General features: G+C 53.3%; 57 protein-coding genes (2 of these 57 running past the window's edge). 40 read left to right on the top strand and 17 right to left on the bottom strand.

Annotated elements, in window-relative coordinates:
- Both cpxA and trmL read left to right on the top strand, forming a co-directional pair.
- Window positions 1-433, top strand: partial view of an envelope stress sensor histidine kinase CpxA gene (gene cpxA, locus AFK66_RS18715; protein WP_007779448.1) — the final stretch only. The gene continues 941 nt to the left of window position 1, outside the view; the window shows 433 of its 1,374 coding nt (coding positions 942-1,374); its start codon lies beyond the left edge, outside the window; it ends in the stop codon at window positions 431-433.
- Between the two features lie 102 nt (window positions 434-535).
- Window positions 536-1,009, top strand: a complete 474-nt coding sequence (trmL, locus tag AFK66_RS18720) for a tRNA (uridine(34)/cytosine(34)/5-carboxymethylaminomethyluridine(34)-2'-O)-methyltransferase TrmL (protein WP_007779450.1) — start codon at window positions 536-538, stop codon at window positions 1,007-1,009.
- A 63-nt stretch (window positions 1,010-1,072) separates the two neighbouring features.
- On the opposite strand, the gene cysE is transcribed toward trmL, so the two are convergent.
- From cysE to AFK66_RS18745, 5 genes are all read right to left on the bottom strand, one after another.
- Complete coding sequence (cysE, locus tag AFK66_RS18725; protein ID WP_004388495.1) at window positions 1,073-1,894, bottom strand: serine O-acetyltransferase; 822 nt, start codon at window positions 1,892-1,894, stop codon at window positions 1,073-1,075.
- A 76-nt stretch (window positions 1,895-1,970) separates the two neighbouring features.
- Complete coding sequence (gene gpsA, locus AFK66_RS18730) at window positions 1,971-2,990, bottom strand: NAD(P)H-dependent glycerol-3-phosphate dehydrogenase (RefSeq protein WP_007779452.1); 1,020 nt, start codon at window positions 2,988-2,990, stop codon at window positions 1,971-1,973.
- Window positions 2,990-3,457 (bottom strand): protein-export chaperone SecB, encoded by a 468-nt coding sequence (gene secB / locus AFK66_RS18735; protein WP_007779455.1) that lies wholly within the window; start codon window positions 3,455-3,457, stop codon window positions 2,990-2,992. Before secB ends, gpsA begins: the two co-directional genes overlap by 1 nt.
- 55 nt (window positions 3,458-3,512) lie before the next feature.
- Window positions 3,513-3,764 carry a glutaredoxin 3 gene (grxC, locus tag AFK66_RS18740; RefSeq protein ID WP_004388492.1) on the bottom strand — a complete coding sequence of 84 codons (252 nt, stop codon included), beginning with the start codon at window positions 3,762-3,764 and terminating at the stop codon, window positions 3,513-3,515.
- 22 nt (window positions 3,765-3,786) lie between these two features.
- Entirely contained in the window at window positions 3,787-4,218 is a 432-nt protein-coding gene (locus AFK66_RS18745; protein WP_007779457.1) for a rhodanese-like domain-containing protein, read from the bottom strand.
- Between the two features lie 243 nt (window positions 4,219-4,461).
- Here AFK66_RS18745 and gpmM point away from each other — a divergent pair, with 243 nt between their 5' ends.
- From gpmM to AFK66_RS18760, 3 genes are read left to right on the top strand one after another with little or no spacing between them, the layout of a single operon-like run.
- The gene (gpmM, locus tag AFK66_RS18750) at window positions 4,462-6,009 is read left to right on the top strand and encodes a 2,3-bisphosphoglycerate-independent phosphoglycerate mutase (RefSeq protein ID WP_023899676.1); all 1,548 of its coding nucleotides are present in this window, start codon (window positions 4,462-4,464) and stop codon (window positions 6,007-6,009) included.
- Window positions 6,010-6,018: 9 nt separating this feature from the next.
- Entirely contained in the window at window positions 6,019-7,302 is a 1,284-nt protein-coding gene (gene envC / locus AFK66_RS18755; RefSeq protein ID WP_007779462.1) for a murein hydrolase activator EnvC, read from the top strand.
- Window positions 7,303-7,305: 3 nt separating this feature from the next.
- On the top strand, window positions 7,306-8,247 hold the full coding sequence (locus tag AFK66_RS18760; RefSeq protein ID WP_007779463.1) for a divergent polysaccharide deacetylase family protein: 942 nt from the start codon (window positions 7,306-7,308) through the stop codon (window positions 8,245-8,247).
- Window positions 8,248-8,277: 30 nt separating this feature from the next.
- Here the strand turns inward: AFK66_RS18760 and AFK66_RS18765 are convergent, their stop codons facing one another.
- The 4 genes from AFK66_RS18765 to kbl form a co-directional block, all read right to left on the bottom strand.
- Window positions 8,278-9,078 carry a glycosyltransferase family 2 protein gene (locus AFK66_RS18765; RefSeq protein ID WP_007779465.1) on the bottom strand — a complete coding sequence of 267 codons (801 nt, stop codon included), beginning with the start codon at window positions 9,076-9,078 and terminating at the stop codon, window positions 8,278-8,280.
- Window positions 9,079-9,472: 394 nt separating this feature from the next.
- Complete coding sequence (locus AFK66_RS18770; RefSeq protein WP_007779468.1) at window positions 9,473-11,053, bottom strand: phosphoethanolamine transferase; 1,581 nt, start codon at window positions 11,051-11,053, stop codon at window positions 9,473-9,475.
- A 219-nt stretch (window positions 11,054-11,272) separates the two neighbouring features.
- Complete coding sequence (tdh, locus tag AFK66_RS18775) at window positions 11,273-12,298, bottom strand: L-threonine 3-dehydrogenase (RefSeq protein WP_004388486.1); 1,026 nt, start codon at window positions 12,296-12,298, stop codon at window positions 11,273-11,275.
- A gap of 9 nt (window positions 12,299-12,307) precedes the next feature.
- Entirely contained in the window at window positions 12,308-13,504 is a 1,197-nt protein-coding gene (gene kbl, locus AFK66_RS18780) for a glycine C-acetyltransferase (protein ID WP_007895441.1), read from the bottom strand.
- Between the two features lie 228 nt (window positions 13,505-13,732).
- Here kbl and rfaD point away from each other — a divergent pair, with 228 nt between their 5' ends.
- The 6 genes from rfaD to AFK66_RS18810 are packed head-to-tail and all read left to right on the top strand — an operon-like array spanning window position 13,733 to window position 20,273.
- Window positions 13,733-14,665, top strand: a complete 933-nt coding sequence (rfaD, locus tag AFK66_RS18785; protein ID WP_004388484.1) for an ADP-glyceromanno-heptose 6-epimerase — start codon at window positions 13,733-13,735, stop codon at window positions 14,663-14,665.
- A gap of 12 nt (window positions 14,666-14,677) precedes the next feature.
- Window positions 14,678-15,724 carry an ADP-heptose--LPS heptosyltransferase RfaF gene (rfaF, locus tag AFK66_RS18790; RefSeq protein WP_007779476.1) on the top strand — a complete coding sequence of 349 codons (1,047 nt, stop codon included), beginning with the start codon at window positions 14,678-14,680 and terminating at the stop codon, window positions 15,722-15,724.
- Window positions 15,725-15,727: 3 nt separating this feature from the next.
- Entirely contained in the window at window positions 15,728-16,696 is a 969-nt protein-coding gene (rfaC, locus tag AFK66_RS18795) for a lipopolysaccharide heptosyltransferase RfaC (RefSeq protein ID WP_007779478.1), read from the top strand.
- Window positions 16,689-17,858 carry a glycosyltransferase gene (locus AFK66_RS18800; RefSeq protein WP_007779482.1) on the top strand — a complete coding sequence of 390 codons (1,170 nt, stop codon included), beginning with the start codon at window positions 16,689-16,691 and terminating at the stop codon, window positions 17,856-17,858. The genes rfaC and AFK66_RS18800 overlap by 8 nt, the downstream gene beginning before the upstream one ends.
- Window positions 17,851-19,104, top strand: coding sequence for an O-antigen ligase family protein (locus AFK66_RS18805; protein ID WP_007779484.1), 1,254 nt, complete (start codon window positions 17,851-17,853; stop codon window positions 19,102-19,104). The genes AFK66_RS18800 and AFK66_RS18805 overlap by 8 nt, the downstream gene beginning before the upstream one ends.
- Window positions 19,105-19,154: 50 nt before the next feature.
- Entirely contained in the window at window positions 19,155-20,273 is a 1,119-nt protein-coding gene (locus tag AFK66_RS18810; RefSeq protein WP_007779485.1) for a glycosyltransferase, read from the top strand.
- Here the strand turns inward: AFK66_RS18810 and AFK66_RS18815 are convergent.
- A complete protein-coding gene (locus tag AFK66_RS18815) occupies window positions 20,249-21,214 on the bottom strand; it encodes a polysaccharide deacetylase family protein (protein WP_007779488.1) in 966 nt (321 codons plus the stop codon). The genes AFK66_RS18810 and AFK66_RS18815 overlap by 25 nt on opposite strands.
- A 109-nt stretch (window positions 21,215-21,323) precedes the next feature.
- On the opposite strand from AFK66_RS18815, the gene rfaQ reads away from it, so the two are divergent.
- The 8 genes from rfaQ to coaD all read left to right on the top strand — a co-directional run bounded on the left by rfaQ (window position 21,324) and on the right by coaD (window position 29,417).
- Window positions 21,324-22,403, top strand: coding sequence for a putative lipopolysaccharide heptosyltransferase III (rfaQ, locus tag AFK66_RS18820; RefSeq protein WP_007779492.1), 1,080 nt, complete (start codon window positions 21,324-21,326; stop codon window positions 22,401-22,403).
- A complete protein-coding gene (locus AFK66_RS18825) occupies window positions 22,400-23,527 on the top strand; it encodes a glycosyltransferase family 4 protein (protein WP_007779495.1) in 1,128 nt (375 codons plus the stop codon). The genes rfaQ and AFK66_RS18825 overlap by 4 nt, the downstream gene beginning before the upstream one ends.
- Window positions 23,528-23,529: 2 nt before the next feature.
- Window positions 23,530-24,633 (top strand): glycosyltransferase, encoded by a 1,104-nt coding sequence (locus tag AFK66_RS18830; RefSeq protein ID WP_007779498.1) that lies wholly within the window; start codon window positions 23,530-23,532, stop codon window positions 24,631-24,633.
- Between the two features lie 23 nt (window positions 24,634-24,656).
- Window positions 24,657-25,646: a glycosyltransferase gene (locus AFK66_RS18835; RefSeq protein ID WP_007779501.1), complete on the top strand. Its 990-nt coding sequence runs from the start codon at window positions 24,657-24,659 to the stop codon at window positions 25,644-25,646.
- Window positions 25,647-25,691: 45 nt separating this feature from the next.
- A complete protein-coding gene (locus AFK66_RS18840) occupies window positions 25,692-26,792 on the top strand; it encodes a glycosyltransferase family 9 protein (protein WP_007779503.1) in 1,101 nt (366 codons plus the stop codon).
- Between the two features lie 99 nt (window positions 26,793-26,891).
- Window positions 26,892-28,166 (top strand): lipid IV(A) 3-deoxy-D-manno-octulosonic acid transferase, encoded by a 1,275-nt coding sequence (waaA, locus tag AFK66_RS18845; RefSeq protein ID WP_007779506.1) that lies wholly within the window; start codon window positions 26,892-26,894, stop codon window positions 28,164-28,166.
- Window positions 28,166-28,933, top strand: coding sequence for a glycosyltransferase family 2 protein (locus AFK66_RS18850; RefSeq protein WP_007779509.1), 768 nt, complete (start codon window positions 28,166-28,168; stop codon window positions 28,931-28,933). Before waaA ends, AFK66_RS18850 begins: the two co-directional genes overlap by 1 nt.
- Before the next feature lie 4 nt (window positions 28,934-28,937).
- A complete protein-coding gene (gene coaD / locus AFK66_RS18855) occupies window positions 28,938-29,417 on the top strand; it encodes a pantetheine-phosphate adenylyltransferase (RefSeq protein ID WP_023899682.1) in 480 nt (159 codons plus the stop codon).
- On the opposite strand, the gene mutM is transcribed toward coaD, so the two are convergent.
- From mutM to radC, 4 genes are all read right to left on the bottom strand, one after another.
- On the bottom strand, window positions 29,418-30,227 hold the full coding sequence (gene mutM / locus AFK66_RS18860; protein WP_007779512.1) for a bifunctional DNA-formamidopyrimidine glycosylase/DNA-(apurinic or apyrimidinic site) lyase: 810 nt from the start codon (window positions 30,225-30,227) through the stop codon (window positions 29,418-29,420).
- A gap of 114 nt (window positions 30,228-30,341) precedes the next feature.
- A complete protein-coding gene (gene rpmG, locus AFK66_RS18865; RefSeq protein ID WP_003024094.1) occupies window positions 30,342-30,509 on the bottom strand; it encodes a 50S ribosomal protein L33 in 168 nt (55 codons plus the stop codon).
- 20 nt (window positions 30,510-30,529) lie between these two features.
- Window positions 30,530-30,766, bottom strand: coding sequence for a 50S ribosomal protein L28 (gene rpmB / locus AFK66_RS18870; protein WP_004388471.1), 237 nt, complete (start codon window positions 30,764-30,766; stop codon window positions 30,530-30,532).
- A gap of 214 nt (window positions 30,767-30,980) precedes the next feature.
- Window positions 30,981-31,643, bottom strand: a complete 663-nt coding sequence (gene radC / locus AFK66_RS18875) for a RadC family protein (protein ID WP_007797561.1) — start codon at window positions 31,641-31,643, stop codon at window positions 30,981-30,983.
- Between the two features lie 173 nt (window positions 31,644-31,816).
- On the opposite strand from radC, the gene coaBC reads away from it, so the two are divergent.
- The 3 genes from coaBC (at window position 31,817) to slmA (ending at window position 34,186) form a co-directional block, all read left to right on the top strand.
- Complete coding sequence (gene coaBC / locus AFK66_RS18880; RefSeq protein ID WP_007779516.1) at window positions 31,817-33,028, top strand: bifunctional phosphopantothenoylcysteine decarboxylase/phosphopantothenate--cysteine ligase CoaBC; 1,212 nt, start codon at window positions 31,817-31,819, stop codon at window positions 33,026-33,028.
- Window positions 33,006-33,464, top strand: coding sequence for a dUTP diphosphatase (gene dut, locus AFK66_RS18885; RefSeq protein ID WP_014727790.1), 459 nt, complete (start codon window positions 33,006-33,008; stop codon window positions 33,462-33,464). Before coaBC ends, dut begins: the two co-directional genes overlap by 23 nt.
- Before the next feature lie 125 nt (window positions 33,465-33,589).
- On the top strand, window positions 33,590-34,186 hold the full coding sequence (gene slmA / locus AFK66_RS18890) for a nucleoid occlusion factor SlmA (RefSeq protein WP_007703339.1): 597 nt from the start codon (window positions 33,590-33,592) through the stop codon (window positions 34,184-34,186).
- A 52-nt stretch (window positions 34,187-34,238) separates the two neighbouring features.
- On the opposite strand, the gene pyrE is transcribed toward slmA, so the two are convergent.
- Both pyrE and rph read right to left on the bottom strand, forming a co-directional pair.
- Window positions 34,239-34,880, bottom strand: a complete 642-nt coding sequence (pyrE, locus tag AFK66_RS18895; protein ID WP_007779521.1) for an orotate phosphoribosyltransferase — start codon at window positions 34,878-34,880, stop codon at window positions 34,239-34,241.
- Between the two features lie 64 nt (window positions 34,881-34,944).
- Window positions 34,945-35,661, bottom strand: coding sequence for a ribonuclease PH (rph, locus tag AFK66_RS18900; protein ID WP_007779523.1), 717 nt, complete (start codon window positions 35,659-35,661; stop codon window positions 34,945-34,947).
- A 125-nt stretch (window positions 35,662-35,786) separates the two neighbouring features.
- On the opposite strand from rph, the gene AFK66_RS18905 reads away from it, so the two are divergent.
- Window positions 35,787-36,650, top strand: coding sequence for a YicC/YloC family endoribonuclease (locus tag AFK66_RS18905; protein WP_007779525.1), 864 nt, complete (start codon window positions 35,787-35,789; stop codon window positions 36,648-36,650).
- A 174-nt stretch (window positions 36,651-36,824) separates the two neighbouring features.
- Window positions 36,825-37,442, top strand: coding sequence for a trimeric intracellular cation channel family protein (locus AFK66_RS18910; protein WP_007765562.1), 618 nt, complete (start codon window positions 36,825-36,827; stop codon window positions 37,440-37,442).
- Between the two features lie 29 nt (window positions 37,443-37,471).
- Here AFK66_RS18910 and ligB read toward each other — a convergent pair whose 3' ends face one another.
- Complete coding sequence (ligB, locus tag AFK66_RS18915) at window positions 37,472-39,157, bottom strand: NAD-dependent DNA ligase LigB (protein WP_007779528.1); 1,686 nt, start codon at window positions 39,155-39,157, stop codon at window positions 37,472-37,474.
- A 257-nt stretch (window positions 39,158-39,414) separates the two neighbouring features.
- Between ligB and gmk the strand changes: the two genes are divergently transcribed.
- The 16 genes from gmk to AFK66_RS18995 all read left to right on the top strand — a co-directional run.
- Window positions 39,415-40,038, top strand: a complete 624-nt coding sequence (gene gmk, locus AFK66_RS18920; RefSeq protein ID WP_007779534.1) for a guanylate kinase — start codon at window positions 39,415-39,417, stop codon at window positions 40,036-40,038.
- A gap of 54 nt (window positions 40,039-40,092) precedes the next feature.
- Window positions 40,093-40,368 carry a DNA-directed RNA polymerase subunit omega gene (gene rpoZ / locus AFK66_RS18925; RefSeq protein ID WP_000135058.1) on the top strand — a complete coding sequence of 92 codons (276 nt, stop codon included), beginning with the start codon at window positions 40,093-40,095 and terminating at the stop codon, window positions 40,366-40,368.
- Window positions 40,369-40,387: 19 nt separating this feature from the next.
- Window positions 40,388-42,508 (top strand): bifunctional GTP diphosphokinase/guanosine-3',5'-bis pyrophosphate 3'-pyrophosphohydrolase, encoded by a 2,121-nt coding sequence (gene spoT / locus AFK66_RS18930; protein ID WP_007894835.1) that lies wholly within the window; start codon window positions 40,388-40,390, stop codon window positions 42,506-42,508.
- A gap of 4 nt (window positions 42,509-42,512) precedes the next feature.
- Window positions 42,513-43,202: a tRNA (guanosine(18)-2'-O)-methyltransferase TrmH gene (gene trmH / locus AFK66_RS18935; protein WP_007779541.1), complete on the top strand. Its 690-nt coding sequence runs from the start codon at window positions 42,513-42,515 to the stop codon at window positions 43,200-43,202.
- Window positions 43,203-43,205: 3 nt separating this feature from the next.
- A complete protein-coding gene (gene recG, locus AFK66_RS18940; protein ID WP_023899684.1) occupies window positions 43,206-45,287 on the top strand; it encodes an ATP-dependent DNA helicase RecG in 2,082 nt (693 codons plus the stop codon).
- A gap of 944 nt (window positions 45,288-46,231) precedes the next feature.
- Window positions 46,232-46,804 (top strand): fimbrial biogenesis chaperone, encoded by a 573-nt coding sequence (locus AFK66_RS18945; RefSeq protein WP_007779547.1) that lies wholly within the window; start codon window positions 46,232-46,234, stop codon window positions 46,802-46,804.
- Window positions 46,805-46,817: 13 nt separating this feature from the next.
- Complete coding sequence (locus AFK66_RS18950; protein ID WP_007779549.1) at window positions 46,818-49,280, top strand: fimbria/pilus outer membrane usher protein; 2,463 nt, start codon at window positions 46,818-46,820, stop codon at window positions 49,278-49,280.
- 5 nt (window positions 49,281-49,285) lie between these two features.
- Window positions 49,286-50,260 carry a fimbrial protein gene (locus AFK66_RS18955; RefSeq protein ID WP_007779550.1) on the top strand — a complete coding sequence of 325 codons (975 nt, stop codon included), beginning with the start codon at window positions 49,286-49,288 and terminating at the stop codon, window positions 50,258-50,260.
- A gap of 112 nt (window positions 50,261-50,372) precedes the next feature.
- A complete protein-coding gene (locus AFK66_RS18960) occupies window positions 50,373-50,918 on the top strand; it encodes a fimbrial protein (RefSeq protein ID WP_007779552.1) in 546 nt (181 codons plus the stop codon).
- A gap of 238 nt (window positions 50,919-51,156) precedes the next feature.
- Window positions 51,157-51,711, top strand: a complete 555-nt coding sequence (locus AFK66_RS18965; RefSeq protein WP_023899687.1) for a fimbrial protein — start codon at window positions 51,157-51,159, stop codon at window positions 51,709-51,711.
- 318 nt (window positions 51,712-52,029) lie between these two features.
- The gene (locus tag AFK66_RS23080) at window positions 52,030-52,581 is read left to right on the top strand and encodes a fimbrial protein (protein ID WP_230582185.1); all 552 of its coding nucleotides are present in this window, start codon (window positions 52,030-52,032) and stop codon (window positions 52,579-52,581) included.
- A 149-nt stretch (window positions 52,582-52,730) separates the two neighbouring features.
- The gene (locus AFK66_RS18975) at window positions 52,731-53,279 is read left to right on the top strand and encodes a fimbrial protein (RefSeq protein ID WP_007779559.1); all 549 of its coding nucleotides are present in this window, start codon (window positions 52,731-52,733) and stop codon (window positions 53,277-53,279) included.
- Window positions 53,280-53,458: 179 nt separating this feature from the next.
- Window positions 53,459-54,040, top strand: a complete 582-nt coding sequence (locus AFK66_RS18980; protein WP_007779560.1) for a fimbrial protein — start codon at window positions 53,459-53,461, stop codon at window positions 54,038-54,040.
- Between the two features lie 168 nt (window positions 54,041-54,208).
- On the top strand, window positions 54,209-54,763 hold the full coding sequence (locus tag AFK66_RS18985; RefSeq protein ID WP_050500506.1) for a fimbrial protein: 555 nt from the start codon (window positions 54,209-54,211) through the stop codon (window positions 54,761-54,763).
- A 237-nt stretch (window positions 54,764-55,000) separates the two neighbouring features.
- Complete coding sequence (locus AFK66_RS18990) at window positions 55,001-56,401, top strand: nucleobase:cation symporter-2 family protein (protein ID WP_032971989.1); 1,401 nt, start codon at window positions 55,001-55,003, stop codon at window positions 56,399-56,401.
- Window positions 56,402-56,522: 121 nt separating this feature from the next.
- Window positions 56,523-57,671, top strand: partial view of an AsmA family protein gene (locus tag AFK66_RS18995; protein ID WP_007779566.1) — the 5' portion only. The gene runs 534 nt beyond the window's last position; only the first 1,149 of its 1,683 coding nucleotides appear in the window; the start codon lies at window positions 56,523-56,525; its stop codon lies beyond the right edge, outside the window.

Here is a 57,671-nt window from a genome sequence, read left to right on the forward strand (position 1 = left end):
GGGCGAAGTCCTTGATAACGCCGCGTTTGAAGCCGAGCAGATGGGTAAATCATTTGAAGTGACGTATCCACCTGGCCCGTGGCTGCTTTATGGCAACCCGAACGCGCTGGAAAGCGCGCTGGAGAATATCGTGCGTAACGCGCTGCGCTACTCTCACAGCAAGATTTCCGTGAGCTTCGCCGTGGATAAAGAAGGGATTACGATTAATGTCGATGATGACGGGCCGGGCGTCAGCCAGGCCGACCGGGAACAGATTTTCCGCCCCTTCTATCGCACTGACGAGGCGCGCGACCGCGAATCCGGCGGTACAGGTCTCGGCCTCGCTATCGTGGAAACCGCCGTTCAGCAGCATCGCGGCTGGGTGAAGGCGGATGACAGTCCGCTGGGCGGCCTGCGCCTGACGCTCTGGCTGCCGCTCTATCACCGCTCCTGATGTCGCCCTCCCCCTGCGGGAGGGCGTTGCTTAACCTGCGTCCGCAGTGTTTACCCACCGGCAATTCTGTTATTCTGCGCGCCTCTGCACAAGGGGAGCCGTATGCTGAATATCGTCCTGTTTGAACCTGAAATCCCGCCCAACACCGGTAATATCATCCGTCTATGCGCCAATACGGGCTTTCGCCTGCATATTATTGAGCCGATGGGTTTTACCTGGGATGATAAGCGTCTGCGCCGCGCCGGGCTGGATTACCACGAATTTACCGCCGTGATGCGCCATGCCGACTATGCCGCGTTTCTGGAGGCGGAAAAGCCGCAGCGCCTGTTTGCGCTCACCACTAAAGGCACGCCCGCGCACAGCGCGGTCAGCTATCAGGACGGCGACTATCTGATGTTTGGCCCGGAAACCCGCGGTCTGCCCGCCTCGATTCTGGACGCCCTGCCGCAAGAGCAGAAGATCCGCATTCCGATGATGCCTGACAGCCGCAGCATGAACCTCTCCAACGCCGTATCCGTTGTGGTATACGAGGCCTGGCGGCAGCTTGGTTATCCAGGCGCGGTATTGCGTAGCTAAACGCAGCCGCCAGAAACAACAAAGCCGCGCACTGCGCGGCTTTTTAATGCAAACCTTGCGGGCTCAGATACCGTCGCCGTACTCAAACCCGTGGTTGATGCCGTTGAAATGCTGATCCATATCCATCGACGGTTTATCGCTTTCCGGCTTGCCGACAATGCGCGCCGGGACGCCCGCCGCCGTGGTGTGCGGCGGCACCGGCTGAAGCACCACCGAGCCCGCGCCGATCTTCGCGCCGCGCCCGACTTCGATATTGCCAAGGATTTTCGCGCCCGCGCCAATCATCACGCCTTCGCGGATTTTCGGGTGGCGATCGCCGCTGGTTTTGCCGGTACCGCCCAGCGTGACCGACTGCAAAATGGAAACGTCATCTTCCACCACGGCGGTTTCGCCGATCACAATGCCGGTCGCATGATCAAGCATGATCCCGCGGCCAATGGTCGCCGCCGGATGAATATCAACCTGAAAAGAGACCGACACCTGGTTTTGCAGGAAAATCGCCAGCGCCTGACGCCCCTGCTTCCAGAGCCAGTGGCCGATGCGGTAGGCCTGCAGGGCATGAAAACCTTTGAGATAGAGCAGCGGCGTGGAGTATTTATCCACCGCCGGATCGCGGGTACGGACGGCCTGAATATCGCACGCGGCGGAGGCGATCATTTCCGGGTCTGCCCTGTACGCCTCTTCCACCACTTCACGAATGGCGATTGCAGGCATAATCGGCGACGCCAGCTTGTTCGCCAGCATGTAGCTTAACGCGCTGCCCAGATTTTCGTGCTTAAGTAATGTCGCATGGTAAAAACTGGCCAGCATCGGCTCACAATCGGCCAACTGACGGGCTTCGGCTTTAATATTCTTCCACACCAGATCCAGTTCTTCACACGGCATTGCTTTCTCCAGACAAACAAACAGCGGCCGACAAAATAGTTTGTCGGCACGCATCAATCATTACGGGCGCTCGTCCTTACTGGCTGCTTCGCTCATCCTTGCGGGTACGGCCCAGCAGCGTTAATGCTGCCTCGCGCGCATTTTTTCCGCAATAGAGTACCTGATAAATTTCCTCGGTTATTGGCATTTCCACGCCAACACGCGCCGCCAGTTCGCGCACCTCTTTGGTGTTGCGATAGCCTTCCACCACCTGACCGATCTTCTCCTGTGCGCTCTGCACATCGGCTCCCTGTCCGAGCATCATGCCGAAACGGCGGTTGCGCGACTGGTTGTCAGTACAGGTCAGCACCAGATCGCCAAGGCCCGCCATGCCCATGAAGGTGGTCGGATCCGCGCCAAGCGCTGCGCCCAGGCGAGACATCTCTGCAAGCCCGCGTGTAATCAGTGCGGTACGTGCGTTCGCGCCGAAGCCGATACCGTCAGACATCCCGGCACCGATAGCGATAACGTTTTTCACCGCGCCGCCGAGCTGCACGCCGATAAAATCCGGGTTGCTGTAAACGCGAAAACTTTTGCCGCAGTGCAGAAGCTGCTGGAGATCGTCTGCGAATGTCTCGTCTGTCGCCGCCAGCGAAATCGCCGTCGGCAGCCCCGCCGCCAGCTCTTTGGCGAACGTCGGCCCGGAGATAACCGCAAGCGGAATCTCATCACCTAGCGCCTCACGCGCGACATCCTGCAACAGCCTGCCCGTTTCCGCTTCAAGGCCTTTGGTTGCCCATACCACGCGGGCATCAGGGCGCATCAGCGGCTTAATCTGGCGCAGCACCTGGCCAAACACATGGCTTGGCACCACCACCAGAATGTTACGGCTGGCGGCGAGCGCTGTGGCTAAATCGCTCTCAAGATGAAGCGTATCGGGGAAAGGCACATCGGGAAGGAAAGCCACATTGCAGCGGTCAGCCTGTAGCGTCGCGATATGCGCAGGGTCATGACCCCACAGCACGACGTGATGGCCGTTTCTTGCCAGGGTGATGGCAAGAGCGGTGCCGTAGGAGCCGGCACCGATGACTGTCATTGACGCATTAATGGTGTTCATCAGGCATCCTGATGGTTTGGCGCACCTTCAGCAGCCTGCTGCTGCAGATAGTTCATGAACAGCGCGTCGAAGTTAACCGGCGCAAGGTTCAGCTGCGGGAAAGTGCCGCGGGAAACCAGGTTGGTAATGCATTCGCGAGCGTACGGGAACAGGCTGTTCGGGCAGTAAGCGCCGAGGCAGTGTGCCATCTGGGTGCCTTCGATGCCGGAAATATTGAAAATACCTGCCTGCTGCACTTCGCAAAGGAAAGCGGTCTCTTCGCCCAGCGACGCGGTGACCGTCACGCGCAGTACCACTTCGTAGACATCGTCAGCGAGCTGGCTGGACGCAGTATCCAGATCCAGTTTCACGTCCGGCTGCCAGTCTTTCTGAAACACGTGCGGCGCATTCGGTGCTTCGAAAGAGATGTCTTTGGTGTAGATGCGCAGAAGCTGAAAATTCATTTCAGTGTTGTTTTGTTCTGACATGAGCGAAAACCCTTGTATGTAATGTCCTTAAATGTGCCGTCACGGCTAAAGCGCACTAGCGCAGCAGAGGATCGAGTCCGCCGCGCGCATCCAGTGCATGCAGGTCGTCGCAGCCGCCGATGTGCTGACCGTCAATAAAGATCTGCGGTACAGTGGTACGGCCACTACGCTGAATCATCTCTTCCCGTTTGGCGGTGTCGCCATCAATGGGCAGCTCGAGGAAAGCGGCACCTTTGCTGTTCAGCAGGGCCTTCGCACGATGGCAATACGGGCAGGTTGCTTTGGTATACATTTCGATATTAGCCATGTCGTTACCTCTTTTATGTAAATTATTTACCACGCACCAGCGGCAGGTTTTCACCACTCCAGCCAGCGACGCCTTCTTTCAGCACATACACCTGCTCAAAACCGGCGTTCGTCAGCGCGGTTGCTGATTCCTGTGCCGTCAGGCCGTTGCCGTCAACCACGATAACCGGCTTCGCTTTATGCTTATCCAGTTCGCCGACGTTATTGGCTTTGATATCCGCTGGCAGCAGGTTCATTGCGCTGGCGATATGCCCTTTGCGGAAATCATCACGCTGACGAATATCCACTACCACGGCATCTTCTTTATTGATAAGACGCGTCGCTTCACCACGCGTAATCACCTTCACTTTAGAGGTCAGGCTCTTGAAAGTGGTGTAAATCACCGCCGCGAGTAACGCAATCCACGCGATACTAAGTATGGGGTGGCGGCCAACGAATTGCATAATTTCTTGCATGGGGGGGTCAAACTCCCGACTCAGTAAAAAAACCAGGTGTGGAGTATACCTGCGCGCTGTGTCAATTACAGCCAGTACAAGGAAGGTTGTGCGTTTTCTGCGGCGCGTTACGAAAAAAAAGATGAAATGCGCCGCCGCGCTTGCACGCCCCGGCCTGTTCTTTGATCTTCCGCGGCTATTTGCCCTCAGGCGGTGTAGTAAAGTTACGCCAATTTTTTCGTCTTTGACGCATGAGGTTCTGCAATGTCGCTTACTAAAAAACCTGTCGTATTAGTAATTCTGGATGGCTATGGCTACCGTGAAGATAGCCAGGATAACGCTATTTCCGCCGCCAAAACGCCTGTGATGGATAGCCTGTGGGTCAACCGTCCGCATACGTTAATCGATGCTTCTGGCCTTGAAGTGGGTCTGCCGGACCGTCAGATGGGCAACTCTGAAGTCGGTCACGTTAACCTGGGCGCCGGGCGCATCGTCTACCAGGATCTCACGCGTCTCGATGTAGAAATCAAAGAGCGCACTTTCTTTGAAAACCCGGTGCTGACTGCCGCCGTGGATAAAGCCGTCGCCGCAGGCAAAGCCGTACATATCATGGGTCTGGCGTCGCCGGGCGGTGTGCACAGCCATGAAGATCATATCCTCGCGATGATTGAGCTGGCCGCCGCTCGCGGCGCAGAGAAAATCTACCTGCACGCATTCCTGGACGGCCGTGATACGCCGCCGCGCAGCGCGAAAGCATCGCTTGAGAAATTCGCGGCGAAATTTGCCGAAGTCGGCAAAGGCCGCATCGCCTCTATTATTGGCCGTTATTTCGCGATGGATCGCGACAACCGCTGGGATCGCGTGGAGCAGGCGTACGACTTGCTGACGCTGGCGAAAGGCGAGTATGAAGCGCCAAACGCCGTGGCAGGCCTTGAAGCCGCCTACGCGCGTGATGAAAACGATGAATTCGTTAAAGCGACCGTGATTCGTGGCGAAGGCGAAGCCTCTACCGCAATGGAAGATGGTGACGCGCTGATTTTCATGAACTTCCGCGCCGACCGCGCGCGCCAGATAACCCGCGCATTTGTAAACAGCGATTTCGAAGGCTTTAGCCGTAAGAAAGTCGTGAAGTTCGCGGATTTTGTCATGCTGACGGAGTATGCGGCGGATATCCGCACCGCCTGCGCTTACCCGCCAGCCTCGCTGCTGAATACTTTCGGCGAGTGGATGGCGAAACATAACAAAACCCAGCTGCGCATCTCTGAAACCGAGAAGTACGCGCATGTGACCTTCTTCTTTAACGGCGGCGTGGAAGAGCCGTTTCCGGGCGAAGACCGCATTCTGATTAATTCGCCGAAGGTCGCGACCTACGATCTGCAGCCAGAAATGAGCTCCGCCGAGCTGACGGAAAAACTGGTCGGCGCGATTAACAGCGGCAAATATGACGCCATTATCTGCAACTACCCGAACGGCGATATGGTCGGCCATACCGGCGTATTTGACGCGGCTGTCGCAGCGGTGGAAGCGCTCGATAACTGCATCGCGCAGGTGACCCGCGCCGTTGAGGCCGCAGGCGGCCAGATGCTTATCACCGCCGACCACGGCAACGCAGAACAGATGCGCGATCCGGCAACGGGCCAGGCGCACACCGCGCATACTAACCTGCCGGTGCCGCTGATTTACGTGGGCGATAAAACGGTGAAAGCGGTAGACGGCGGCAAGCTCTCTGATATCGCGCCGACCCTGCTGACGCTGATGGGGATGGAAATCCCGCAAGAGATGACTGGCAAGCCGCTGTTCATCGTGGAATAATCCCTCCCCATGAGGGGAAAGGCGATTTTTTCAATAACATGGGGCAACAGGCCGTTTCGGTTCTCACTTAAGCCCCTGCTTTACGCCAGCGCGCTCAGCGCTGGCGTATTGTTATGCCCGCTTTCCGCCCACGCGGATGACCGCGATCAGCTTAAATCCATTCAGGATGATATCGCCGCCAAAGAGCGCGCCGTGCGCCAGCAGCAGCAGCAGCGCGCGAAACTGCTCGCCCAGCTGAAAAGCCAGGAACAGGCGATCGCCACCGCCAGCCGAAAGCTGCGCGAAACCCAGAATACGCTGGCGGAACTCAACCGTCAGATAGCCCAGATGAACGACTCCATCGCAAAGCTTGAGAAGCAGAAAGCGGCCCAGGAACGCAACCTGGCGGCCCAGCTTGATGCGGCGTTCCGTCAGGGGCAACACAGCGGCCTTCAGCTGATCCTGAGCGGTGAAGAGAGCCAGCGCGGCCAGCGCTTACAGGCCTATTTCGGCTATCTCAACGAAGCGCGTCAGGAAACCATTGCCCAGCTCAAGCAAACCCGCGAAGAAGTCGCCACGCAAAAAGCGGAGCTTGAAGAGAAGCAGACGCAGCAGCAGACGCTGCTTTACGAGCAGCAGGCGCAGCAGGCAAAGCTGGAGCAGGCCCGCAACGAACGTAAGAAAACCCTTGGCGCGCTGGATTCTTCCATTCAGGAAGGGCAGCAGCAGCTAAGCGAGCTGCGCGCCAACGAATCGCGCCTGCGCGATCGCATCGCCCGTGCGGAAGCGGCGGCCAAAGCGCGCGCCGAGCGCGAGGCGCGTGAAGCCGAACAGGTTCGCTCCCGTCAGAAAGAGGCCTCGCGCAAAGGCACCACCTATAAACCTTCCGACAGCGAACGCTCACTGATGGCGCGCACCGGCGGACTCGGCTCGCCGAACGGCCAGGCATTCTGGCCGGTACGCGGTCCGTTACTGCACCGTTATGGCGAACAGCTGCAAGGTGAACTACGTTGGAAAGGCATCGTTATCGGTGCCAGCGAAGGCACCGAGGTGAAAGCCATCGCCGACGGGCGCGTGATCCTGGCCGACTGGCTGCAGGGTTATGGCCTGGTCGTGGTGGTTGAACACGGAAAAGGCGACATGAGCCTTTACGGTTACAACCAGAGCGCGCTGGTCAACGTGGGCGCGCAGGTCCGCGCCGGTCAGCCCATCGCGCTGGTGGGCAACAGCGGTGGTCAGGGTCGTCCTTCACTCTATTTTGAAATTCGCCGTCAGGGTCAGGCGGTTAATCCACAACCGTGGTTGGGAAGATAAGTTTTGCTTCAGTTGCGTCGTCTTGTTTTTGCTCTCGCCGGTTCGCTGGCGCTCGCCGCTCCCGCCCTCGCCGGCAAACTCGCTATCGTGATTGATGATTTCGGCTATCGCCCCAGTACCGAGAATCAGGTGCTGGCGATGCCCGCAGAAGTCTCCGTCGCCGTACTCCCCAATGCGCCACACGCCCGCGAAATGGCGACCAAAGCCCATAATCAGGGGCATGACGTGCTCATTCACCTGCCAATGGCGCCGCTCAGCAGACAGCCGCTGGAAAAAGACACGCTGCGCCCGGACATGAGCGCTGATGAGATCTCGCGCATCATTCGCGAAGCGGTAAACAGCGTGCCTTACGCCATCGGCATGAATAACCATATGGGCAGCGCGATGACATCCAGCCTTCCCGGCATGCAGAAAGTGATGGCGTCGCTCGCGCACTACAATCTTTTTTTCCTCGATAGCATGACCATCGGTAACAGCCAGGCCATGCGCGCCGCCGCAGGCACCGGCGTGAAGGTCATCAAGCGCAAAGTCTTTCTCGACGACACCCAGAACGAGGCGGATATCCGCTACCAGTTTAACCGCGCGGTCGCGCTGGCACGCCGCAATGGCTCGGCGATTGCTATTGGCCACCCGCACCCGTCAACGGTGCGCGTGCTTCAGCAGATGCTCTATAGCCTACCGCCCGATATTACCCTGGTGCGTGCGAGCAGCCTGCTGAATGAGCCGCAGGTGGATACGTCGAGACCAGACGCGACACCGCCTTCACAGACCGCGCCTGCCGCGCCGCGTAACCCGTTCCGGGGCGTGAAGCTCTGCAAGCCGAAACGCCAGCCTGAGCCGGTCTACGCCACCCGTTTCTTTACGGTGATTAGCGAAAGCGTCAGCGAAAGCCCGCTGGTCAGTTATCTGCGTAATCAGTGGCAAGGATGGGGCAAACAGTCATAATAAAAAACCCGCCTGAAGGCGGGTTTTTTATTAGCGTGGAAACGTTTGATCAGACGTCTTTTTTAGCGTCACTACTTTTTTATCGCCGTGCGCATACCAGGCTTTGAAATATTTCAGGAAGCTGTAAAACGTCGCATATAACCCCGTTACCAGCCCTACCCTGCCCTGTCGCCAGGCACCGCTAAACAGATACCATTTAAAAAACGCGCCGATGGCGCTAATGACACCGCGCAGCAGCGACGGACGGACGGTTTTATATTTCACCAGACGCGTCGTATAACTGTTTAATTTACTGAAAACTTCATGCAGCGAGTAAAACGTATCGTGGCGGACATATCCTGGAATCTTAACCGTCTTTAGTTGCCCTTCGACCTGATCATCCACAGGACGATCGTTAAAACGCGCCGTGCGACGGTTAAAAAGCCGGATCGGGAAATCGGGCGACGAGATGGGATAGATAGTGCGTACAGGCTCCCCAAGCACGTGCCAGTAGCGGGAGATCCGCCAGGCTTGCTCAGGCCGCGGCTCGTCACCGGCTTTAAGCGCCAGAATAAAATTAACGGTTTCATCATCGAGGATTTCGTCGCTGTCCATGCAGAGCACCCAGTCATGGGTAGCCAGGCTAATGGCATGATTCATCTGCTGGCCGTGCATAGCATAAGGGTGAAAATGCGGCTTAATACCATACTCCTGGCAAATCGCTACAGTGTCGTCATGGCTGCCGGAATCCAGCACAACCATTTCATCAGCAATAATTAATAATGGCGGTAACACTTCACGCAGCAAGCGCGCAGAGTTGCAGGTCAGAACGCAAACGGAGAGTTTAAACATAGTGATTCACAACATTTAACCAAGCCTGAACAAACAATATAGGCAAGTCAGAAAAAAACGATGAAGAAAAAGTGCGCAAATGTGGCGAAAGTCCATAAACAGCCACGATATATTGTTACAGACGAACAACCTGTGGTGTCGTTAAGGGGGGGATAACATGGGCAACGACAGTTAATCGCTATCTTTTTGGACAGTCATTAAAAAGTGTAGCGTTGCATGCGAAAAGACAAATATTGACCGAAATATAAAAAGAGGGGGCTAATGAAAATCTGTGGCGAACAATATTCACAAATAAGCTAAGATGCGATTGTATTTAAAGTAATAACAACCGCATCTTTTTATTATTTTTATGTTGATATCGCTCCGGGCAGGAATATCCTTCCCCCTTGCTTAACTACTGAACCGTGTTCCACTCATAGACTTTACCCGTCGTGTCCATGATCGCAACATCCTTCTGATACTGCGCAAGCCAGGACGATAAGGTGTTTGTGAGCTCATCTTCACGATGAATACCTAACCATAATGCGGTAAGGGTATTCACATCATCCGTTGACCACATCCGGTTGTAATCCCCGGACAGCTTATCTTTTGCGGCAACCATCTGAGCGTACCAGATGAACATCGGAACCTGTAGCGCCTCGCGAGGTGGATTCGCACCACCATGCGAATAGACTACGGCGCGGGAAGGATCGCGTATTAATGCATGGTCAGAAAAGTAGAGAACGGAAGAGCGGCTGTTGCCCAGCGAATGGAAAATCTTTCCCATAATACTATCGGTGAAACGCACAGAATTATCGTAACAGTCGTCTGCTTTATTACCGCTGTTAAACACCGTCTGATCCACAGGAAAGCGGTCACAGGCAGGTTCATGGCTGCCGTTAAGATGTAAAATAATCAGTTTTTTGCCTGGCTTTTTTAACGCGTCGTTAAGTAACGGCAGCAGCGCATCGTCATATCCTTCCTGCACCCAGGCGCTTTGATGAGCCTTCAATGCGATGGCGGTAATAATATTATTATGCGCGCCGCCTTTCCCCTGATGGCTAAACCAGTAAGTATCGAAGCCCGCTTTATTGGCGATATTAATAACGTTATCACCATACTTATGCGGATCGCGCGCCCTTATGGTATCCGCCGTCAGCGCCATTGGCACCGCCATAATAGTGACCGGAGCCGGGGCAATGGCGTTGCGAAACAGCAGAAGATGATCTTTTTGGGCATCCAGCTCGGGCGTAGTGTCACGCCCATAACCGTAAATACCCATATTTTTTGTGCGTTCAGATTCGCCGACAATGAGAACATAATTTTCGATGCCGGTATCCGCAACGGCAATTTTATAATCAGGAATATTGTTGCCAACCAGTGTGACCATCGCGTTATCATCCGCTGCCTGCATAAAGACTTTAGCGGTACTGACAGGCGTTGACTGCACAAAACGCTGCGTCAGACTTTCAACATTACTTTTACGAATCTGATGTAACCAGGCCTGACTAAAAAAGCCCACCAGCGTGAGGCCAAGAATAATCGCAGGCCAGCGTCTGAATCGCGCAGGTATCGGCCATGCTCCGCTATTTGCCGTAAAAATAAACAGCGCAGAGAGCGCAATAAATAAAACGCCATCACGCCAGTATACGCCCAGCATGGATCGTGCTTCATTCGGCGTGGTATTAATAAAACTTAACGCAAATCCGTAGCTAAATCCTGAATTAAAGTTTGTCCATGCATAAAGCTGAAGCGTCACATCCGCAGCAACTGGTACCAGTAATAGCACGGCCAGTAGATTTCTGAGCCCGTTGTTATGAATTGCCTTAATGGCAAGCAACAGCAAAGAGAACACCAGTACACGATTGATAACCGTATTATATTTTGCATTTAAAATATTAACGTAGATAACGATTAGCAGCGAAATTATCAACAGCAAGACGCTCGAAATACGCAATCCATATTTCGCGGACTTGTCTTCTAACAGAATAGACATGAATACCCGGATAGTATTTTAATTGTTTTCTGACGACACTTTTATCAGCGTGCAAAAGAAGCCCAACTCACTTTTAAAAGAGAGTCAGGTATCGGCATGAAACTACGCGTTAAAAAGAGGCGTTATAATAATCCGGGCAGACGGTAGCAATTCGCATTAATAAAGTCAAACCGCTGAAAATAGTAGCGGCGCCGTAAAGAGAGACGCCGCCATTAACGGTTAATCCCAGCTCAGGATAACCTTCCCGGACTGGCCGGAACGCATGGCGTCGAAGCCTTTCTGGAAGTCATCAATGGTGAAGCGATGCGTGATAATCGGCGACAGATCCAGACCAGACTGAATCAGCGCGGCCATTTTGTACCAGGTTTCAAACATCTCGCGGCCATAAATGCCTTTGATGAACAGCCCTTTGAAAATGACTTTGTTCCAGTCGATCGACATATCAGAGGGCGGAATGCCAAGCATCGCAATACGCCCGCCGTGGTTCATGGTATCCAGCATGGTGCGGAACGCCGGCGGCGCGCCGGACATCTCCAGACCCACATCAAAGCCTTCCGTCATGCCCAGTTCGTTCATCACGTCCTGCAGGCTTTCGTTCGCGACGTTCACCGCGCGGGTCACGCCCATTTTGCGCGCCAGTGATAAGCGGTACTCATTCACATCGGTAATGACGACGTTACGCGCACCGACATGTTTCGCCACCGCTGCCGCCATGATGCCGATCGGGCCTGCGCCTGACACCAGCACATCTTCACCGACCAGATCAAACGAGAGCGCCGTGTGGACGGCGTTGCCGAACGGGTCAAAGATGGAAGCCAGATCGTCAGAGATATTGTCCGGAATTTTGAACGCGTTAAAGGCCGGGATCACCAGATATTCCGCGAAACAGCCAGGACGGTTGACACCCACGCCAACGGTGTTGCGGCACAGATGCGTGCGCCCGCCGCGACAGTTACGGCAGTGGCCGCAGGTAATGTGGCCTTCGCCGCTGACGCGATCGCCGATTTTAAAGCCTTTCACTTCCTGGCCAATGCCGACCACTTCGCCGACATATTCATGCCCGACGACCATCGGTACCGGAATGGTCTTCTGCGACCACTCATCCCAGTTGTAAATATGCACATCGGTGCCGCAAATCGCGGTTTTGCGAATTTTGATCAGCAGATCGTTATGGCCCACTTCCGGTTGCGGCACATCGGTCATCCAGATGCCTTCTGCCGGTTTCAGTTTTGATAATGCTTTCATGTCACGCCCTCAGGCAATCACGCCTAACTGTTTACCGATGCGTGTAAACGCATCGACCGCACGTTCAATTTGTTCAGGAGTATGCGCCGCCGACATCTGGGTGCGAATACGCGCCTGGCCTTTCGGCACCACCGGATAGAAGAAGCCGGTCACGTAAATGCCCTCTTTTTGCAGCTCGCGGGCGAATTCCTGCGCGATAACCGCATCGCCCAGCATTACCGGGATAATGGCGTGATCGGCACCTGCCAGCGTAAAGCCCGCCGCCGTCATCTTCTCGCGGAACAGACGCGCGTTGGACCACAGACGCGCACGCAGGTCAGCCCCGGACTCCACCATCTCCAGCACTTTAATGGAGGCCGCGACAATCGCCGGTGCCAGCGAGTTTGAAAAGAGATACGGACGTGAACGCTGACGCAGCCATTCGACGACCTCTTTGCGGGCCGCGGTATAGCCGCCGGACGCGCCGCCAAGTGCTTTGCCCAGCGTGCCGGTGATAATGTCCACGCGGCCCATCACGTCACAATATTCATGTGAACCACGCCCGTTTTCACCGACAAAACCAACCGCGTGAGAGTCATCCACCATGACCAGCGCATCATATTTATCCGCCAGATCGCACACGCCTTTCAGGTTGGCGATCACGCCGTCCATCGAGAACACGCCGTCTGTCGCGATAAGAATATGGCGCGCGCCCGCTTCACGGGCTTCTTTCAGACGCGCTTCCAGCTCCTGCATATCGTTATTGGCGTAACGGAAACGCTTTGCTTTACACAGGCGCACGCCGTCGATGATGGAGGCGTGGTTCAGCGCATCGGAGATAATCGCGTCTTCCGGGCCGAGCAGCGTTTCAAACAGCCCGCCGTTCGCGTCAAAGCAGGAAGAGTAAAGAATGGCGTCTTCCATGCCGAGAAACGCGGCCAGCTTATTTTCGAGCAGCTTGTGGCTGTCCTGGGTGCCGCAGATAAAGCGCACCGACGCCATGCCGAAGCCGTGAGTGTCCATGCCCTGCTTCGCCGCAGCGATAAGCTCAGGGTGGTTCGCCAGACCAAGATAGTTGTTGGCGCAGAAGTTGATGACGTGGCTGCCGTCTGCCACCTGGATATCCGCCTGCTGGGCGGAGGTGATGATTCGTTCTTCCTTAAACAAGCCTTCGGCGCGCGCCGTTTCTAAATCGGCGGAAAGCTGTTGGTAAAAATCCCCTCGCATTGCATTTCTCCAGACATGAGCCAGTTCGGCACATATTATTACCCAAAGCTATGGACAGAGACGAGATGACGAAGCACCGATTCTTTGTTTTGCAGCATAAATCACGCGAGACGGGCAAAGTTACTGCGGCTAAAACGGCCAATGGCTGTAGGGCAACCAATGTGATGGTATGATTGATACTATTCATGCCGGAGATTTTTCCCGGCTCACATTCTGAAGGACAGGCTTATGATTATCGTTACCGGCGGCGCGGGTTTTATCGGCAGCAACATTGTTAAGGCTCTGAACGACATCGGCTATACCGATATCCTGGTAGTGGACAACCTGAAAGACGGCACCAAGTTCGTCAACCTGGTGGATCTGAATATCGCCGATTACATGGATAAAGAAGATTTCCAGGTGCAGATCATGTCCGGTGAGGAGTTTGGCGAGGTTGAAGCCGTGTTCCACGAAGGCGCCTGCTCATCCACTACCGAGTGGGACGGCAAGTATATGATGGACAACAACTATCAGTACTCCAAAGAGCTGCTGCACTACTGCCTGGAGCGCGAAATCCCGTTCCTGTACGCCTCCTCCGCCGCTACCTACGGCGGGCGCACTTCTGACTTCATCGAATCACGCGAATATGAGAAGCCGCTGAACGTATACGGCTACTCGAAATTCCTGTTCGATGAATACGTTCGCCAGATCCTGCCGGAAGCGAACTCGCAAATCACCGGCTTCCGTTACTTCAACGTCTACGGCCCGCGCGAAGGCCACAAAGGCAGCATGGCGAGCGTGGCGTTTCACCTCAATACCCAGCTGAATAACGGCGAAAGCCCGAAACTGTTTGAAGGCAGCGAAAACTTCAAGCGCGACTTCATCTACGTGGGCGATGTGGCCGCGGTGAACCTGTGGTTCTGGCAGAACGGCGTATCCGGCATTTTCAACTGCGGCACCGGTCGTGCGGAGTCGTTCCAGGCTGTGGCGGATGCTGCGCTGGCCTTCCATAAAAAAGGCAGCATTGAGTACATCCCGTTCCCGGAAAAACTCAAAGGCCGCTATCAGGCGTTTACCCAGGCCGATCTCACTAACCTGCGCGCCGCAGGCTATGACAAGCCGTTTAAAACCGTTGCCGAAGGGGTCGCGGAGTATATGGCCTGGCTGAACCGCGACGCATAAGCAGGCTGATGCATGAAAATACTGGTGATCGGCCCGTCATGGGTGGGCGACATGATGATGTCGCAAAGTCTCTATCGCACGCTCCGGGCACGCTATCCGCAGGCGGTGATTGATGTGATGGCGCCCGCGTGGTGCCGTCCGTTGCTGTCGCGTATGCCGGAGGTAAATGAGGCGATCCCCATGCCGCTCGGCCACGGCGCGCTCGGCCTTGGCGAACGCCGCCGCCTGGGTCACAGCCTGCGTGAACGCCGCTACGATCGCGCGTATGTGCTGCCAAACTCGTTTAAATCGGCGCTGGTGCCGTTTTTTGCGGGCATCCCGCACCGCACCGGCTGGCGCGGCGAGATGCGCTACGGCCTGCTAAACGATGTTCGCACGCTGGATAAACAGGCGTGGCCGCTGATGGTCGAGCGTTATGTCGCGCTGGCCTACGACAAAGGCGTGATGCAGTCGGCCAAAGATTTGCCGCAGCCCTTACTCTGGCCGCAACTGCTGGTCACGGACGCGGAAAAAAGCCAGACCTGCGCGCAGTTCGCGCTTTCCGCCGAGCGCCCGATAATCGGCTTCTGTCCTGGCGCGGAGTTCGGCCCGGCGAAACGCTGGCCGCATTATCACTACGCAGAGCTGGCAAAACAGCTGATTGACGAAGGTTATCAGGTGGCGCTGTTTGGCTCCGCGAAAGATCACGAAGCGGGGAATGAAATTCTCGCGGCGCTGAGCGTTGAACAGCAGGCGTGGTGCCGTAACCTCGCGGGCGAAACCCAGCTTGAGCAGGCCGTGGTGCTGATTGCTGCCTGTAAGGCCGTAGTGACGAATGATTCCGGCCTGATGCACGTGGCCGCCGCGCTCGATCGGCCGCTGGTCGCGCTCTACGGCCCGAGCAGCCCGGATTTCACGCCGCCGCTGTCGCATAAGGCCAAGGTGATTCGTCTTATCACCGGCTACCATAAAGTGCGCAAAGGCGACGCCGCCGAGGGCTATCACCAGAGTCTCATCGACATTACGCCCGCGCGCGTACTGGAGACGCTTAACGAACTGCTGCTGAACGAGGAAGCCTGACGGATGCGGGTGCTTGTTGTGAAAACCTCCTCGATGGGCGATGTGCTCCATACGCTGCCCGCGTTAACCGACGCCATGCAGGCGATGCCGGATATTCGATTCGACTGGGTGGTGGAAGAAGGCTTCGCGCAGATCCCTTCATGGCATCCGGCGGTTGAGCGTGTATTGCCGGTGGCGATTCGCCGCTGGCGTAAGGCGTGGTTTTCCGCACCGGTTAAAGCCGAACGCCGCGCCTTTCGCGACGCGCTGCGAGCCGTGAATTATGACGCGGTGATCGACGCGCAGGGGCTGGTCAAAAGCGCAGCCTTGGTGACGCGCCTGGCCCGCGGCGTTAAGCATGGTATGGACTGGCAGACCGCGCGCGAGCCGCTCGCCAGTCTTTTCTATAACCGCCGTCACCATATTGCGAAAGCGCAACACGCGGTGGAGCGCACCCGCGAGCTGTTCGCAAAAAGCCTCGGCTACGCAAAACCCGCAGCCCAGGGCGATTACGCCATCGCGCAGCACTTTTTACGCCAGCCTGCGGCCGATGCCGGGCGTTATGTCGTGTTCCTGCACGCCACCACGCGCGATGAAAAACACTGGCCGGAAGCACACTGGCGTGAACTTATCACGTTGCTGGAGCCGACGGGCCTGCAAATTCGCCTGCCGTGGGGCGCGCCGCACGAAGAAGCGCGGGCAAAACGGCTTGCTGAAGGTTTTAATTATGTGCAGGTGCTTCCACGCCTGACGCTTGAACAGGTGGCCCACCAGCTGGCGGGCGCGCGGTTTGTGGTGTCGGTAGATACCGGCCTGAGCCATCTCACGGCAGCGCTCGATCGCCCAAACTTCACGCTTTACGGGCCGACCGATCCGGGACTGATTGGAGGATATGGGGAAAATCAACACGTTATCCTCTCTGCCACAGGAAAAATGCAGGATATAAGCGCCTCACAGATTTATGACGCGTCACAGGAGTGCATTAATGCGTAAATTGCATATCATCAATCTGGAAAAAATGGGTGGCGTTGAGCGCTTATTTCTTCAGTATATTAACAATAACGCCGCAGACGACGACGTTATTTTCTGTATCAGTAATAAAGTCGGCCCTGAGATTCAAAAACATCTGCCGGGTAAAAAGATCACCTTTGTTAACCGCATCATCAATGCGTTTACGCTTAAATACCCTGTCTTTTTGCGCAAATTTGCCCTGCAAAGCAAGCTCTGGTTTGCCAATGCTGAGGCTATTATTATCTGGGACCTGATCCCCGGATTTGCCGCTAGGCCCGGCCGAGGCAAAGTTATCTATTATGATCACGGATGCTCATGGCGATATGCGAAGAATAAAAAGAATCTCGCTTTTTTCGCCATGCTTGATGGATGTATCTCGGCATCGTGTGCCTCTAAGCGCGTGATGCAAATACGCTTCAATCCACAGTGTCCTATGCGTACCGTGATTAACCGCATTGCCCCCCCGCCTAATATTTATCGCGGAGAAAAAGCGCTGACGTCACCCATTCGTCTGGGTATTGCGGCACGCCTGGTAGGACTGAAAGGCATTAGCGTCGCTTTGTTAGCGATAAAAAGTCTGCAGGATCGGGGGATTGATGTCACGCTTGATATCGCCGGGAAGGGACCCGATGAGCCACATTTTCGTCATCTAGCAGAAAAGCTGGGAATTACCGCACGTGTCAATTTTTTGGGTTTTCAGGACGATTTGAGCGCTTTTTTTAATCGTATTCATATCTATCTGAGCACTCCTGTAACCGAACCCTTTGGGCTCTCGTGTATGGAAGCACTGTTTTATGGCGTTCCCGTTATCTTTCCTCTGATTGACGGACAACCAGAGGTGGTAAAAAACGGTATCTGCGGTTTGGGTATTATTCCTGAAGTCACTTCGCAGGCGCATTTTGATTTGACTGGCGTAAATATCAATTTTCCTTACGATGTTTATTCTCCGCTTAAAGATAGTATGGCGAGTCCATTATTGATGTCACATGAGGCGGTTGCTGATGCTGTCATGAATATCGTCGAGACAGGCTATATGCAATACCGTGAAAACGCATTCAATTACGTTGAAAAGCATTTTCCTTATCAAAATTTCATTCAAGAATTTGAATCAACAGTAATGGACATTATTAACTCACATGATTAGCAAAAATGTAAATTGCAAAACGCTGTATTTGATAGCCTTCCTCGTCATGTTGGTATCGCTGTATTTCCTTATTTTTGATGCGGTGCATGCACGTAAGGTGTTCTATACTGCGGGTTACGCATCCATTGCTATCTTTCTATTTTCTTTAAGAAAAACCCACCCCCCAAAAAAGAATTTGTTACCGGTATTGTCCGTACTGGCATTTTCTTTAACAATTCTTGTTTGGCTCTTCATTTTTTATAATAAAGGAGAGTATTGGGAAATTTACAATAGTTATGAGACCTCAGGTAAAATTCTATTGCTGCTAGCAATTCTTCTCTTGATTTATTCAAATACAGAGATAATCATACCTGGTAAGATTATAGACAGCATACTTATTATTGGTGGCATTTCCGCCAACCTCTTCGCCGTCTATCAGTATAACACTTCAATAAATGCACGTATTGAGTTAGGTTTTGATCGCGCGACAATGGCCGCCTATATCATAACAATAGTTGATATCCTGATGATTCATGCAGTTCTTAATCGTCATGGATTACTAAGATACGTTCTTTTTGCTCTTACAGTGACGCTGGCATTCAGCGCAATTATCTTTACCAGCACAAGGGCTGCAATAATAAGCTTCCCGTTATTGTGTTTGATCCAGGCATTCACGCATCCCAATGTGAATAAAAAGCATCTACTGAATATATCATTGAGTTTCCTTTGTTTACTCGCTGTAGCTATTTATGCTTTCCAGAAACCTCTTGAAAAACGGTGGGATGCGTTATTACAGGACATTCATAGTTATGAAAATAATCATAGTGTAACATCTGTTGGTGCTCGTTTTGCCATGTACCATACGGGATTACAAGCCGGGCTTGCCACGCCCTTAGGACAATCGGCAGAGAGCCGGGGAACCACAATTAAAAAGATAGTACAAAGCGATCAATCTCTGTCAGGCGCCCTTCCTTTTATCGATGTTCATCTGCATAACGAGGTCGTGGATAACTTCTCATTACGCGGCATTATAGGTGTTCTGGCCCTGCTTGCTATGTATGGCTCGCTGCTGTGGTCATCATGGAGAGATCGTAACCCAACGCTATTTGTACTTACGCTGAGCCTCATGCTTTACGGCCTCAGCGATGCCATCTTCTTCAGTCGCGAAGGAACTATTGCGTATGCAATTGGCATATTAACAGCCTTAGTTTTCCTCAAGCGCTCAGAAAAAGAAAAGCATGCGCCTGATATCCTTTGGCAAAAATAAATGTGATGGCGACTGTCGCCAGTCGCCATCAGACGTGACGGACTAAGTATATGCAACTCAATAAAATTATAATTACCGGGTATGAGCTAAGCGGACTGGGCGGAATGGAAACCGTTTGTAGTAAACTGGTTACCTTACTCAAAGCCCGCAATCCAGACCTGGATATCTCTTTTGTATTTTTCAAAGAAGGTAGCCGTAAGGTAAGCGATGAGTGGTTAAAAAACTGCCGGCACTACCGCGTGACCTCGAAGATAAAGAATACTAAGATCCGCCGTTTATCGTTTGCCAATTCGCTGCGAAAGATTATTCATCGCGAGCGCCCCGACCTTATCCTGGCTATTGATACGCTCTCTTGCTTTATCAGTAAGCTTGCTCGTCAATATACCTGGAGAAAACCGGTCATTTTCTCATGGCTCCATTTTTCGACCCATAATCTTTATAAAGCAAAATATGTTCAGTGTGCTGATTACCATTTGTCTATATGTTCCGCCATTACGGAGCAGCTGACCAACATGGGCATTAATAAAAACCGGATTTTTACTGTTCATAATCCAGTACAACGAAGCCACATGCTCATTCCTCGCCCCACCAAGGGTGCACGGTTTATCTATGTCGGAAGAGTGATTGCTGATGGGCAAAAAAATGTTCGTGGATTGTTTGAAGGCCTGGCTAAGGTACAGGGCGAGTGGGTGTTGGATATTATCGGCACAGGGGAAGATACCGATCTTTTGAAAGCGTTTGCGCAAGATCTTGGCATCTCCGGGCGTATCAACTGGCATGGCTGGAGAAAAGAGCCCTGGCATTTTATTCATGACGTTTTGCAAAATGTCAGTTGCCTGTTAATGACATCGCATTTCGAAGGATTCGGCATGGTGCTGGCTGAAGCCAGTTCGCATGGCGTTTACAGCATCAGTTCTGACTGTCTGGTTGGCCCTGCGGATATCATCAAAGAAAATATTAATGGCAACCTCTACCCCGTCGATAAACCAGAACACCTGGTTTCGCTTATTCAGGCGATAGTCGAGGGTAAAGAGCTTCCTGATGGAGAGACTATCCAGCACACTATCGAAGCCTTTTATGAAGATAACTATATTCTTAAAATCATTCAGGCTTTCGGATGTGCCGGATTTGATTTATCACCCGATCAGAGCGCAGCGCGTTTAAGCTGATAATACTGTGCCAGCGTCATTCCCTGAACCTTTGGCTGCAGCCAGGCAAAGAAGGCATCAAGATCGCTGTATAACTGTTCAATTTGCTGCTCAGTCTGAAATTTCGGGCTTCCGCCCGGCATGTATTCGGATGAATGCAGCATGTACTCGACATAGTCGCTACCTTCTGCCAGCGTCTGCTCAGCGACGCGCTGCATCGTCGTGAGGTTACCGCCGGTTGGTCGCAGCCAGTTCACTGAGGGTGAACGCACCTTTCCTCTCAGCCTGTCATAGCCCGACTTAAGCGAGTTAATTAAAGGGCTGTGTTTGTATTGAATGCTCATCGGCACTTCAAGCAAAGAGGAATTTCCCGGACGGCTGATGTCATGCTCATCAAGGAAATAAGCCTGTTCCGGGAAGCGACGATAATCGGTTCCGCCATTTCCGGCGGGCGCTCCTTTTGCGGTTCGCCAGTTAACTTTTGGGGTAACCGAACAATCAACCTCGTATCCCAGTTCCGTCAGGAGCCGCGCGTATCTCTCGTCAAATGCCCAGCGTCCGGCACGGTGGCTGCGCATTTTAGTCTGAAACGTATCCTCCAGCAGTCGCGTCATAAACACGACTTTTTCTCTCATAACGTTATCAGGATATTCGATAAGGTAAGGCTTGTAGCGCCAGTCATCATCCGTCAACGGTGTTTCTGGCGGGCTATTCCAGGCATGCAAGTGCATGCCGACTTCTCCCGCATCTCGCGCAATAACATCTTGCGCGAACTCAATATAAAAGGGATCGACAGCCATTTCATAATTGGTAAGGTACACCGGTTTAAAGCCGTATTTTTCACATAAGGCCTGGAAACGCGGTAAAAAACGGGCATTTTCAGTGGTAATGCTGTCATGCTTTTGCCAAAGGTTATCACCTTCGGTATCGATGGTTATCAGAAATGCCGCTTTATTACTCATAAGAAATCCCTTACCGATTACTGACTGCCATGTTAGAGCAATACAACGCTTCTCTCAATCAGCCTGATAACCTAGAATCACAGGCCTGTAATTCGATGAAGAACATCCTATGACGTCTGAAATCCGGCATCCTGAACCTTTAAAAGTCGCGAGAATATTGGTCATCAAATTGCGCCATCATGGTGATATGTTGCTGACTACTCCGCTGATTCAGGCTCTCAGGCAGCGCTTTCCTGGCGCACAAATCGATGTGCTGTTATACGAAGAGACGCGGGATATGCTCTCTGCTAATCCTGATATTCACCGTATATATGGCATCGATCGCCAATGGAAAAAGCAGGGCGTTTATCATCAGTTAAAAATGGAACTCAGCCTGCTTTTTTCGTTACGCAAGCAGAAATATGACCTGGTGCTGAATCTTGCCGACCAATGGAGAAGCGCCATTTGCACCCGTTTTACGGGTGCCAGAATGCGCGTGGGTTTTGCTTTCCCTAAACGTCGTCATCCTTTCTGGGCATTTTGTCATACTCAGCTGGTTTCCACGCAGGACCACCACACTCAACATACAGTTGAGCAGAATCTTTCTATTCTGAGTGCGATTGGGGAGGACTATCCCCGTAATATGCCAGCGCGGATGAGCTATACCGGACAAGACTGGCAAGCGTGTCAGTCGCTGCTGCCCTCTGATTTTCAGGATGACTATATCGTTATCCAGCCCACCTCACGCTGGTTCTTTAAGTGCTGGCGAGAAGGAAATATTAGCGCCGTGATTAATGCGCTCTCTGCCGCAGGCCACAACATCGTGCTGACATCTGGCCCCGATGCGAAAGAGAAACAGATGATCGACACCATCATTGCAGGGTGCGCCGATGCGCGACTGCACTCGCTGGCCGGACAACTCACTTTGCGCCAGCTGGCAGCGTTAATCGATCATGCAAAGCTATTTATTGGCGTGGACTCCGTGCCGATGCATATGGCTGCCGCTCTCGGTACGCCGCTGGTCGCACTATTCGGGCCGTCCAAGCTGGTTTTCTGGCGTCCGTGGCAGGCAAAGGGCGACGTTATCTGGGCGGGAGATTATGGTCCGCTGCCTGACCCCGATGACATCGACACGCATACTAATGAACGTTACCTTGATGTGATCCCCGTTGATGATGTTATCTCCGCCGCAAAAAGGTTACTGGCATGAGTACTTTTCGACTGGCCCTGGTCAGGCAAAAATATCGCCCTGACGGCGGTGCTGAACGTTTTGTCTCCCGCGCACTGGAAGCGCTGGACAACAGTGACCTGGAGCTTAACGTCATTACCCGCGAGTGGCAGGGGCCCGTTAAACCGGACTGGCGTATTCATATCTGTAACCCAAGGAAATGGGGACGAATCAGCCGTGAATGCGGCTTTGCCGAGGCCGCGCGCGCCTTATGGCAGCGCGAACATTTTGACCTGGTGCAAAGCCATGAGCGCATTGCTGGCTGCGATTTATATCGAGCAGGCGATGGTGTTCACCGCCGCTGGTTGCTACAGCGCGCGCGCATTATCCCTGCCTGGAAAAAGTCTCTTCTCTTTGCCGATCGCTATCATCGCTATGTCATGCGGGCTGAAAAAGCGATGTATCAGCATGACAACCTGAGGGCGGTCATCTGTAATGCTGAAATGGTAAAGCGCGAGATCATTGAAGACTTCGGCTTCCCGGCTGAGAAGATTCATGTGATCTATAATGCCGTCGATCGGCACCATTTCACCCCGCCAGAGGCAGAGACGTTTATCCAGCTGCGCGAACAATGGGGCATTCCCGTCGCGGCAACGTGTTTTGTCTATGTCGGATCGGGCTTTGAACGCAAAGGGCTGGATGCGGCCATTCGCGCTATTGCGCCAACAAATCGCCACCTCATGGTGGTCGGCAAAGATAAAGATCAAAAACGCTATCAGGCTTTGGCCCAGGCGCTGAACTGCAGTGAACGTGTCCACTTTTTTGGCATGCAGCGCGAGACGTTGCCGTTCTATCAGATGGCCGACGGATTGCTGCTGCCTACGCTGTACGATCCGTTTCCGAATGTGATTCTGGAAGCCATGGCGTGTGGTTTACCGGTTATCACAACGCACGGTTGCGGTGGAGCTGAATTTATTCAACAAGGCCAAAACGGATACGTTTGTGATGCGCTTGATATCGTCGCTTTACAGGATGCGGTCATGGCGCTGCCAGAACGCGCGCTGGAATCCTCAGAAAGCGCCCTTGCACGCGCGCGCATTCTGTCATGCACAAACGAAAACCTGTCGGCACAGTTGCTTTCTCTCTATCAACAGCTGGTGAAATAACGATGCGCATTCTTTTTGTGATTGATGGTCTGCCTGGCGGTGGCGCGGAAAAAGTCGTGCTAACGCTGGCTGAACACTTTCTTGGTCAGGGTGATGCGGTATCGCTCTTTTCATTGCGTGACGTCTGCGAATATCCTCTTCCCGATGGGCTGGATTATCAGGTTATTGCCGACCATTGCCGTAAACCATGGCGCAAATTGACAGAGCTACGCCGCCGCGCGCGTCAGTTGGATGAAGCCATTATGATGGCCGAACAAAGGGGGCATTTCGATCTGATACTGTCCAACCTGCATAAAACCGACCGCATCGTTTCTCGCAGCCAGGTGCTTAAAAATCACAATTTGTGGTTTTGCCTGCATGGGGTCTTTTCGACCTCCTACCTCGGACACCGGACCGGCTTCGACCGCTGGCTTAAGCAGCAGAAAATCAAACGCGTTTACCAGCACCGCAATATCGTCACCGTCTCCGATGCGGTAGGAAAAGACCTGGTGACGCAATTTTCCCTGACGCCCGCGCAGCTTAAAACTATTTACAACCCGTTTGATATTACGGCATTGCGCAAAGGTGCCGAGGCCCCGTGTGAAATGGCGGGCACGGACTATATCATCCATGTTGGTCGTTTCCATCCCGCTAAACGCCATGACAGGCTGATTGAGGCCTATGCGCAAAGCGGCATCGAGGTGCCCCTGGTGCTGCTGGGCAAAGGAAAACCAGAACAGGAATCGAAATTGCGGGCATTAGCTGAACGTCTGGGCGTTGCCGACCGGGTTTTGTTCAAAGGGTTTCAGTTAAACCCCCTGCCCTGGATCAAACATGCCCGTGTGCTGGTTGTCAGTTCAGATAGCGAAGGTTTTGGCAACGTTCTTGTTGAGGCATTACTGCTGGGCACCGCTGCTGTCAGTACACGCTGCCCGGGTGGACCCGCAGAAATACTGACAGGTGAACTGGCGCGCGGGCTTTGCGATCTCAATAGCCATGATTTAGCGCTAACGCTGCAAAGTATCTATCAACACCCACCCGTCATAGATACTGCCGCACTTGAAAAATTCAGTGTGAGCATAATTTGTGAACAATATCGGCAGTTGACCAATAAGACCGACATTTAGGTGTTAAAACTGACAGGTTTACTATGAATAGCACTCCTTTATTGAGCATCGTCGCTGGCGTCTATAATGGCGAGAAATTTCTCAATGCATTTTTCGAGTACCTTCAGCAACAGGAACTGAAGAGCGCGGAAATCATCATGGTTAATGATGGTTCGACAGACAATAGCGCAAGCATCCTTGCCGCATGGCAAAGCCGATTCGACAATTTCCACATTATTGAGCAGAGTAACCAGGGCGTTTCTGCCGCACGCAATACCGGCATGGCCGTCGCGACAGGCAAATACATTGCGTTTCCGGATATAGACGACAAAATCTATCCTGGCATGTACAACACGCTATTGAACCTGGCGGAAGAAAATCATCTTGACGTAGCCACCTGCAACGGACGTTATGTCTATGAGAATAAAAGAGAAAGTCATCCGATTTTCCCACCAGAGAAACTCGCCTCTACACCAGTATTACCGGGGCATGTCTGGCTACAGAAGGCGCTGGACTCACGAAAATTCCTGCATGTGACCTGGCTTAACATCTATCGCCTTGAATTTATTCGTCAACGCCATCTGTCCTTTGAGCCAGGATTACGCCATCAGGATATTCCCTGGACGACAGAAGTGCTGCTGGCTGCTGAACGCGTTCAATATACCGCGCAGCAGTTTTACGATTACTACATCCATTCGGAGTCGGTCTCTCACAAACCGGACACCGATGACACACTGATTCGCTCAGCGCATCATTACATGAAAATCCTGGAAATGCTGGATGCCATTAACCAGCGCTATGCCGACAAAACGCGTAATATCAGAGCCTGTCGTTGGCAGATAGCAAAAGAAGGGTTAGGGATTATTCATACTATTGATGAAATGAAGGATCCTCAAAAGCAAAAAGGGTTGATTCAGGAATTCTTCGATCGCGGCATCTGGCAGTTGATCTGGCGTAACGCGCACGATCTTCGCCTGCGCTGGCGTCTTGGCCGCCGCTACTTTCGCTTAAAAAAGAAACTGAACGCCAGCTGACTTTTTCATTGGCTATCGCATTAAACGGGATAGCGACGGAGACGTATGAGTAAAATAGCTAAACATATCGCTGCAGGCGTTTTTCTGACGCTCTGGAAAGCGACCGGCTATCGTGTGAAAAAGATAACCCGGTTTTCAAAGAGCGATGATCTTAAAACCATCGCCATCTTTTCCACGACGGCGCTGGGTGATTTTCTTATCAACACCCCGGCAATTAACGCCATCAAAACCCGTTGGCCTGAAGCGCGGCTGCTGCTGGTAGTCAATGAACGAAATAAAGGTCTCGCCGTTGGGAGTCCACTTTTTGATGAGATCTACTACTGGAACGGCAAAGCCAATGGCGTATTGAAGCTGAGCAAGACATTACGTAAGCAGCACGTGGATGCCACTTTCATTCTTCATTCGCGTGTGCCTTATGACATTATCGTCGCTTCGCTTGCGCGTTCTCGCTATATCTTTAAAGACGTTTACTACAGCGATTATCAGAATCGGGATACCTTTCTGCTGGAGAATTTTCTATCCGCCCATTATGACAACCGGCAAAATGGCAACCTTCACCATATCCACCAAAAAACGCGTCTGCTCTCTTCTATCGGTATTGATATTCCTTCTGAAGAGATGTTTATTCCCGCGCCTTATACAAAAGCGGTTCCTGACCATACGGTGATTGGCATACATGCCGGTGCATCGCAGCAGGATCGATGCTGGCCAGTTGAAAAATTCACGCAACTGATTCAGTCCGTACTGGAAGCGCACCCTGAAGTAACGATTGAACTTATCGGTTCTGATGGTGAGAAAACATTAAACCAGCGCATTATTGATGGCTTACCATATTCCAGCGATCGGGTACGTAATGTCGCAGGCACCACTAATCTTCAACAACTGGCAACAAAGATAACGAGTTTTACGTGTCTGGTGGTAGGTGATACTGGTCCGCTGCATGTTGCTATCGCCGTTAAAACGCCTGTCGTAGGGTTGTTTGGCGGTCAGATGTATGTTGACGGGGCGGCACCTTTACAAGACCACGATATTCACCATGTCATCATGTCAAAAGATGAGAGCGCAGGCTTACGCGCGATATCGGTCGCGGAAGTAAAAGCTGCAATAGACACCTGCATCAGGCAAAAAGCGCCCCTCATACGCTGACATTTTTCTCGTGGCAGGTTCTGCGCGCCAAAGGTATAGCTTTAGCGTACCTAAATGCTTAGAATTTGCCCGCCGATACAGAAAATAACGGATATTAGCTTGGAATCGTTGTATACCGCTCTGCTCTACCTGATACAGCCTTTTGTCTGGGTGCGGCTTTTACTCCGCAGCCGTAAAGCCCCTGCCTATCGCAAACGATGGGGGGAGCGCTATGGCTTTTGTCAGGGAAAAGTGTTGCCGGACGGTATCCTGCTGCACTCGGTATCGGTGGGCGAAACCCTGGCCGCCATTCCGCTGGTGCGCGCGCTGCGCCACCGCTATCCGTCGCTGCCGATTACCGTCACCACGATGACGCCAACAGGCTCTGAGCGCGTACAGTCGGCGTTCGGCAAAGATGTGCATCACGTTTATCTGCCTTACGATCTGCCCTGCGCCATGAACCGTTTTCTGGAAACCGTGCGCCCGAAACTGGTGATCGTCATGGAAACCGAGCTGTGGCCGAATATGATTGCCGCGCTGCATCAGCGCAAAATACCGCTGGTTATCGCCAACGCCCGTCTCTCTGAACGCTCCGCCAAAGGCTACCAAAAGCTTGGTGGGTTTATGCGCCGGCTGCTTGCGAAAATCACGCTTATTGCAGCGCAGAATGATGAAGACGCCAGCCGTTTTACCGCGCTGGGTCTGAAGCGCAACCAGCTGGCGGTTACCGGCAGCCTGAAATTCGATATCTCCGTAACGCCGGAACTGGCCGCGCGCGCGATTACGCTGCGTCGCCAGTGGGCGCCGCGCCGTCAGGTCTGGATCGCCACCAGCACCCATGATGGTGAAGAAGCGATTATCCTGCAGGCGCACCGTCAGTTGCTGGAAACCTTCCCCGATCTGCTGCTGATTCTGGTGCCGCGCCACCCGGAGCGCTTTAAAGACGCACGCGATATGGTGCAGAAAGCGGGCTTTAGCTTTACGCTGCGCAGCACCGGCGAAATTCCATCCGGCAGCACGCAGGTCGTGATTGGCGACACGATGGGCGAGCTGATGCTGTTATACGGCATTGCCGATCTCGCCTTTGTCGGCGGCAGCCTTGTCGAACGCGGCGGCCATAACCCGCTGGAGCCTGCCGCGCACGCCATTCCGGTGCTGATGGGGCCGCATACCTTTAATTTCAAAGATATCTGCGCCAAATTGCAGGAAGCCGACGGCCTTATCACCGTGACCGGTGCCGATTCACTGGTGAAAGAGATCTCCACGCTTTTGACCGACGAAGACTATCGTCTCTGGTATGGCCGCCACGCGGTGGAAGTACTGCATCAGAACCAGGGCGCGCTACAGCGCCTGTTGCAGCTGCTGCAGCCCTACCTTCCGCAGCGGAGCCACTGATGCGCGCGCGCCTCTCGGTAGTAATGATCGCCAAAAACGCGGCGGCGCTTCTGCCAGATTGTCTCGCTTCCGTGGCCTGGGCCGATGAGATCGTAGTGCTGGATTCCGGCAGCAGCGACGACACGGTCGCGGTCGCTACCGCCGCCGGTGCGAAAGTGTTTACCGAAAGCGACTGGCAGGGTTACGGCGTTCAGCGCCAGCGTGCCCAGCAATACGCCAGCGGCGACTACATATTGATGATCGATACCGACGAGCGCGTGACGCCGGAGCTGGCGCAGGCGATTCGTCAGGCGCTTGAAAACCCCGATCCGCAGACGGTGTACAGCATCGCCCGCCGTAATCTATTTCTGGGACGCTTTATGCGCCATAGCGGTTGGTATCCCGATCGCGTCACCCGCCTCTATGCGCGTGAGCGCTATCGCTATAATGATAATCAGGTGCATGAATCGCTCGACGCGCCAGGTGCGCGCGTAGCAACACTTTCAGGCGACCTGCTGCACCTGACCTGCCGTGACTTCGCAAGCTTCCAGCGCAAGCAGCTCAATTACGCCACCGCCTGGGCGCAGGAGCGCCATCAGCAAGGTAAAAAGGTCTCGGTGCCGGGCATTTTCGGACGCACGCTGGCCGCCTTCTGCAAGACGCTTATCCTGCGCGCGGGCCTACTGGATGGGCGACAGGGCTGGCTGCTGGCGGTTGTTAACGCCCAGTACACCTTCAACAAATATACCGAGCTGTGGGCGCTGAACCGCGGCTTTACGGAAAAGTAACGCTATGACCACTCGCGCGATTTACCCCGGTACTTTCGACCCGATCACTAACGGTCATCTCGATATCATCACCCGTGCGGCCAGCATGTTCGACGAGCTGATCCTGGCGGTCGCCGCCAGCCCGCATAAAAAGACGATGTTTTCGCTGGATGAGCGCGTAGCGCTGGCGCAGCGAGCCGCGGCACATCTGCCGAATGTCAGCGTGACCGGCTTTAGCGACCTGATGGCGAATTTTGCGCAGGCACAGCAGGCGAATGTTCTGGTACGCGGCCTGCGTACTGCGGGCGATTTCGAATATGAGATGCAGCTTGCGCACATGAATCGTCATCTGATGCCAACGCTTGAGAGCGTTTTTCTGATGCCGTCGAAGGAGTGGTCGTTTATCTCCTCAAGCCTGGTGAAGGAAGTGGCGCGCCACCAGGGCGACGTCTCCCACTTCCTGCCTGCACACGTTCATCAGGCGCTGCTCGAAAAGCTGCGTTAATCACTTCTGACAGCGTCGGCACCAGTAGGTGCGGCGCTGGGCATGTTTCCCCGCCAGAATCGGCGTACCGCACACCCGGCACGGTTCACCTTCGCGCCCATAAACCTGCAACTGCTGCGCGAAATAGCCAGGCTTACCATCGCTTTGCAGAAAATCTCGCAGCGTCGTACCGCCCTGCTCAATCGATCGTAACAGTACTGCTTTGATCGCCTGCGCAAGCAGTTCACACTCTTTTTCTGACAGCGACGAGGCCAGCCGATCGGGGTGGATCCCAGCCGCAAACAGCGACTCGCTGGCGTAGATATTGCCGACGCCCACCACCAGCTTGTTATCCATCAGCCAGGGTTTAATCGCGACTTTCTTTTTCGCACATTTTTCACGCAGGTACGCGCCGTTAAAAGCATCGCTTAGCGGCTCCGGCCCCAGATGCGCCAGCACATTGTGGCCTTCGAGTTCACGCGTCCACAACCAGGCGCCGAAACGCCGCGGATCGGTATAACGCAGCACTTTGCCGTTGCTCATCACGAGGTCAACATGGTCATGTTTCTCGGCCGGGCGCTCTTCCGGCAGGATGCGCAGGCTACCGGACATGCCAAGGTGGATGATTATCCAGCCGTCCGGCAGTTCGAGCAGCAGGTATTTGGCGCGACGCTGCACGCTGAGAATGGGTTTATCGCTTAACGCGTGGATTTCATCGGACACCGGCCAGCGCAGGCGGCCATTACGCACAACGGCGTGCAATATTGTTTCGCCAACCAGATGCGGTTCAATCCCGCGACGGCTGGTTTCCACCTCAGGTAATTCAGGCATAGCGTCTCTCGCGTGAGTTCAATTAACAGGGAGCGGTAATAAAAGATATGAGGGCGGATCGGAAAACAAAAAACCCCGCCGAAGCGGGGTTTTTGTACAAATCGGACAAAAATCTTATTTGATTTTAGCTTCTTTGTAGAGAACGTGCTGACGGACAACCGGATCGAATTTCTTCAGTTCCAGTTTTTCCGGCTTAGTACGTTTGTTCTTCGTGGTGGTATAGAAGTGACCAGTACCAGCAGAAGAAACCAGCTTGATTTTCTCGCGAATACCTTTAGCCATGATTTATTTCCTCTAAGTACTTAGTACTTTTCGCCACGGGCACGCAGTTCAGAAAGAACTACATCGATGCCTTTTTTATCAATTACACGCATACCTTTAGCAGATACGCGCAGAGTAACGAAACGCTTTTCGCTCTCAACCCAGAAACGGTGAGAGTGCAGGTTCGGCAGAAAACGGCGTTTAGTCGCGTTCAGTGCGTGGGAACGGTTGTTACCGGTCACCGGACGCTTGCCAGTTACTTGGCAGACTCGGGACATGTCTATTCTCCAAAAATCAAATTAGCTCGAGCTTCGTATAGGGTGTTGGCAGCCTCGTCAGGCCTGATGGCCCAGTCTGGCGGTTCAATGGAACTCGCATTGCCAGGCCCACATGCCAAACCCGAGATTCTCAAAGGTGGCGTAGTATACGCTGCCGGGGCCGTCTGCTCAAGTCCCGAACAGATAAAGATCGCTAAGGATCGCCACGTCTGGCTTATATCCACCCACGTTCGGCGAAAGAAACGTATTCTCCACGCCCAATGACCAGATGGTCAAGTACCCGAATGTCCACCAGCTGGCAGCTTTTCACGATGCGCTCGGTCACCATTTTATCCGCACGGCTGGGCTCGGCGCGCCCGGAAGGGTGATTATGCGCAAGGATAATCCCGGCGGCGTTGAGCCGCACTGCTTCACGGACGATTTCACGCGGATGCACTTCCACATGGCTGAGCGTGCCAGTGAACAGCGTATTCTGCCTGATGATGCGGTTCTGACTGTCGAGAAAAATCACCAGAAACATCTCGCGCTCCTGCTCTGCAAGCTGGCTTTCCAGAAAGTCGCGCGTAATCGTCGGGCTCAGCAGCGCCATCTCTTCGCAAGGGCGCGAGCGATAGTAGCGTCGCGCCAGTTCGCCGATGGCTTTAAGCTGCGCGTATTTCGCCATGCCCACGCCACCAATATCCCGAAATGGCCGGATATCCGCCGACAACAGCCCGTAGAGCGAACCAAAATGCGCCAGCAGCCGCTTTGCCAGCGCCATGACATCCATGCCCGGCGTCCCGGTGCGCAGGAAAATCGCCAGCAGTTCTTCGTCGCTTAAATCCGCCGCGCCATAACGCATAAGCTTTTCCCGCGGCCCGTTGTCTATTTTTGCCATTGTCTTCCCTGCCCTGTCTCGCGCCGCCATTATCTGCTTGTGGTCAGAGGCTGGCGACAGCGGGTTTTCATCCCTGCGCGACGTCTCGCAAAGTTTAAATTTCATACCGCCGCGCAGGTTTTGGGATTGTGATAAAATGCCCGCTTTCCAGAAAGTGACAGGAAGAGAAGACCATGGGCCTTGCCGGTAAAAAAATCGTTCTGGGCGTCAGCGGCGGCATTGCGGCGTATAAAACGCCGGAGCTGGTGCGCCGTCTGCGCGAGCGAGGCGCGGAAGTGCGCGTTGCAATGACCGAAGCAGCAAAAGCCTTTATTACGCCACTGAGCCTGCAGGCCGTTTCCGGCTATCCGGTGTCAGACAGCCTGCTCGACCCGGCAGCCGAAGCCGCCATGGGCCATATTGAACTCGGCAAATGGGCGGATTTAGTGATTCTCGCGCCCGCCACCGCCGATCTCATCGCGCGTGTCGCCGCGGGTATGGCGAACGATCTGGTGACGACAATTTGCCTCGCCACACCGTCGCCTGTCGCCGTCGTCCCGGCCATGAATCAGCAGATGTACCGTAATATCGCGACGCAGCAGAATATTGAGCTGCTCGCCTCGCGCGGCCTGCGTATCTGGGGGCCGGACAGCGGCAGCCAGGCATGCGGCGATGTTGGGCCTGGCCGTATGCTCGACCCGTTAGAGATTGTGGAGCTGGCCGCTAACCACTTCGCACCTGTCAACGATCTGCAACATCTCAACATCATGATTACCGCGGGCCCGACCCGTGAGCGGCTCGATCCGGTGCGCTACATCACTAACGACAGCTCCGGCAAAATGGGATTCGCGATTGCAGCAGCGGCCAGCGCCCGCGGCGCGCGCGTCACGCTGGTGGCCGGGCCTGTCGCGCTGGCAACGCCGCCAGGCGTTGAGAGAATCGACGTTGAGAGCGCGCTGGAGATGGAAGCCGCCGTGCAGCAACGCGCCCAGCAGCAGCAGATTTTCATTGGCTGTGCCGCCGTGGCGGACTACCGGGCCGAGACTATTTCTTCCGAAAAAATAAAAAAACAGGGCGATGAGCTGACGCTGAAAATGGTGAAAAATCCCGATATTGTCGCAGGCGTCGCGGCGCTCTCGCAAAATCGCCCTTATGTTGTCGGGTTTGCTGCCGAAACAAATAATGTGGAAGAATATGCGCGGCAAAAACGCCTGCGCAAAAACCTTGATCTGATTTGCGCTAACGATGTGTCGCAAGCCGGTCATGGCTTTAACAGCGATACCAACGCTTTGCATCTTTTCTGGCAGGAGGGAGATAAAGTCTTACCGCTTGAGCGGAAGGCGCTCCTTGGCCAACGTTTACTGGACGAGATTGTTACCCGTTATGATGAAAAAAATCGACGTTAAGATTCTGGACCCGCGCGTGGGCGAGCAATTCCCGCTGCCGACGTATGCCACCTCTGGCTCAGCAGGTCTCGATCTGCGCGCCTGCCTGGACGAGTCCGTTGAACTGGCGCCGGGTGCGACAACGCTCCTGCCAACCGGTCTGGCGATTCATATTGCCGATCCTTCGCTTGCCGCTGTGATTCTGCCGCGCTCGGGCCTTGGGCATAAACATGGCGTGGTGCTGGGCAACCTGGTCGGGCTTATCGATTCTGACTACCAGGGGCAGCTGATGGTTTCCGTGTGGAACCGCGGCCAGCAGAGCTTCACGATTGAACCGGGCGAGCGCATCGCGCAGATGGTGTTTGTGCCTGTCGTGCAGGCGGAATTTAATCTGGTAGAAGACTTTACCGCCACCGATCGCGGCGAAGGCGGCTTCGGGCACTCCGGGCGTAAATAAGCCGCCCGCGTAATCGCGCATTCCTTAAGTTAAATAAAGCGAAATGATTACCGCAGGCGAAAGCCTGCGGACGCTTTGTGGATGCTCGCCTGGCAAGTGATTATTTATCAGGGGTATTTTAAAACATGGCAGAAAAACAAACCGCGAAAAGGAACCGTCGCGAAGAAATACTTCAGTCTCTGGCGCAGATGCTTGAATCCAGCGATGGCAGCCAACGTATTACGACCGCGAAGCTCGCGGCCTCCGTTGGCGTTTCCGAAGCGGCGCTTTATCGCCACTTCCCCAGCAAAACCCGCATGTTCGACAGCCTGATTGAGTTTATTGAAGACAGTCTGATTACCCGCATCAATCTGATTCTGAAAGATGAAAAAGAGACGCTTAACCGTCTGCGTCTGATTGTGCAACTCATTCTCGGTTTCGGTGAACGCAACCCCGGGCTGACCCGCATTCTTACCGGCCATGCGTTGATGTTCGAACAGGATCGTCTGCAGGGGCGTATTAACCAGCTGTTTGAACGTATTGAAGCTCAGCTGCGCCAGGTGCTGCGCGAGAAAAAAATGCGCGAAGGTGAAGGCTACGCGACTGATGAAGCGCTGCTGGCAAGCCAGCTGCTGGCGTTTTGCGAAGGGATGCTGTCGCGCTTCGTACGCAGCGAATTCCGCTACAGCCCGACGGCGGATTTCGAAGCCCGCTGGCCACTGCTGGCCGCGCAGCTGCAATAACGCCGATGCAGGCAGAGAAAAAAGGCCGGATATCCGGCCTTTTACATTTTTATCAGACGCCGTACTGCTGGCGATATTCCTCTACCGCAGCCAGATGGTTGGCCATCTCTGGCTTTTCCGCCAGATAAGCGATGAGATCATTTAGCGTAATAATCGCAATCACCTGACAGCCGTAATCACGCTCCACTTCCTGAATGGCGGAAAGCTCGCCGCGTCCGCGCTCCTGCCTGTCGAGCGAAATCATCACGCCGGCAAGCGTCGCACCGTTAGCCTGGATAATCTCCATCGATTCACGAATCGCGGTACCCGCGGTAATCACATCATCCACCAGCATAACGCGGCCCTGAAGCGGGCTGCCGACCAGGTTGCCGCCTTCACCGTGGTCTTTGGCTTCTTTGCGGTTAAAGCAGTACGGCACGTCGCGTTCGTGATGCTCTGCGAGTGCGACGGCAGTCGTGGTGGCGATAGGAATGCCTTTATAAGCAGGACCAAACAGCAGATCGAAATCAACGCCGGAATCGACCAGCGCCTCAGCATAAAAACGACCCAGCAGCGCCAGATCGCGCCCGGTATTAAATAAACCAGCGTTAAAAAAGTAAGGGCTCTGGCGCCCGGATTTCAGCGTGAACTCACCAAATTTAAGCACCTGTTTGTTAAGGGCGAATTCAATAAACTGGCGCTGATACGGTTTCATGGCTTTGCTCCTCAAATAGCATATTGCAGGCATAAAAAAGGCGACTCTTCAGTCGCCTTAAAAATCAGTTTGCTAACGCCGCCTTCTGCGACGCCACGATCGACTCGATTCCCCCGCGGGCCAGCGTCAGCAAGTCGAGCAACTCCTCATGGGTGAATGGCTCGCCTTCCGCCGTGCCCTGCACCTCAATCATGCGGCCGTCTTCGGTCATGACAACGTTCATATCGGTTTCGGCGGCGGAATCTTCCACATATTCCAGATCGCATACCGCTTCACCGTTGACGATACCCACGGAGACCGCCGCCACCATTCCTTTCATCGGGTTAGTTTTCAGCTTGCCTGCCGTGACCAGTGCGTTCAGCGCATCAGCCAGCGCTACACAGGCACCCGTGATGGACGCCGTGCGGGTACCGCCATCAGCCTGAATCACGTCGCAGTCGAGGGTAATCGTAAACTCGCCGAGCGCTTTCAGATCCACCGCCGCACGCAGCGAACGGGCAATCAGGCGCTGGATTTCAAGGGTACGGCCGCCCTGTTTGCCTTTCGCCGCTTCACGGGCGTTACGGGTATGGGTGGCGCGCGGCAGCATGCCATATTCGGCTGTGATCCAGCCCTGCCCCTGGCCTTTCAGAAAGCGCGGCACGCCTTCTTCAATAGAGGCGGTGCAGAGCACTTTAGTATCGCCAAACTCAACCAGCACGGAGCCTTCTGCGTGTTTAGTGTAATGACGGGTCAGGGTAACTGGGCGCACTTCTGATGCGCTACGGCCTGCTGGGCGCATGGGCATATCTCCGGCTTGTTAACGAATGTGGCTGCGCATTATACGGGCTGAAAGCGCTTATTCCTATCCTGTCCGACCTGCGGTAGCTATAATCCCCACATTCACATCAGAAAACGGGTACTTCTATGATCCGCAGTATGACCGCCTACGCCCGGCGAGAAATTAAGGGTGACTGGGGCAGCGCCACCTGGGAGCTGCGTTCAGTAAACCAGCGTTACCTGGAAACCTATTTCCGTCTGCCGGAGCAGTTCCGCAGCCTTGAACCCGTGGTGCGCGAGCGCATCCGTACCCGTCTGACACGCGGCAAAATCGAGTGTAGCCTGCGTTTTGAGCCTGATGCCAGCGCGCAGGGCGAGCTTATCCTTAACGAAAAACTGGCGAAGCAGCTGGTTTCCGCCGCTAACTGGGTAAAACTGCAAAGCGACGAAGGCGAAATCAATCCGGTTGATATTCTGCGCTGGCCGGGCGTGATGGCCGCTCAGGAGCAGGACCTTGATGCTATCGCCGCCGATATTCTCGCCGCACTCGACGGCGCGCTTGACGATTTCATCGTGGCGCGTGAAACCGAAGGCCAGGCGCTGAAAGCACTTATCGAACAACGTCTCGAAGGCGTCAGCGCTGAAGTCGCCAAAGTGCGTGCGCACATGCCAGCAATCCTTCAGTGGCAGCGCGAGCGCCTGGCGTCGAAGCTTGAAGAAGCGCAGGTGCAACTTGAGAATAACCGCCTGGAGCAAGAGCTGGTGATGATGGCGCAACGTATCGATGTTGCTGAAGAACTGGATCGCCTCGAAGCGCATGTTAAAGAAACCTATAACATCCTGAAGAAAAAAGAGGCCGTAGGCCGTCGTCTGGACTTCATGATGCAGGAATTTAACCGTGAATCGAACACGCTGGCGTCGAAGTCGATTAACGCTGAAGTGACCAATTCCGCCATCGAACTCAAAGTATTAATTGAGCAGATGCGCGAGCAGATCCAGAACATCGAGTAAGTTTTTAAAAGGCCCGTCAGGGCCTTTTTTCCTTACAGCCACAGCCATTCTCACCTTTTACTCACTTCTCATTTTGACTTAAAAAAACTAATCCGAAAGCTCTCGCCTTAGAAAATCTCAATCGTGATGCCATTCACGAATCGCTACCCTTTGCGACCTGCCTGAGGGGGAACGATGTTACTGCATGTACTTTATTTAATTGGCATTACCGCAGAGGCGATGACCGGCGCTCTGGCGGCAGGCCGTCGCCGCATGGATACTTTCGGCGTCATTATTATCGCGACGGCAACCGCACTTGGCGGCGGGTCCGTCCGGGATATCTTACTGGGCCACTATCCGCTGGGCTGGGTAAAACACCCGGAATATGTCGTGATTGTTGCCGCCGCAGCGGTGATCACTACGTTTGTCGCGCCCGTGATGCCTCACCTGCGGCGTCTTTTCCTGGTGCTGGACGCACTGGGGCTTGTCGTTTTTTCTATTATCGGCGCGCAAATTGCGCTGGATATGGGCGAAGGCCCGATCATCGCCTCGATAGCCGCTGTTGTAACGGGCGTCTTTGGCGGCGTGTTACGCGACATGTTCTGTAAACGTATCCCGCTCGTCTTTCAGAAAGAGCTTTACGCTGGCATCTCTTTCGCCGCCGCGGTGCTGTATATCGCCCTGGAGCACTATGTCTCAAGCCACGATGTTGTGGTGATAGCAACCCTGTTGTTCGGCTTTACCGCTCGTCTGCTGGCGCTGCGCTTTCGTCTTGGCCTGCCGGTTTTTCATTACCGCGCCGGGACGCACTGATAGGCTGTCCGCATCGTCGCACCCGTGATTTATGGCAACTCAAAGCCGTCAATTCTCTGCTGTGCCAGCCACTGGGCGAGTGCCGCGACATCCGGATGATGGATATAGCTGACAATCTGACGTGCGCGTTCGGCGCCGATACCAGGAAGCGTCTGCCAGCTATGTTCATCACGCGCCTGTAGCTGGTGCCATTTGTCATCTGCCAGCGCCTGCCATGCCCGCGCAGGTAAAGGCAGACCCAGCGCTTTTACCCAGCGCTGAAAAGGCTGCTGACGGGTCAGGTTGAACTGATGCCAGAGCTGTGCCGCGCGCTGCGCGCTAAAACCCGGCGTTTGTTTTAAGGCATCAACGCTGAGCGTAAGCCAGGAAAAGAGATGCTCAAAATGATGGTATTCCGATAACTGGTGCCACGTTGCTTCTCCTATTCCCGCGAGATCCAACACAGGCTTTCCGCTAAGCCAGACCAGACGCGATATAAACTGCTCTTTACAGGCGGTGGTGGCATACAGGCAACTCAGCATATCGAAACGCGCAGTAGGCGGCACAGGTTTAGTCCGCTGTGCTGGCCGCCAGACGACCGCATCCAGCCTTGGAATACCCTGCCCTGCCAGGCTGACTTCCACCTGATCGCCCTCGGCCAGATCGAGTTTTTCCAGGCGCGCCAGCGAACCGATGCTCACTTTTGAAACCTGTTTATCATCAAGCGCCACTGGCTCCAGCTGCGCCACAACGCTTATCTTGCCCGTACGCCCAGTGGCAAAACGCAGCGCTTTCACTTCTGTTACCGCTTTCACAGGCGGGTATTTCCATGCCACAACCCATGAGCCTTCCCCCGGACGCCAGCTTTTTCCGGGCGGCTCTCTGCTTTCGCGGATGACAACGCCATCGGTCACAAAGGGCAGCGGCTCACTGAACCACTTCTCACGCCAGCGCGCAACTTCCGAAACTGAATGTACCGGCTTACTCCAGGCACGCGCTAACGGGAACCCACCTTCCGCCAGCGTGGACAATCGCATAGCCATCTCTTTCGGCCCGTCTGGCCATGCCCAGATAAACAAATCCAGATTGTTTAGCACCGATGACGGCGTGCTGCGTATCATTGCGCCGGCCACCTGTGCTCGTGCGTTAATGCCGCCGTCTCGCTGCTGGCGATGCCCTTCCTGACGCAAAAACAGCTCGCCCTGCAATACGCTATTAGCCAACTCACCTGTTACCTGCAAAGGAATGGCTGGAATATGGCGGGCCTGTGCCGTCCAGTCCTCCCCCTGCATGCCGTCACCCCGACTGATAACCTGCCGCAGCTCGCCTTTTCGATACACCAGCGAAACCGCTACGCCATCGACCTTCGGCTGTATCCACAGCTCCGTTTTGCCTTGCATCCATTGCGAAAGCGAGGCAGCGTCTTTGAGTTTCTGCACGCCCGTATGCGCGACAGGATGATACGTACGCCCGGCGGCAAGCGGTAAAGGCGCGTCGTTTACCGCAGGCAGCGCAAAACAGGTTTGCCACGCGTTAAGTCTTTGACGCATTCCGTCATAGACCGCATCGCTGACCTTGTTCTCGCCGCGCAGCCAGTACGCTTCATCCCAGCGCGCCAGCTGATTTTCCAGCGCCGCGACTTCCTGTTGTGCCTGCTGTGGCGTCCAGTCAGGACAGGCCGCATAAACGCCTGCGGATGCCAGAATGGTAAGCAGTAAGAAAATAGTAATACGCACGTTTCACCCCCATCGCTTTCCTGCCGGGACGGTAATACAGAGCGTTGTCTGTCGGCGATGCGGGTTGTTACGTTTTACGAGAGGTTTTCCAGGGTTTTTCGCTGATTGCATAAATGAGACAATTTTTCTGGATAATGTCTCGCAAAATGACGCAAAGCGACGCGAACTCTGCGACAAAGACTACGCCAGCATAGCGCGACGTGTATAATAAGGCGGTATACGCACCTCTTTTCGCATACCAACAGACGTAAAACCACATGGCTCAAGGCACGCTTTATATTGTTTCCGCTCCGAGTGGCGCGGGTAAATCCAGCCTTATTCAGGCTTTTTTAAAGACGCAACCGCTCTATGACTCTCAGGTGTCGGTGTCGCATACCACACGCAATCCGCGTCCTGGCGAAGTTCATGGCGAGCACTACTATTTCGTTAATCACGACCAGTTTCGGGCGATGATTGCTGAAGACGCGTTTCTTGAACATGCGGAAGTGTTTGGCAACTATTACGGTACGTCGCGCGCCGCGATTGAGCAGGTACTGGCGACCGGCGTCGATGTTTTCCTGGATATCGACTGGCAGGGCGCGCGGCAGATCCGTGAAAAGATGCCGCAGGCACGCAGTATTTTTATCCTGCCGCCGTCTAAGGAAGAGCTGAACCGCCGCCTGCGCGGACGTGGCCAGGATAGCGAAGAGGTGATTGCAAAACGTATGGCGCAGGCCGTGGCGGAAATGAGCCACTATGCGGAGTACGATTACCTTATTGTGAATGACGATTTTGATACCGCGCTGGCTGACTTAAAAATCATCCTGCGCGCCGAACGTCTGCGTATGAGCCGCCAGAAGCAGCGACATGACGCTTTAATCACCAAACTATTGGCAGACTGAGCGTAGTTTCAGTATCATGCCCAGTCATTTCTTCACCTGTGGAGCTTTTTAAATATGGCACGCGTAACTGTTCAGGACGCTGTAGAGAAAATTGGTAACCGTTTTGACCTGGTGCTGGTCGCCGCGCGTCGCGCTCGTCAGATGCAGGTGGGCGGTAAAGATCCGCTGGTACCGGAAGAAAACGATAAAACCACCGTTATTGCGCTGCGTGAAATCGAAGAAGGTCTGATCAACAACCAGATCCTCGACGTGCGTGAGCGCCAGGAGCAGCAGGAGCAGGAAGCCGCAGAACTGCAGGCCGTTACCGCTATCGCTGAAGGCCGTCGTTAATCACTAGTGCGGGTAGCCCTTGTATCTGTTTGAAAGCCTGAATCAACTGATTCAACAATACCTGCCTGCGGACCAGATCAAGCGTCTGCAGCAGGCTTATCTCGTTGCACGTGATGCTCACGAGGGACAGACACGTTCAAGTGGCGAACCCTACATCACTCATCCAGTAGCCGTAGCCTGTATTCTGGCCGAGATGAAACTCGACTATGAAACGCTCATGGCTGCGCTACTGCATGATGTGATTGAAGATACACCTGCCACCTACCAGGATATGGAACAGCTGTTCGGTAAAAGCGTTGCCGAGCTGGTGGAAGGGGTATCGAAGCTTGATAAGCTGAAATTCCGCGATAAGAAAGAGGCGCAGGCCGAAAACTTTCGCAAAATGATCATGGCGATGGTGCAGGATATCCGCGTCATTCTGATCAAACTCGCCGACCGCACCCATAATATGCGTACGCTGGGCTCTTTGCGCCCGGACAAGCGTCGCCGCATCGCTCGTGAAACCCTTGAAATCTATAGCCCGCTCGCTCACCGTCTCGGTATTCATCATCTGAAAACCGAACTGGAAGAGCTGGGGTTCGAGGCGCTTTACCCTAACCGTTACCGCGTCATTAAAGAGGTCGTTAAGGCCGCGCGCGGCAATCGTAAAGAGATGATTCAGAAGATCCTTTCTGAAATTGAAGGGCGTTTGCAGGAGGCCGGTATTCCGAGCCGCGTCAGCGGTCGCGAAAAACATCTTTACTCCATCTACTGCAAAATGGTGCTCAAAGAGCAGCGTTTTCACTCGATCATGGATATCTACGCGTTTCGCGTGATCGTGAAAGATGTCGATACCTGCTACCGCGTGCTTGGCCAGATGCATAGCCTTTATAAGCCGCGTCCTGGCCGTATGAAAGATTACATCGCCATCCCCAAGGCGAACGGTTATCAGTCGCTCCATACTTCAATGATTGGCCCGCACGGCGTACCGGTCGAAGTGCAGATTCGCACAGAAGATATGGACCAGATGGCGGAAATGGGGGTTGCGGCGCACTGGGCTTATAAAGAGCACGGTGAGAGCAGCACTACCGCGCAGATCCGCGCCCAGCGCTGGATGCAAAGCCTGCTGGAATTGCAGCAGAGCGCGGGCAGTTCCTTTGAATTTATCGAGAGCGTTAAATCCGATCTTTTCCCGGATGAGATTTACGTTTTTACGCCGGAAGGGCGCATTGTCGAGTTGCCTGCGGGCGCAACGCCGGTCGATTTCGCCTATGCGGTGCATACCGATATCGGCCACGCCTGCGTTGGTGCACGCGTCGATCGCCAGCCCTATCCGCTGTCTCAGTCGCTTTCCAGCGGGCAGACGGTAGAAATTATTACCGCGCCGGGCGCTCGCCCGAATGCCGCCTGGCTCAATTTTGTCGTCAGCTCTAAAGCGCGCGCCAAAATCCGCCAGATGCTGAAAAACCTGAAGCGTGATGACTCGGTGAGCCTTGGACGTCGTCTGCTGAATCACGCGTTGGGCGGCAGCCGCAAGCTTGCAGAAATCCCGCCGGAGCATATCCAGCGTGAGCTTGAGCGTATGAAGCTCGCCACGCTTGACGATCTGCTGGCGGAAATCGGTCTGGGCAACGCCATGAGCGTGGTGGTCGCGAAAAATCTGTTGCAGGGTGAAGCTACCGCCAGCAACCAGCCGAACGTGCCAGCAACCGGACATAGCCACTTGCCTATCAAAGGCGCGGATGGCGTGTTGATTACCTTCGCTAAATGCTGTCGCCCGATTCCGGGTGACCCGATCGTGGCGCACGTCAGCCCAGGCAAAGGCCTTGTTATCCATCATGAATCCTGCCGGAACATCCGTGGCTATCAGAAAGAGCCGGAGAAGTTTATGGCGGTCGAGTGGGATAAAGAGACCGAGCAGGAGTTTATCACCGAGATCAAGGTGGATATGTTTAACCACCAGGGCGCGCTGGCAAATCTGACGGCAGCGATTAACACCGCCGGTTCAAATATTCAGAGCCTGAATACCGAAGAGAAAGATGGCCGCGTCTACAGTGCCTTCATTCGCCTCACGGCGCGCGATCGCGTACATCTGGCGAATATCATGCGTAAAATCCGCGTAATGCCGGACGTGATTAAAGTCACCCGTAACAGAAATTAACCGTATGAATTCTCAGCGTTACGCGCGTATCTGCGAGATGCTGGCCCGGCGTCAGCCCGATCTCACGGTCTGCATGGAGCAGGTGCATAAGCCGCATAATGTCTCGGCTATCATCCGCACCGCAGACGCGGTGGGCGTGCATGAAGTTCACGCTGTCTGGCCGGGAAACCGCATGCGTACCATGGCCTCCTCCGCTGCTGGCAGCAACAGCTGGGTGGAAGTGAAAACCCACCGCAACATCAGTGATGCAGTGGGCCATCTGAAAGCGCGAGGCATGCAAATCCTCGCGACCCATCTTTCTGACAAGGCCGTCGATTTTCGTGAAATCGACTATACGCGCCCAACCTGCATCCTTATGGGCCAGGAAAAAACCGGGATTACCGAAGAGGCGCTAAGTCTCGCGGATCAGGACATTATCATTCCGATGATCGGCATGGTGCAGTCCCTTAACGTTTCTGTCGCCTCCGCGCTTATCCTTTATGAAGCGCAACGGCAGCGGCAGAACGCGGGCATGTACCAGCGCGCCAACAGCACCCTGCCTGAAGAAGAACAGCAGCGCCTGCTGTTTGAAGGCGGCTACCCGGTGCTGGCGAAAGTGGCAAAGCGTAAAGGCCTGCCCTACCCTCGCGTGAACGAGCATGGCGAAATCGATGCGCCGCAGGACTGGTGGGCCACTATGCAGGCTGCGGAGTAAACGATGCGCGGCCGTTTGCTGGATGCCGTACCGCTAAGCTCACTGACCGGCGTGGGCGCCAGCCAGAGCGCGAAGCTCGCAAAAATCGGCCTGCATACTATTCAGGATCTGCTGCTACATTTTCCCCTGCGCTACGAAGACCGCACCCATCTTTACTCTATTAATGACCTTCTGCCTGGCGTGTACGCCACGGTGGAAGGCGAAGTGCTGAACTGCAACATCACGTTTGGCGGCCGCCGCATGATGACCTGCCAAATCAGCGACGGCACCGGCATCCTGACGATGCGCTTTTTCAATTTCAACGCTGCAATGAAAAACAGCCTGGCGACGGGCCGCCGCGTGCTGGCCTATGGCGAAGCGAAACGCGGTAAATATGGCGCGGAAATGATTCACCCAGAGTACCGTATTCAGGGTGATGTCAGTACGCCGGAAATGCAGGAAACCCTGACGCCCGTTTATCCCACCACCGAAGGTGTACGTCAGGCAACACTGCGTAAGCTGACCGATCAGGCGCTGGAACTGCTGGAAACCTGCGCCATTACCGAGCTGTTGCCGCCAGAGCTGTCACAGGGGCTGATGAGCCTACCGGAAGCGTTGCGCACGCTGCATCGCCCGCCGCCGGATATGAAGCTCGAAGATTTAGAGTGCGGTCAGCACCCTGCTCAGCGTCGTTTAATCCTGGAAGAATTACTGGCGCATAACCTGAGCATGCTGGCGCTACGTGCCGGCGCACAGCGTTATCACGCGCAGCCTCTGGAGGCACGTGATGAGCTAAAACAACAGTTGCTCGCCTCGCTGCCTTTCAAACCCACCGGCGCGCAGGCGCGCGTGGTGGCGGAAATTGAGCGTGATATGGCGCTGGATATTCCTATGATGCGGTTGGTTCAGGGGGATGTTGGCTCCGGCAAAACGCTGGTGGCCGCACTTGCCGCGTTGCGCGCGATCGCGAATGGCAAACAGGTTGCGCTAATGGCCCCCACGGAACTGCTCGCCGAACAGCACGCCAATAATTTCCGCAACTGGTTCGCGCCGCTCGGGATTGAAGTGGGCTGGCTGGCTGGCAAGCAAAAAGGGAAAGCGCGCCAGGCGCAGCAGGAAGCCATCGCCAGCGGCCAGGTTTCTATGGTCGTCGGCACACATGCGATTTTCCAGGAGCAGGTACAGTTTAATGGCCTGGCGCTGGTCATCATTGATGAACAGCACCGCTTTGGCGTGCATCAGCGCCTGGCGCTCTGGGAAAAAGGCCAGCAGCAGGGCTTCCATCCGCATCAGTTGATCATGACCGCCACGCCGATTCCCCGGACGCTGGCAATGACAGCCTATGCGGATCTGGATACGTCCGTTATCGACGAACTGCCGCCAGGCCGTACACCGGTTACCACTGTCGCCATTCCTGATACGCGTCGCGGCGATATTATCGAACGCGTGCGCAGCGCCTGCCTTGAAGAAGGCCGTCAGGCGTATTGGGTGTGTACGCTGATTGAAGAGTCGGAACTGCTGGAAGCGCAAGCGGCGGAAGCGACCTGGGAAGAGCTGAAAATCACGCTGCCTGAACTCAATGTCGGGCTGGTACATGGGCGCATGAAACCTGCGGAAAAGCAGGCTGTGATGCAGGCGTTTAAGCAGGGCGAAATGCACCTTCTGGTCGCGACCACCGTTATCGAAGTGGGTGTGGATGTTCCTAACGCCAGCTTAATGATTATCGAAAACCCGGAGCGGCTGGGCCTTGCGCAGCTTCACCAGCTGCGCGGACGCGTCGGACGTGGCGCGGTTGCCTCCCACTGCGTGCTGCTCTACAAATCTCCGCTCTCGAAGACAGCGCAGATTCGCCTGCAGGTGCTTCGCGACAGCAACGACGGTTTTGTCATTGCCCAGAAAGATCTCGAAATTCGCGGGCCGGGAGAATTACTCGGTACCCGTCAGACGGGGAACGCCGAATTCAAGGTGGCGGATCTGCTGCGCGATCAGTCTCTCATTCCAGAAGTGCAACGTATTGCACGACACATTCATGAGCGTTATCCCGAGCAGGCAGCGGCATTAATTGAGCGCTGGATGCCGGAAACCGAACGTTACTCTAACGCGTAATACTTTACTTAAGCTAAAAGCTCTTGTTGTAAAAGGCTTTTAACCTCTCCACACGCTTTTTATTTCTGCATTACATCGAATTTTTATTACCAACGGCGACCCCAACAATTAAATCTGAGAATGGTAATTTGTAGATAACCTATCCATATATATCAAATTCAAGAATTTTATATTATAAAAAAGTAAAAACAAAACGCCCACTCAATATTTATCGCACCAATCAACACTCCACCCCCTCCCAGAGCAAGTAAACACAAAAGATTATTTTTAATGCTCAAAAATATACAGAAGTTTTTTTAATCAAAACCCCTCATCCATCAAAATTATGAATACAATAAATTTTATTTTTTTATTTCGATAGCGAAGCACAATTAATCAAGAAACTATAGTCCTCTGACCCCAATAATTCCTCACTGAATTTCTATGCGAAATGATGACAGGACCCTGATTAAACTTCTTGTCAATCACTGCTTTGGTAGCCTCTGATGATTCAGGGCTCGAAAAGACCCCCGATTACTTACCATCATCAGTACAAGGAATAGTAGCTGTGCAAAAAAGGATACCAGCGCTGGCATTAGAATGAATATCGTTAAATGACTCTTTTTTTTTGCCGTTTTTAACACGGCAAGATCCGTAAATGTCTCCAGAGCTTTGGAAGTGAAGAGCTTAAGATAGCAGTATGCGAAAGAGAGTCGCCTTTAACGATAGATATTGCACTAGTTTGAAAATTTGTGAAGATAATAAGTCTCGATGATCTGTGTTAATCATCGGGTTTGCTCTCATTGTTAGTTATATTAGGTTTTATGAAATGAAGAAAATACTCCTGACAACAATTCTTGCCGCCAGTTGCTGGTCAGGAATCAGTCATGCCGCTTTGACATTAAGTGCCGATCGTCTGGTATATAATGAAAAAGATGGTGATGCGTCGATAACAATCCACAGCAATGAAGATTCGCGCCTATTTAGTCCAGTCCTGGCTGGATGCCGGTGATAGTACGGTAAAAAAAGATTTACCGTTTGTCGTAACGCCTCCGCTATTTCGTCTGGCCCCCAAAAGCGACAACGTCATTCGTATTGTCTACCTGGGCAATGGCTTGCCTGCCGATCGTGAAAGTCTCTTCTGGCTTGATGTAAAAGGCGTGCCCGGCCTGACCGATGAAGAGTCGAAAGTCGAAAATCGCATGGTGCTGGCCATTAATAACCGTATTAAGTTCTTTTACCGCCCTGCAGGTCTGAAAGGCGATCCTGGCGACGGTGTGAAAAATGCCCACTGGAGCTTTTCAGGAAATAAATTAACGGTCGACAACGCATCGCCTTATTACCTGGTGTTAGGAAAAATCAACGCAGACAAAGAAAGCATTAAGGTTTCGGTAGTAGACAACAATACGGTTATCCCGCCCTTTGGGAAAAAATCGTACACGCTGAAACATACGCCAGCGAACGGTTCCAGCGTGGAATGGGCAGGTATTAACGATTTTGGCGTGACCTCTCAGACTTATTCTCAGCACCTTGAATAACTGAAAGGGCTATATGCGTGGTAGCAAAATCAAGTGGCTCGCCTCTTTTGTGATGTCAGCCATTTTTTGTCGAACGGTGACAGCGGGTGAATATTTTGATCCAGGCCTTCTTCAAAGTGTAAATGGCGAAGCGACATTAAGCGATACCAGCTTATTAAGCCAGGGGTACCAGCCTGCAGGGACGTACCGCGTTCATATTAACGTTAATGACAAGCCAGTGATGATAAGCAGCGTCCGGTTTGAGCAGGGTAAAGATAAGCAGCTCGTTGCGTGCCTTTCTTTCAAAGCCTACCAAAAGCTGGGGGTGGATATGAGTAAGGTCAGTTCTAAAGCTGAAGACAATGATGTCAAAAACACATGCGTTTCTATGGAAGAACAGGTTCCTGGAACCAAAGTGGCCTTTGATTTCTCGAAGCTACAACTGGATATCACTATTCCACAAACAGTATTACGTGATGAAAGTAGTCAGGGCGTGCCAGAAGAGGAGTGGGACGACGGTATTCCGGCGTTAATAAACAATTATCAGCTTTCTGGGCAGCAATACCTTAAAGATCGGCAAGGCAACGCGAGTTCAGTCTATGCCAATTTGACTAACGGTCTGAACGTTGGCGCATGGCGCTATCGTAATAACTCAACGCTAAGTAACAGTGAAGGCTGGCATAGCATCACTAACTATGTCGAAACGGCTGTACATGCTCTGAAAAGCGAACTGACGATTGGTGATTCCAGTACGCCTGGCGATGTGTTTGATAGCTTGTTGGTCCGGGGCGTACAGCTGGCCTCCGATGACGACATGCTGCCAGACCAGCTTAACGGTTTTGCGCCCATCATCCGTGGTATCGCGAAAAGCAATGCGCGTGTCACGGTGCGTGAAAATGGTTATGTGGTTTATCAGCGCTCCGTGCCGCCGGGCCCGTTCGTTATTAACGATCTATCCTCGGTGTCGGACGGGGGTAAACTGGACGTCATTGTGACAGAAGCAGACGGCTCCGAGACACACAATACGATTTCGTATTCCAGCGTGCCGCAACTGCTACGTACCGGACAAATAAAATACAACCTGTCAGTGGGGCGTTACTTATCCGGCACCGGCTCGGTTGAAGATAAACCTGAAATTTTGCAGGCCGTTATTAGCCGTGGCTTACCGCTAAATACGACATTGTATGGTGGCGCGCAATACCATGATCGCTACCACGCCCTTAGCCTTGGGCTGGGTGTGGACCTGAAAAGGCTCGGCGGTATCGCAGCGGACATCACGCAGAGCAAAGGGCGTCGTGGCGACACTCAGGAAGGCTCCGGAAAAATGGTGCGTCTGACATACCGTAACTACCTAACAGAAACCGACACGCAAATTCAGTTAGATAACCGCTATTACTCTGGCGATTACCTCTCTTTCAGTGACTGGGCAACAGCAGAAGATCTCTTTGACGACACGCGTAAACGTCGGGAATACAACCTGACCGTGAACCAGTCGCTAAATGAATCGAATAGTTTCTATACCACGCTAAGCCGCAGCGAAAACGTTGACCGTTCAGTCTCGCGGATGTGGCAGATCGGCTGGAACGGCTCAGTAAAAAACGTCAGCCTTTCATTGGCTTACAGCATGACACGTAGCGAAGGCGAAGCAGAATGGGATAAGCAACTGGCGCTGACACTGTCAATGCCATTCAGTGAAGCCTTCCCGACCATGCAGCCAATGGTGAACTACACGGCAACATCCGGTCTGCAGGGCGATATTAATAACCAACTGGGCATCAATGGCAAAGTGGGCGATCACCAGAACATGACGTGGAACTCACAGCTCTCCTATGCCGCGAAGAACGGCGAGCAGAGTACGAAATCCGGCTCAGCGGGGCTGGATTATCAGGGCAATTATGGCGATATGAACGTCACCTATAACGCTGACCAAAGCAATTACATTTCGTGGAACGCGTCGGGCAGCGTGGTGGCTCATCGTCATGGCGTGACGTTTGGCCGTAACTCGTCCAACAGCCTGGCTCTGGTATCCATCCCCGGAGGCGTCGATGTGCCGCTCAATGGTGGACAGGATGTTCATACAGATTCTCGTGGCTATGCGCTGGTAACCGACTTGCGTCCATACCATCGCAACAGCCTAAGCATTGATACCCACGAGGCGAGTAAAGATCTGGATTTTTCCAGCACCTCGACAGAGCTTGTGCCAACCAAAGATGCCATCGTGCTGGCTGAGTTCACCGCTATCAGAGGGCGTAAAGCCGTGATCACCATCAAACATAATGGCGATGTTTTGCCTTTTGGTGCCAGGGCACGTATTGAAGGCATGGATAATGTCTATTACGTCGGTGATAAAGGTCAGGTTTACCTTAATGCCGTACCGGATAAAGGTACGCTGACGTTTAAATGGGGCGACGATCAGACTTGCTCAACACCTTTTGAAATGCCGGTAGACCAAAAGCCTGCATTACCGATTTTGTTGTTAACGCTTAACTGCCAATGAACGCTATGAAAATGTGCTTACGTCTGGCGCAAGCCGCCGTTCTGGTGATGACAGCAAAAGGCCTGTTCACACCTGCTTTTGCTGAAGACTGCAAAATTAAAAACAGGCCATCTACGGTGACCGTGCCGGTTTCTGTGTCCTTACCGGACAATATCAGCATGCTGCCAATAGGCAGCGTGGTTTATAAAAGAGAGGCGACGCTTGCGCAGTTAAGCGGTACGCATGATGTTATCTCTTCAGAATGTCAGACAAAAATAAGAAATCGTCTTAGCGGTAAAATACCCGCACAACAGAGTGGACAGGATACCTACGCCACCCTGTTGCCTGGCCTTGGAATTCGAATCACGCTGATTTATGACAAGGCGGGTTCGCCGCACAGAGAATGGGTTTTACCTTTCTCAGCACCCACGCAGGATATCAGCCATAGTCCCATTATGTCTGACGATATTAAGCTGCGGCTTGAGCTCATCAAAACCGGGGAGATCGCTCAGGGCGGTGTGTTGAATTTCCGTATTCCATCACTGATTGCGCTTAGCGATAACTCATTCGTGGCTAACCTTGTCATGACGCTGATTTCACCAAAAGCGCACTGCATGATTCAGGTCCTGACGCCTCAGGTTGAATTGCCGCCTGTGAAAATCAGCGAACTGAAGAATAAGAGCGCTAAAGCGGACCAGCCGGTGAATGTGAATCTGCTGTGTATGAATACCAGCAAAGCCAGTATCAATATTGAGGGTGTCAATGAACCCAGCTATCCCACTGTTTTCAGAAACGTCGCGCCGGTAAGCCCGGCCCAGAATGTGGGTATAGAAATGTTGTTTAACGGTGCGGTCATGCGGCCTGATTTCCCGCTGGATCTGTCATTGCCAAATCAAAACAGCTACGCGCTGCCGCTCACAGTGCGTTATGCAAAAACAGGCGATAACTTAACAAGCGGCAACGTCAAGGCTCAAATAACCTTAAGAATAAATTATCTTTAAATCATTTTTGGTACGTCTGGGCATCAGGGAAATATGGAAAAGTATTTTTACCTTAACCGGGAAGATTGCTTTTCGCCTATTTTATTTCGAAAATTTTAAAGGATGTAAAATTATGAAAAAGACTATCTTAAGCCTGGCTGTTTCCGCCTTCTTCATGGCCGGTGCAGTTCATGCTGAAACTAACCCGTACGACGCATCAGCCACGCTGAACGTGAAAGGCAGCGTTGTTCAAACTATTGCTGACGCCTGTACTGTCACCACCAATAAATCATCAGTTGCACTGTCAGATGATGTCGATAACTTAATTAATCAGGGTGATGATGCTACCGCTGTTGAAACCGTGCAACTGAATATTGTCGGTGAAAACTGTGCCAGCAACATCGAAGCAGGTACTATTGCTTATAAATTTACTGGTGTAGCTGCCAATGCTGATGATACGGCGCTTAAAAATTCTGATACTTCAACCACCGCTGCTAAAGGTGTAGGCATTGGTGTTTTTAACGATGCGAACAAGCCAATGAATATTAATGGTCAGGATTATATCGTCGCTTCTCCAAACGGTAATACTATTGGTCTGCAGATGGTTAAACTGAATGGTGAAGATGCTCAGGCCGGTAATATTACCAGCTCAGTGACCATTGAGATCGAGCGCCTGTAAATCGTTATTGACTGTTGCACCGTACATGCTACCGCTATTTATATAGCGCACCATGAAAGGCATATCTGCATATACTGAAAAAGTGGGGACTAATAACTGTTTCGCGTGATGGCAACTTAGCCTTTCTGTAAAACGGTATTTCCTTGTCCGTTTTCGCACCCGGAAGCAACAGACAACCGATTAATTATTAACAATACGATTGCTTGTCACCTGATTTATTTTTAAAGGATCTAAAAACATGAAAAAGTCTATTTTAGGGTTAGCTGTTTCTGCTCTGCTGATGGCAGGTACTGTACATGCTTCAACTAACCCAAACGATGTCTCTGCAACGCTGAGCGTTACGGGCACCGTAATGGCAGATGATGTTGATGGTTGCGCTGTGAACATTGATAAAAGCTCCGTGACGTTAACCAGTGAAATCGACAAACTCGTTGAGCAGGGTGAGAGCGTTACCGCTGGCGCATCCACGCCCGTATATCTGTATGTAGCTGGTAGGAATTGCTCTCAAAATGTTCTAGAAGGTTCTATCGCGTTTAAATTCGTCGGTACGGCCGATAATGCCGACGGGACGGTACTCGCGAATACCGATGCCTCTGCAACCGCCGCAAAAGGTGTCGGGGTGGGCGTTTTTAACTTTAGCGATGGTAAGGCGCTGAAGGTTAACTCCAGCGATTATCTGCAGGCCTCAACCGAAGGTAACGTGATTGGCCTGCAGATGGTGAAGCTGAAAGGCCAAAACCCACAACTGGGTAGCGTAACCAGCTCCGTCACGATTGAAATCGAACGTCTGTAAGCCAGGGGCGGTGTGAAGCCGCCGGTGTATATAGCACATTCAGTCTTTATTAATGCGGATGCTTTTTTAAAGCATCCGCCTGTTTAAGTATTCAGTGCTGAATGGATATTTCATTCATTTTAGCCGTGCCGACATCTTAACCAATTTTTAATGGTCAACGCACAGACTCTGCGAGAATAAAGCTCTCAGCACAGAGAATTGTTGCAGGTGTGTACAGGCTAATATGACAATACAAATGAAATATTTTTGATTTTTCGCAGTAATAAGCAGGGCCAGTTTGCTCGGCTTATGATTCATGTCATGTATAGGATAATAAGCATGAGAAAGTCTGTTGTTTGCGCCTTGGTTTCAACACTCTGTTTTATGAGTGCCGTACATGCGGAAACTACTGATAACGTTATGTCCACCTCGGATATCATTGTTGATGGTGCCATTACCTCCGGAGATGGCGCATGTACCGTCTTGATGGATAAAGATGTGGTTAACCTGTTGGCCGACAAAACTACCATTGTCCCTCAGAGCAAGAGGAAGGCCGATCATTTTGACGGTACGTTTTCCGTTTCTATGACAGGGGATGAGATCTGTATCCGGCGTATTCAGGAAGGCAAAATTGCTGTCCGCTTTACAGGGCCTGCCGATGAGGTTGAAGGCAGCGTTTTTGCTAATACAGCGACCGGTGAAAATGCGGCTAAAGGCGTTGGGGTTGGCCTGTTTTTAAGTAGCCTTGGACGAATCGCGATTAATCAAGGGGCTATTCCTGTTACACCTAAACCTTTGAGTCTGAGTGCGCAAGTGGTTGGCCTTACCGGTCAGGAAGTTGTCGAAGGTAATGTCCAGGCGTCCATTACAGTAGAAGTTGTTCGCCTGTAATCATAATGCTTCATAACAACCTGGGATAAAGCCATCTCTTAAATGCAATAAGCGCATTGTCTTTTTCCGGGGTTGATATCAAGACGTATTTTCCTGGCATTATTTTTATAGATTATCAATTAACAAAAATCATGTTCTGGAGTTATGACATGAAATTAGCTTTAACGGGGTTGATGATCTCGACCTTATTGATGGCAACGGTTGCGCATGCACAAATCAGCGCCTCCGATGTGCCTGCAACGCTGACGATTACGGGAATTGCAAGAGGCTCCTCTGAGGCAACCTGCGCGCTGGCAGCCAATGCAAGCGCCATTTATCTACGCGGCGATGTCTCTAATCTAATAGAGCTGGGTGATGATGCCGACAACATGACCTTTGTTCCCCTTCATATTGAAGGAAATAAAGAGTGCGATGCTCTGATTGAGCAGGGAAAACTGTCTTATCGATTTTTGGGTACCGCAGATGACAGCCAGGGCAGCGCACTCGCGAATGCCAGTACCGGAGAAAACGCCGCGACCGGTGTCGCTATTGGGCTTTTCGATAATAAAGGTAAACCCGTCAGTATTAACAGTACGGCCTATACGGTGTCAAAAGACGCACAGCAGGGTATTGGTTTCCAGGTAGTGAAACTGAAAGACCAGACGGCGACAGCCGGAACGGTACATGGCGTGCTAACGATTGACGTAGAGCGTTTGTAAACCCTTCAGGACGTTTAATACCCATCGTCTGGAAAAAAGGCAAGGAAAGCATAAAAGAAGTTAGCTGGAGGAGTAGACCATCATGTTTATTCACATAGCAGGAAGCGAAAGCCAGCAGTTCTGTTTATCTATCTCTGAGATATTTATTACATCAATAAGTCAACTGTAAGGAAACAAAGATGAAACTTAATTTATTACATACTGCACTCGCCGCATTATTAATGGCAGGTACAGCGCAGGCAATGGCGCAAACTCAGGACGTACCGGCAACCGTCTCCATATCCGGCGTATTAAACAATGTCAACGCAGGCTGCGTTGTCACGCTGGATAAAGAAGTGGTTTATATGGAAAACAAAGTTAGCCATCTGCCGCTGCAGGGAGAACAGCCCTATAAACCGACCGTGGTTAATGCCTTCATTTCTGGCGAACATAAAAACGGTCAAAATAATGTCGTCTGTAGCGAAGCTGTCAAGGCTGGACATATCGCGCTGAAATTTACCGGTACGCCGGATAACGCCGATGGCAATGTGCTGGCGAATTCCTATGTGGAAAGCGGCGGCGCTAAAGGCGTGGGTGTAGGTATTTATGGTCCGACAAAACAACCCATTGAGGTTAATACCGGAACACTTGAAAATCTTACCGTCTTATCCGATCTTCGTGGTTCTGCGGAGTTCAACTTAGAATTGGTAAAACTGGCCAATCAGGAAGTGACGCCGGGTGCAGTGACGTCTTCACTGACCGTAGAAATCGAGCGTCTGTAATATTCAACTCCTCTCCTGCGGGAGAGGAGTTTTACTGTAAAGTAAAAATCCTAAACATTTTCTCGTTAGCAATAAAATCCATTCTTTCGGTTAATGTATTTAACGCACGATTCAAACTGAACGTAGCGCTGAATAAGGGGTCATTCATTATTACATTAAGGAGCGATCGTGAATAAAAGGCATCTGGCAGGGTGGCTGTTCGCTCTTCTGCTCTCCTCAGGCACGGCTAATGCGACCACAGAGGATGTTTCGGCAACGTTATCCGTCTGCGGGAAAGTAAACTCAACATCGGATCGTTGTCAGGTCACGCTCAATAAAGAGATGCTTTCTCTCTATACCAGCGTTTCAGATATGGTTAATCAGGGTAGCGACGCCACCGATCCTGAATTCACTAATATTTATATCAGTAATATCGGCAACGGTGACAGTTGCGCTCAGGCCGCACAGGCGGGCCATATTAGCGTAAGGTTTGTTGGACAAGCTGACGATGCGGATGGAACAACCTTAGCCAATAGCTATCTTTCACAAAACAGCGCGAAAGGAGTAGGCATGGGCATCTTCAGGGAAGATAACACGCCTGTTGCCATTAATAAGGACACATTACCCGTCCCGGACGCCACGGGAAAAACCGTTTTTGGTATCCAGGCTGTCAAATTAACCAATCAGGCCGTTTCGCCAGGTACGCTTTACGGCCGTCTTATCATACAGATTGAGCGTCTTTAACAGATTTCTCCTCTTAAGCGGGAGAGGAGAATCCCTCATCGCAAATGCTTTTTTAGCTCCTCTATTATTACCTTTCCTGGCGGCCCCTCCATGAATGATATCCGCCGGACGTTATTGCATTGTTTCTCCTGATAGTGTCTGCCCCTCCGGGCATCGGCGTGCCACCACATATGCAATCGTTTGCTTTTGTGATGTACTCCGCTAGAATGTCCGCTTTTCCATCGTGGGATTTTGTTGATGTCCTCTAATACCCTTGAGTCTGAAAATGCGCAAACGGTTGCGCCTGTGCGAAATAGTGAACTGATCTATCGTCTGGAAGACCGTCCACCGCTGCCGCAAACGCTGTTTGCTGCCTGCCAGCACCTTCTGGCGATGTTCGTTGCAGTGATCACACCTGCGCTTTTGATCTGTCAGGCTCTGGGATTGCCCGCGCAGGACACCCAGCACATCATCAGCATGTCGCTGTTTGCTTCCGGCGTGGCATCGATTATTCAGATTAAAGCGTGGGGGCCGGTCGGCTCCGGGCTGCTTTCTATTCAGGGCACCAGCTTTAATTTTGTGGCACCACTCATTATGGGCGGTACGGCGCTGAAAACCGGCGGCGCGGACGTGCCAACGATGATGGCCGCGCTGTTTGGCACCCTGATGCTGGCGAGCTGCACTGAGATGGTCATCTCCCGCGTTCTTCACCTGGCGCGCCGCATTATCACGCCGCTGGTTTCCGGCGTCGTGGTGATGATTATCGGTCTTTCGCTGATTCAGGTCGGGCTGACATCAATTGGCGGCGGCTATGCCGCGATGAGCGATCATACTTTCGGCGCGCCGAAAAACCTGCTGCTGGCGGGCGCGGTGCTGGCGGTGATTATTCTCCTTAACCGCCAGCGCAACCCGTACCTGCGCGTCGCGTCGCTGGTGATTGCGATGGCGGTGGGTTATCTGCTGGCCTGGGCGATGGACATGCTGCCGCAAAGCGTGGCACCTGCACAGAGCGCGCTGATCATGATCCCGACGCCGCTGCATTACGGGCTCGGCATCGACTGGAACCTGCTGTTGCCGCTGATGCTGGTCTTTATGATCACCTCGCTTGAAACCATCGGTGACATCACCGCCACCTCTGACGTCTCCGAACAGCCGGTCTCCGGCCCGCTATATATGAAGCGCCTGAAAGGCGGCGTGCTGGCGAACGGTCTGAACTCGTTTGTCTCCGCCGTGTTCAACACTTTCCCGAACTCCTGCTTCGGACAAAACAACGGCGTTATTCAGTTAACAGGCGTCGCCAGCCGCTATGTCGGCTTTGTGGTGGCGCTGATGCTGATTGTGCTCGGCCTGTTCCCGGCGGTGAGTGGTTTTGTTCAGCATATTCCTGAGCCGGTACTGGGCGGCGCGACCATTGTGATGTTCGGCACCATTGCGGCCTCCGGCGTGCGTATCGTCTCCCGCGAACCGTTAAACCGCCGCGCGATCATGATTATCGCGTTGTCGCTGGCGGTAGGCCTCGGCGTTTCTCAGCAGCCGCTGATCCTGCAGTTCGCGCCGGACTGGGTGAAAAACCTGCTCTCTTCCGGCATCGCCGCGGGCGGCATTACCGCCATTGTGCTGAATCTAATTTTCCCTCCGGAAAAGCAGACCAACGACTAATCCCGTGCCGATGGCGGCACCGCGCCGCCATCGCTGACACCTCCATTGACAATCCCCGCCTTGAGCAATTCGCCTGAATAGTGCATAAATCCATCATCGGAAGTTCACAGGATGGAAGACAATGAAATTTCTCGGAAAGCTCATCATTGCGCTGATCGCCGCCGTTCTGCTGATTCTGCTCGTGCTTTACGTGCTGTTGCAGACGCGCTGGGGCGCGGGCTGGCTCACCGGCTGGGTGAACCAGCACAGCGGCTATCACATCACCTTTGATGAAATGGACCACAGCTTCTCCGCGCCTTCGCATCTGGTGCTGAAAAACGTCACGTTCGGGCGCAGCGGCCAGCCCGCCACGCTGGTGGCGCAAAAGGTTGATATCGGCCTGAGCAGCCGCCAGGTCACCGAGCCGATGCACGTCGATACCATTTTGCTCTACAAAGGCACGCTGAATTTATCCCCTTCCACCGCGCCGCTGCCGTTTCGTGCTGACCGCCTTCAGTTAAACGATATGGCGTTTAACAGCCCGAAAACTGGCTGGGATCTCAGCGCACAGCGCGTTAACGGTGGCATCAGCCCGTGGCTGCCGGAAGCCGGGAAAATTCTCGGCAGCAAAGCGGATATTGCCCTAAGCGCAGGCTCGCTGACGCTAAACGGTATGCCCGCCAGCAATGTGCTGGTGCAGGGTGAAATTAACAATGACGAAGTGACGATTACTAATCTCGGTGCCGATATCGCCCGCGGCGCGCTCACCGGTAACGCGCGTCGATTAGCGAACGGCGGCTGGGTGGTGGATAACCTGCGCTTAAGCGATATCCGTCTGCAAACCGCGAAATCGGTAAGCGACCTGCTGCAACCGCTGACAACACTCCCCTCGCTTGAGCTCGGGCGCGTTGACGTGACCGACGCGCGGCTTGAAGGGCCGGGCTGGGCAGCGACCGATCTGGATATCAGCCTGCGCAATCTGACGCTGGTGAACGGCAGCTGGCAGAGCGATGACGGCAAGGTGTCGATGAACGCCAGCGAGGTAGTTTACGGCTCGCTGCATTTTCTCGACCCTATCGTGAACGCCGATCTCTCAGCGCAGGGCGTGGCGCTGCGTCAGTTCAGCTCGCGCTGGGAAGGCGGCATGGTGCGAACCTCCGGCGTCTGGCAGCGGGCAAGCAACGCGCTGACGCTCGATGAGCTGGCGCTGGCGGGGCTGGAATATACCCTGCCTGCCGACTGGAAAAAGCGCTGGCAGGAGAAGCTGCCCGCGTGGCTGCAAACCGTGACG

The organism is Cronobacter malonaticus LMG 23826 (assembly GCF_001277215.2).
GTDB classification, from domain to species: domain Bacteria; phylum Pseudomonadota; class Gammaproteobacteria; order Enterobacterales; family Enterobacteriaceae; genus Cronobacter; species Cronobacter malonaticus.

Coding starts and splice junctions, on each gene's coding strand:
- trmL (WP_007779450.1), top strand. CDS start 536: ATGCTGAATATCGTCCTGTTTGAACCTGAAATCCCGCCCAACACCGGT.
- cysE (WP_004388495.1), bottom strand. CDS start 1,894: ATGCCGTGTGAAGAACTGGATCTGGTGTGGAAGAATATTAAAGCCGAA.
- gpsA (WP_007779452.1), bottom strand. CDS start 2,990: ATGAACACCATTAATGCGTCAATGACAGTCATCGGTGCCGGCTCCTAC.
- secB (WP_007779455.1), bottom strand. CDS start 3,457: ATGTCAGAACAAAACAACACTGAAATGAATTTTCAGCTTCTGCGCATC.
- grxC (WP_004388492.1), bottom strand. CDS start 3,764: ATGGCTAATATCGAAATGTATACCAAAGCAACCTGCCCGTATTGCCAT.
- AFK66_RS18745 (WP_007779457.1), bottom strand. CDS start 4,218: ATGCAAGAAATTATGCAATTCGTTGGCCGCCACCCCATACTTAGTATC.
- gpmM (WP_023899676.1), top strand. CDS start 4,462: ATGTCGCTTACTAAAAAACCTGTCGTATTAGTAATTCTGGATGGCTAT.
- envC (WP_007779462.1), top strand. CDS start 6,019: ATGAGGGGAAAGGCGATTTTTTCAATAACATGGGGCAACAGGCCGTTT.
- AFK66_RS18765 (WP_007779465.1), bottom strand. CDS start 9,078: ATGTTTAAACTCTCCGTTTGCGTTCTGACCTGCAACTCTGCGCGCTTG.
- AFK66_RS18770 (WP_007779468.1), bottom strand. CDS start 11,053: ATGTCTATTCTGTTAGAAGACAAGTCCGCGAAATATGGATTGCGTATT.
- tdh (WP_004388486.1), bottom strand. CDS start 12,298: ATGAAAGCATTATCAAAACTGAAACCGGCAGAAGGCATCTGGATGACC.
- kbl (WP_007895441.1), bottom strand. CDS start 13,504: ATGCGAGGGGATTTTTACCAACAGCTTTCCGCCGATTTAGAAACGGCG.
- rfaD (WP_004388484.1), top strand. CDS start 13,733: ATGATTATCGTTACCGGCGGCGCGGGTTTTATCGGCAGCAACATTGTT.
- rfaF (WP_007779476.1), top strand. CDS start 14,678: ATGAAAATACTGGTGATCGGCCCGTCATGGGTGGGCGACATGATGATG.
- rfaC (WP_007779478.1), top strand. CDS start 15,728: ATGCGGGTGCTTGTTGTGAAAACCTCCTCGATGGGCGATGTGCTCCAT.
- AFK66_RS18800 (WP_007779482.1), top strand. CDS start 16,689: ATGCGTAAATTGCATATCATCAATCTGGAAAAAATGGGTGGCGTTGAG.
- AFK66_RS18805 (WP_007779484.1), top strand. CDS start 17,851: ATGATTAGCAAAAATGTAAATTGCAAAACGCTGTATTTGATAGCCTTC.
- AFK66_RS18810 (WP_007779485.1), top strand. CDS start 19,155: ATGCAACTCAATAAAATTATAATTACCGGGTATGAGCTAAGCGGACTG.
- AFK66_RS18815 (WP_007779488.1), bottom strand. CDS start 21,214: ATGAGTAATAAAGCGGCATTTCTGATAACCATCGATACCGAAGGTGAT.
- rfaQ (WP_007779492.1), top strand. CDS start 21,324: ATGACGTCTGAAATCCGGCATCCTGAACCTTTAAAAGTCGCGAGAATA.
- AFK66_RS18825 (WP_007779495.1), top strand. CDS start 22,400: ATGAGTACTTTTCGACTGGCCCTGGTCAGGCAAAAATATCGCCCTGAC.
- AFK66_RS18830 (WP_007779498.1), top strand. CDS start 23,530: ATGCGCATTCTTTTTGTGATTGATGGTCTGCCTGGCGGTGGCGCGGAA.
- AFK66_RS18835 (WP_007779501.1), top strand. CDS start 24,657: ATGAATAGCACTCCTTTATTGAGCATCGTCGCTGGCGTCTATAATGGC.
- AFK66_RS18840 (WP_007779503.1), top strand. CDS start 25,692: ATGAGTAAAATAGCTAAACATATCGCTGCAGGCGTTTTTCTGACGCTC.
- AFK66_RS18850 (WP_007779509.1), top strand. CDS start 28,166: ATGCGCGCGCGCCTCTCGGTAGTAATGATCGCCAAAAACGCGGCGGCG.
- coaD (WP_023899682.1), top strand. CDS start 28,938: ATGACCACTCGCGCGATTTACCCCGGTACTTTCGACCCGATCACTAAC.
- mutM (WP_007779512.1), bottom strand. CDS start 30,227: ATGCCTGAATTACCTGAGGTGGAAACCAGCCGTCGCGGGATTGAACCG.
- rpmG (WP_003024094.1), bottom strand. CDS start 30,509: ATGGCTAAAGGTATTCGCGAGAAAATCAAGCTGGTTTCTTCTGCTGGT.
- rpmB (WP_004388471.1), bottom strand. CDS start 30,766: ATGTCCCGAGTCTGCCAAGTAACTGGCAAGCGTCCGGTGACCGGTAAC.
- radC (WP_007797561.1), bottom strand. CDS start 31,643: ATGGCAAAAATAGACAACGGGCCGCGGGAAAAGCTTATGCGTTATGGC.
- coaBC (WP_007779516.1), top strand. CDS start 31,817: ATGGGCCTTGCCGGTAAAAAAATCGTTCTGGGCGTCAGCGGCGGCATT.
- dut (WP_014727790.1), top strand. CDS start 33,006: ATGATGAAAAAAATCGACGTTAAGATTCTGGACCCGCGCGTGGGCGAG.
- slmA (WP_007703339.1), top strand. CDS start 33,590: ATGGCAGAAAAACAAACCGCGAAAAGGAACCGTCGCGAAGAAATACTT.
- pyrE (WP_007779521.1), bottom strand. CDS start 34,880: ATGAAACCGTATCAGCGCCAGTTTATTGAATTCGCCCTTAACAAACAG.
- rph (WP_007779523.1), bottom strand. CDS start 35,661: ATGCGCCCAGCAGGCCGTAGCGCATCAGAAGTGCGCCCAGTTACCCTG.
- AFK66_RS18905 (WP_007779525.1), top strand. CDS start 35,787: ATGATCCGCAGTATGACCGCCTACGCCCGGCGAGAAATTAAGGGTGAC.
- AFK66_RS18910 (WP_007765562.1), top strand. CDS start 36,825: ATGTTACTGCATGTACTTTATTTAATTGGCATTACCGCAGAGGCGATG.
- gmk (WP_007779534.1), top strand. CDS start 39,415: ATGGCTCAAGGCACGCTTTATATTGTTTCCGCTCCGAGTGGCGCGGGT.
- rpoZ (WP_000135058.1), top strand. CDS start 40,093: ATGGCACGCGTAACTGTTCAGGACGCTGTAGAGAAAATTGGTAACCGT.
- trmH (WP_007779541.1), top strand. CDS start 42,513: ATGAATTCTCAGCGTTACGCGCGTATCTGCGAGATGCTGGCCCGGCGT.
- recG (WP_023899684.1), top strand. CDS start 43,206: ATGCGCGGCCGTTTGCTGGATGCCGTACCGCTAAGCTCACTGACCGGC.
- AFK66_RS18945 (WP_007779547.1), top strand. CDS start 46,232: ATGAAGATTCGCGCCTATTTAGTCCAGTCCTGGCTGGATGCCGGTGAT.
- AFK66_RS18950 (WP_007779549.1), top strand. CDS start 46,818: ATGCGTGGTAGCAAAATCAAGTGGCTCGCCTCTTTTGTGATGTCAGCC.
- AFK66_RS18955 (WP_007779550.1), top strand. CDS start 49,286: ATGAAAATGTGCTTACGTCTGGCGCAAGCCGCCGTTCTGGTGATGACA.
- AFK66_RS18960 (WP_007779552.1), top strand. CDS start 50,373: ATGAAAAAGACTATCTTAAGCCTGGCTGTTTCCGCCTTCTTCATGGCC.
- AFK66_RS18965 (WP_023899687.1), top strand. CDS start 51,157: ATGAAAAAGTCTATTTTAGGGTTAGCTGTTTCTGCTCTGCTGATGGCA.
- AFK66_RS23080 (WP_230582185.1), top strand. CDS start 52,030: ATGAGAAAGTCTGTTGTTTGCGCCTTGGTTTCAACACTCTGTTTTATG.
- AFK66_RS18975 (WP_007779559.1), top strand. CDS start 52,731: ATGAAATTAGCTTTAACGGGGTTGATGATCTCGACCTTATTGATGGCA.
- AFK66_RS18980 (WP_007779560.1), top strand. CDS start 53,459: ATGAAACTTAATTTATTACATACTGCACTCGCCGCATTATTAATGGCA.
- AFK66_RS18990 (WP_032971989.1), top strand. CDS start 55,001: ATGTCCTCTAATACCCTTGAGTCTGAAAATGCGCAAACGGTTGCGCCT.